This is a genomic window from Robertmurraya korlensis NBRC 107688 (assembly GCF_001591645.1).
Taxonomy (GTDB): Bacteria; Bacillota; Bacilli; order Bacillales; family Cytobacillaceae; genus Robertmurraya_A.
This window is the reverse complement of sequence record NZ_BCVH01000004.1, coordinates 173,015-229,673: the sequence shown is the minus strand read 5'-3', so window position 1 is coordinate 229,673 and position 56,659 is coordinate 173,015. Positions and strand designations below refer to the sequence as shown.

Annotated in this window: 65 protein-coding genes and 2 riboswitches (2 of these 67 cut by a window edge); of the genes, 24 read left to right on the top strand and 41 right to left on the bottom strand. The window is 38.1% G+C overall.

Translation table 11 applies throughout. The features are described from left to right. Together BKO01S_RS08880 and BKO01S_RS08875 are read left to right on the top strand one after the other, a co-directional pair. Positions 1–326, top strand: partial view of a hypothetical protein gene (locus BKO01S_RS08880; protein ID WP_066051943.1) — the 3' portion only. Its footprint begins 67 nt before the window's first position; 326 of the gene's 393 nt are visible here — the last part of the coding sequence; its start codon lies beyond the left edge, outside the window; the stop codon is at positions 324–326. A 75-nt stretch (positions 327–401) separates the two neighbouring features. Next, positions 402–596, top strand: a complete 195-nt coding sequence (locus BKO01S_RS08875; RefSeq protein ID WP_066051941.1) for a hypothetical protein — start codon at positions 402–404, stop codon at positions 594–596. 153 nt (positions 597–749) lie between these two features. Here the strand turns inward: BKO01S_RS08875 and BKO01S_RS08870 are convergent, their stop codons facing one another. Continuing rightward, a complete protein-coding gene (locus BKO01S_RS08870; protein WP_066051938.1) occupies positions 750–1,628 on the bottom strand; it encodes an alpha/beta fold hydrolase in 879 nt (292 codons plus the stop codon). 394 nt (positions 1,629–2,022) lie between these two features. Here BKO01S_RS08870 and BKO01S_RS24325 point away from each other — a divergent pair, with 394 nt between their 5' ends. Next, a complete protein-coding gene (locus tag BKO01S_RS24325) occupies positions 2,023–2,145 on the top strand; it encodes an FbpB family small basic protein (RefSeq protein WP_157077338.1) in 123 nt (40 codons plus the stop codon). Between the two features lie 99 nt (positions 2,146–2,244). Here the strand turns inward: BKO01S_RS24325 and BKO01S_RS08865 are convergent, their stop codons facing one another. After that, positions 2,245–2,898, bottom strand: a complete 654-nt coding sequence (locus BKO01S_RS08865; protein WP_269748511.1) for a DsbA family oxidoreductase — start codon at positions 2,896–2,898, stop codon at positions 2,245–2,247. 154 nt (positions 2,899–3,052) lie between these two features. Next, entirely contained in the window at positions 3,053–4,072 is a 1,020-nt protein-coding gene (locus BKO01S_RS08860) for an STAS domain-containing protein (RefSeq protein ID WP_066051937.1), read from the bottom strand. Positions 4,073–4,514: 442 nt separating this feature from the next. Between BKO01S_RS08860 and BKO01S_RS08855 the strand changes: the two genes are divergently transcribed. The 4 genes from BKO01S_RS08855 (at position 4,515) to BKO01S_RS24315 (ending at position 5,750) form a co-directional block, all read left to right on the top strand. After that, positions 4,515–5,036 (top strand): hypothetical protein, encoded by a 522-nt coding sequence (locus BKO01S_RS08855; RefSeq protein ID WP_066051934.1) that lies wholly within the window; start codon positions 4,515–4,517, stop codon positions 5,034–5,036. A 23-nt stretch (positions 5,037–5,059) separates the two neighbouring features. After that, positions 5,060–5,254 (top strand): hypothetical protein, encoded by a 195-nt coding sequence (locus BKO01S_RS08850; RefSeq protein ID WP_066051931.1) that lies wholly within the window; start codon positions 5,060–5,062, stop codon positions 5,252–5,254. A 110-nt stretch (positions 5,255–5,364) separates the two neighbouring features. Then, positions 5,365–5,511: a hypothetical protein gene (locus BKO01S_RS24320; RefSeq protein ID WP_157077337.1), complete on the top strand. Its 147-nt coding sequence runs from the start codon at positions 5,365–5,367 to the stop codon at positions 5,509–5,511. Between the two features lie 86 nt (positions 5,512–5,597). Then, entirely contained in the window at positions 5,598–5,750 is a 153-nt protein-coding gene (locus BKO01S_RS24315) for a hypothetical protein (RefSeq protein WP_157077336.1), read from the top strand. 158 nt (positions 5,751–5,908) lie between these two features. Here BKO01S_RS24315 and BKO01S_RS08845 read toward each other — a convergent pair whose 3' ends face one another. The 4 genes from BKO01S_RS08845 to BKO01S_RS08830 form a co-directional block, all read right to left on the bottom strand. Then, positions 5,909–6,409 (bottom strand): GNAT family N-acetyltransferase, encoded by a 501-nt coding sequence (locus tag BKO01S_RS08845; protein ID WP_066051928.1) that lies wholly within the window; start codon positions 6,407–6,409, stop codon positions 5,909–5,911. A 196-nt stretch (positions 6,410–6,605) separates the two neighbouring features. Continuing rightward, positions 6,606–7,064 carry an NUDIX hydrolase gene (locus tag BKO01S_RS08840; protein WP_066051926.1) on the bottom strand — a complete coding sequence of 153 codons (459 nt, stop codon included), beginning with the start codon at positions 7,062–7,064 and terminating at the stop codon, positions 6,606–6,608. Beyond that, positions 7,061–7,621: a nucleotidyltransferase family protein gene (locus BKO01S_RS08835; RefSeq protein WP_066051925.1), complete on the bottom strand. Its 561-nt coding sequence runs from the start codon at positions 7,619–7,621 to the stop codon at positions 7,061–7,063. Before BKO01S_RS08835 ends, BKO01S_RS08840 begins: the two co-directional genes overlap by 4 nt. A gap of 132 nt (positions 7,622–7,753) precedes the next feature. Continuing rightward, the gene (locus tag BKO01S_RS08830) at positions 7,754–8,071 is read right to left on the bottom strand and encodes a hypothetical protein (protein WP_066051920.1); all 318 of its coding nucleotides are present in this window, start codon (positions 8,069–8,071) and stop codon (positions 7,754–7,756) included. Positions 8,072–8,303: 232 nt separating this feature from the next. Between BKO01S_RS08830 and BKO01S_RS08825 the strand changes: the two genes are divergently transcribed. Beyond that, a complete protein-coding gene (locus BKO01S_RS08825; RefSeq protein WP_066051918.1) occupies positions 8,304–8,486 on the top strand; it encodes a hypothetical protein in 183 nt (60 codons plus the stop codon). 56 nt (positions 8,487–8,542) lie between these two features. On the opposite strand, the gene BKO01S_RS08820 is transcribed toward BKO01S_RS08825, so the two are convergent. Beyond that, positions 8,543–9,202: a DUF421 domain-containing protein gene (locus BKO01S_RS08820; protein WP_066052082.1), complete on the bottom strand. Its 660-nt coding sequence runs from the start codon at positions 9,200–9,202 to the stop codon at positions 8,543–8,545. Positions 9,203–9,281: 79 nt separating this feature from the next. Next, positions 9,282–9,425, bottom strand: a complete 144-nt coding sequence (locus BKO01S_RS24620) for a hypothetical protein (RefSeq protein WP_198158789.1) — start codon at positions 9,423–9,425, stop codon at positions 9,282–9,284. 220 nt (positions 9,426–9,645) lie between these two features. On the opposite strand from BKO01S_RS24620, the gene BKO01S_RS24310 reads away from it, so the two are divergent. After that, positions 9,646–9,807 carry a hypothetical protein gene (locus tag BKO01S_RS24310; RefSeq protein ID WP_157077335.1) on the top strand — a complete coding sequence of 54 codons (162 nt, stop codon included), beginning with the start codon at positions 9,646–9,648 and terminating at the stop codon, positions 9,805–9,807. A gap of 108 nt (positions 9,808–9,915) precedes the next feature. On the opposite strand, the gene BKO01S_RS08815 is transcribed toward BKO01S_RS24310, so the two are convergent. Beyond that, positions 9,916–11,394, bottom strand: a complete 1,479-nt coding sequence (locus BKO01S_RS08815; protein ID WP_066051915.1) for a SulP family inorganic anion transporter — start codon at positions 11,392–11,394, stop codon at positions 9,916–9,918. 305 nt (positions 11,395–11,699) lie between these two features. Here BKO01S_RS08815 and BKO01S_RS08810 point away from each other — a divergent pair, with 305 nt between their 5' ends. Beyond that, positions 11,700–12,917, top strand: a complete 1,218-nt coding sequence (locus BKO01S_RS08810; RefSeq protein ID WP_066051910.1) for an MFS transporter — start codon at positions 11,700–11,702, stop codon at positions 12,915–12,917. A 26-nt stretch (positions 12,918–12,943) separates the two neighbouring features. Here the strand turns inward: BKO01S_RS08810 and BKO01S_RS08805 are convergent, their stop codons facing one another. From BKO01S_RS08805 to BKO01S_RS08780, 6 genes are all read right to left on the bottom strand, one after another. Further along, on the bottom strand, positions 12,944–13,363 hold the full coding sequence (locus BKO01S_RS08805; RefSeq protein WP_066051905.1) for a universal stress protein: 420 nt from the start codon (positions 13,361–13,363) through the stop codon (positions 12,944–12,946). A 13-nt stretch (positions 13,364–13,376) separates the two neighbouring features. Further along, positions 13,377–14,825 carry a SulP family inorganic anion transporter gene (locus BKO01S_RS08800; protein WP_066051902.1) on the bottom strand — a complete coding sequence of 483 codons (1,449 nt, stop codon included), beginning with the start codon at positions 14,823–14,825 and terminating at the stop codon, positions 13,377–13,379. A 108-nt stretch (positions 14,826–14,933) separates the two neighbouring features. After that, positions 14,934–15,779, bottom strand: a complete 846-nt coding sequence (locus BKO01S_RS08795; protein WP_066051899.1) for an STAS domain-containing protein — start codon at positions 15,777–15,779, stop codon at positions 14,934–14,936. Positions 15,780–15,918: 139 nt separating this feature from the next. Continuing rightward, entirely contained in the window at positions 15,919–17,013 is a 1,095-nt protein-coding gene (locus BKO01S_RS08790) for a mechanosensitive ion channel family protein (RefSeq protein WP_066051896.1), read from the bottom strand. A gap of 433 nt (positions 17,014–17,446) precedes the next feature. Beyond that, the gene (locus BKO01S_RS08785; protein ID WP_066051895.1) at positions 17,447–18,406 is read right to left on the bottom strand and encodes an MBL fold metallo-hydrolase; all 960 of its coding nucleotides are present in this window, start codon (positions 18,404–18,406) and stop codon (positions 17,447–17,449) included. Between the two features lie 126 nt (positions 18,407–18,532). After that, positions 18,533–19,099 (bottom strand): nitroreductase family protein, encoded by a 567-nt coding sequence (locus tag BKO01S_RS08780; protein ID WP_066051893.1) that lies wholly within the window; start codon positions 19,097–19,099, stop codon positions 18,533–18,535. A gap of 252 nt (positions 19,100–19,351) precedes the next feature. Between BKO01S_RS08780 and sda the strand changes: the two genes are divergently transcribed. Further along, positions 19,352–19,660: a sporulation histidine kinase inhibitor Sda gene (gene sda, locus BKO01S_RS08775; protein ID WP_066051890.1), complete on the top strand. Its 309-nt coding sequence runs from the start codon at positions 19,352–19,354 to the stop codon at positions 19,658–19,660. Between the two features lie 5 nt (positions 19,661–19,665). Next, positions 19,666–19,748: riboswitch (cyclic di-GMP riboswitch) on the top strand. A gap of 211 nt (positions 19,749–19,959) precedes the next feature. Here the strand turns inward: sda and BKO01S_RS08770 are convergent. The 5 genes from BKO01S_RS08770 to BKO01S_RS08750 all read right to left on the bottom strand — a co-directional run bounded on the left by BKO01S_RS08770 (position 19,960) and on the right by BKO01S_RS08750 (position 25,355). Next, a complete protein-coding gene (locus BKO01S_RS08770; protein ID WP_066051888.1) occupies positions 19,960–21,144 on the bottom strand; it encodes an LL-diaminopimelate aminotransferase in 1,185 nt (394 codons plus the stop codon). Between the two features lie 93 nt (positions 21,145–21,237). Continuing rightward, entirely contained in the window at positions 21,238–22,119 is an 882-nt protein-coding gene (locus BKO01S_RS08765) for a hypothetical protein (protein ID WP_066051885.1), read from the bottom strand. A gap of 158 nt (positions 22,120–22,277) precedes the next feature. Beyond that, a complete protein-coding gene (locus tag BKO01S_RS08760) occupies positions 22,278–23,489 on the bottom strand; it encodes an ABC transporter permease (RefSeq protein WP_066051882.1) in 1,212 nt (403 codons plus the stop codon). Further along, on the bottom strand, positions 23,486–24,166 hold the full coding sequence (locus tag BKO01S_RS08755; protein ID WP_157077342.1) for an ABC transporter ATP-binding protein: 681 nt from the start codon (positions 24,164–24,166) through the stop codon (positions 23,486–23,488). The genes BKO01S_RS08760 and BKO01S_RS08755 overlap by 4 nt, the downstream gene beginning before the upstream one ends. Continuing rightward, the gene (locus BKO01S_RS08750) at positions 24,150–25,355 is read right to left on the bottom strand and encodes an efflux RND transporter periplasmic adaptor subunit (protein ID WP_066051875.1); all 1,206 of its coding nucleotides are present in this window, start codon (positions 25,353–25,355) and stop codon (positions 24,150–24,152) included. Before BKO01S_RS08750 ends, BKO01S_RS08755 begins: the two co-directional genes overlap by 17 nt. A gap of 343 nt (positions 25,356–25,698) precedes the next feature. On the opposite strand from BKO01S_RS08750, the gene BKO01S_RS08745 reads away from it, so the two are divergent. Continuing rightward, positions 25,699–26,538 carry a fructoselysine 6-kinase gene (locus tag BKO01S_RS08745; RefSeq protein ID WP_066051872.1) on the top strand — a complete coding sequence of 280 codons (840 nt, stop codon included), beginning with the start codon at positions 25,699–25,701 and terminating at the stop codon, positions 26,536–26,538. 61 nt (positions 26,539–26,599) lie between these two features. Here the strand turns inward: BKO01S_RS08745 and gdhA are convergent, their stop codons facing one another. Next, entirely contained in the window at positions 26,600–27,982 is a 1,383-nt protein-coding gene (gene gdhA, locus BKO01S_RS08740; protein WP_066051869.1) for an NADP-specific glutamate dehydrogenase, read from the bottom strand. 147 nt (positions 27,983–28,129) lie between these two features. On the opposite strand from gdhA, the gene gltC reads away from it, so the two are divergent. Then, positions 28,130–29,041, top strand: coding sequence for a glutamate biosynthesis transcriptional regulator GltC (gene gltC / locus BKO01S_RS08735; RefSeq protein WP_066051866.1), 912 nt, complete (start codon positions 28,130–28,132; stop codon positions 29,039–29,041). 124 nt (positions 29,042–29,165) lie between these two features. Here gltC and BKO01S_RS08730 read toward each other — a convergent pair whose 3' ends face one another. The 4 genes from BKO01S_RS08730 to BKO01S_RS08715 form a co-directional block, all read right to left on the bottom strand. Further along, positions 29,166–29,957 (bottom strand): basic amino acid ABC transporter substrate-binding protein, encoded by a 792-nt coding sequence (locus BKO01S_RS08730; RefSeq protein WP_066051864.1) that lies wholly within the window; start codon positions 29,955–29,957, stop codon positions 29,166–29,168. 26 nt (positions 29,958–29,983) lie between these two features. Next, positions 29,984–30,952: an SIS domain-containing protein gene (locus BKO01S_RS08725; protein WP_066051861.1), complete on the bottom strand. Its 969-nt coding sequence runs from the start codon at positions 30,950–30,952 to the stop codon at positions 29,984–29,986. Positions 30,953–31,047: 95 nt separating this feature from the next. Further along, positions 31,048–31,770, bottom strand: a complete 723-nt coding sequence (locus BKO01S_RS08720; RefSeq protein ID WP_066051858.1) for an amino acid ABC transporter ATP-binding protein — start codon at positions 31,768–31,770, stop codon at positions 31,048–31,050. Further along, entirely contained in the window at positions 31,763–32,422 is a 660-nt protein-coding gene (locus tag BKO01S_RS08715) for an amino acid ABC transporter permease (RefSeq protein ID WP_066051855.1), read from the bottom strand. The genes BKO01S_RS08720 and BKO01S_RS08715 overlap by 8 nt, the downstream gene beginning before the upstream one ends. 202 nt (positions 32,423–32,624) lie before the next feature. Between BKO01S_RS08715 and BKO01S_RS08710 the strand changes: the two genes are divergently transcribed. After that, positions 32,625–33,398 carry a GntR family transcriptional regulator gene (locus tag BKO01S_RS08710; protein WP_232311201.1) on the top strand — a complete coding sequence of 258 codons (774 nt, stop codon included), beginning with the start codon at positions 32,625–32,627 and terminating at the stop codon, positions 33,396–33,398. A gap of 195 nt (positions 33,399–33,593) precedes the next feature. Then, positions 33,594–34,106, top strand: a complete 513-nt coding sequence (locus BKO01S_RS08705; RefSeq protein WP_066051849.1) for a DUF3231 family protein — start codon at positions 33,594–33,596, stop codon at positions 34,104–34,106. Between the two features lie 58 nt (positions 34,107–34,164). Here BKO01S_RS08705 and BKO01S_RS08700 read toward each other — a convergent pair whose 3' ends face one another. After that, a complete protein-coding gene (locus BKO01S_RS08700; RefSeq protein WP_066051847.1) occupies positions 34,165–35,409 on the bottom strand; it encodes an ATP-binding protein in 1,245 nt (414 codons plus the stop codon). A 212-nt stretch (positions 35,410–35,621) separates the two neighbouring features. Continuing rightward, positions 35,622–37,694: a transglycosylase domain-containing protein gene (locus BKO01S_RS08695; protein WP_157077341.1), complete on the bottom strand. Its 2,073-nt coding sequence runs from the start codon at positions 37,692–37,694 to the stop codon at positions 35,622–35,624. A 204-nt stretch (positions 37,695–37,898) separates the two neighbouring features. After that, positions 37,899–37,984, top strand: a riboswitch (cyclic di-GMP riboswitch). Between the two features lie 106 nt (positions 37,985–38,090). Between BKO01S_RS08695 and BKO01S_RS08690 the strand changes: the two genes are divergently transcribed. Continuing rightward, positions 38,091–39,257 (top strand): DUF5667 domain-containing protein, encoded by a 1,167-nt coding sequence (locus BKO01S_RS08690; RefSeq protein ID WP_066051842.1) that lies wholly within the window; start codon positions 38,091–38,093, stop codon positions 39,255–39,257. An 82-nt stretch (positions 39,258–39,339) separates the two neighbouring features. Here the strand turns inward: BKO01S_RS08690 and BKO01S_RS08685 are convergent, their stop codons facing one another. The 3 genes from BKO01S_RS08685 to BKO01S_RS08680 all read right to left on the bottom strand — a co-directional run bounded on the left by BKO01S_RS08685 (position 39,340) and on the right by BKO01S_RS08680 (position 42,395). Beyond that, positions 39,340–40,674 carry a S8 family serine peptidase gene (locus tag BKO01S_RS08685; protein WP_066051839.1) on the bottom strand — a complete coding sequence of 445 codons (1,335 nt, stop codon included), beginning with the start codon at positions 40,672–40,674 and terminating at the stop codon, positions 39,340–39,342. 198 nt (positions 40,675–40,872) lie between these two features. Continuing rightward, positions 40,873–41,022 carry a hypothetical protein gene (locus BKO01S_RS24305; RefSeq protein ID WP_157077334.1) on the bottom strand — a complete coding sequence of 50 codons (150 nt, stop codon included), beginning with the start codon at positions 41,020–41,022 and terminating at the stop codon, positions 40,873–40,875. Positions 41,023–41,243: 221 nt separating this feature from the next. Then, a complete protein-coding gene (locus tag BKO01S_RS08680; RefSeq protein ID WP_066051836.1) occupies positions 41,244–42,395 on the bottom strand; it encodes a 3-phenylpropionate MFS transporter in 1,152 nt (383 codons plus the stop codon). Between the two features lie 83 nt (positions 42,396–42,478). Between BKO01S_RS08680 and yeiL the strand changes: the two genes are divergently transcribed. Together yeiL and BKO01S_RS08670 are read left to right on the top strand one after the other, a co-directional pair. Continuing rightward, entirely contained in the window at positions 42,479–43,135 is a 657-nt protein-coding gene (gene yeiL / locus BKO01S_RS08675; RefSeq protein ID WP_066051832.1) for a transcriptional regulator YeiL, read from the top strand. An 82-nt stretch (positions 43,136–43,217) separates the two neighbouring features. Further along, positions 43,218–43,793, top strand: coding sequence for a hypothetical protein (locus tag BKO01S_RS08670; RefSeq protein ID WP_066051829.1), 576 nt, complete (start codon positions 43,218–43,220; stop codon positions 43,791–43,793). Between the two features lie 22 nt (positions 43,794–43,815). Here the strand turns inward: BKO01S_RS08670 and BKO01S_RS08665 are convergent, their stop codons facing one another. The 3 genes from BKO01S_RS08665 to BKO01S_RS08655 form a co-directional block, all read right to left on the bottom strand. Further along, positions 43,816–44,202, bottom strand: coding sequence for a VOC family protein (locus BKO01S_RS08665; RefSeq protein WP_066051824.1), 387 nt, complete (start codon positions 44,200–44,202; stop codon positions 43,816–43,818). Between the two features lie 81 nt (positions 44,203–44,283). Further along, a complete protein-coding gene (locus tag BKO01S_RS08660; protein WP_066051821.1) occupies positions 44,284–45,048 on the bottom strand; it encodes a MerR family transcriptional regulator in 765 nt (254 codons plus the stop codon). A gap of 26 nt (positions 45,049–45,074) precedes the next feature. Continuing rightward, positions 45,075–45,893, bottom strand: a complete 819-nt coding sequence (locus tag BKO01S_RS08655; RefSeq protein ID WP_066051817.1) for a VOC family protein — start codon at positions 45,891–45,893, stop codon at positions 45,075–45,077. 224 nt (positions 45,894–46,117) lie between these two features. Here BKO01S_RS08655 and BKO01S_RS08650 point away from each other — a divergent pair, with 224 nt between their 5' ends. Beyond that, positions 46,118–46,318, top strand: a complete 201-nt coding sequence (locus tag BKO01S_RS08650; RefSeq protein ID WP_066051815.1) for an aspartyl-phosphate phosphatase Spo0E family protein — start codon at positions 46,118–46,120, stop codon at positions 46,316–46,318. Positions 46,319–46,403: 85 nt separating this feature from the next. Here the strand turns inward: BKO01S_RS08650 and BKO01S_RS08645 are convergent, their stop codons facing one another. The 4 genes from BKO01S_RS08645 to BKO01S_RS08635 all read right to left on the bottom strand — a co-directional run bounded on the left by BKO01S_RS08645 (position 46,404) and on the right by BKO01S_RS08635 (position 48,381). Beyond that, entirely contained in the window at positions 46,404–46,874 is a 471-nt protein-coding gene (locus tag BKO01S_RS08645) for a hypothetical protein (RefSeq protein ID WP_066051813.1), read from the bottom strand. A gap of 27 nt (positions 46,875–46,901) precedes the next feature. Continuing rightward, positions 46,902–47,069, bottom strand: coding sequence for a hypothetical protein (locus BKO01S_RS24615; RefSeq protein ID WP_198158788.1), 168 nt, complete (start codon positions 47,067–47,069; stop codon positions 46,902–46,904). Between the two features lie 53 nt (positions 47,070–47,122). Next, positions 47,123–47,584, bottom strand: coding sequence for a DUF2062 domain-containing protein (locus tag BKO01S_RS08640; RefSeq protein ID WP_066051811.1), 462 nt, complete (start codon positions 47,582–47,584; stop codon positions 47,123–47,125). 149 nt (positions 47,585–47,733) lie between these two features. Further along, positions 47,734–48,381 carry a pentapeptide repeat-containing protein gene (locus BKO01S_RS08635; RefSeq protein ID WP_066051809.1) on the bottom strand — a complete coding sequence of 216 codons (648 nt, stop codon included), beginning with the start codon at positions 48,379–48,381 and terminating at the stop codon, positions 47,734–47,736. Between the two features lie 221 nt (positions 48,382–48,602). Between BKO01S_RS08635 and BKO01S_RS23875 the strand changes: the two genes are divergently transcribed. Continuing rightward, entirely contained in the window at positions 48,603–48,983 is a 381-nt protein-coding gene (locus BKO01S_RS23875; protein ID WP_232311204.1) for a VOC family protein, read from the top strand. A 376-nt stretch (positions 48,984–49,359) separates the two neighbouring features. After that, positions 49,360–51,879 (top strand): rhamnogalacturonan lyase, encoded by a 2,520-nt coding sequence (locus BKO01S_RS08625; protein ID WP_066052072.1) that lies wholly within the window; start codon positions 49,360–49,362, stop codon positions 51,877–51,879. A 66-nt stretch (positions 51,880–51,945) separates the two neighbouring features. Here BKO01S_RS08625 and BKO01S_RS08620 read toward each other — a convergent pair whose 3' ends face one another. The 3 genes from BKO01S_RS08620 to BKO01S_RS08610 all read right to left on the bottom strand — a co-directional run bounded on the left by BKO01S_RS08620 (position 51,946) and on the right by BKO01S_RS08610 (position 53,635). Next, a complete protein-coding gene (locus BKO01S_RS08620) occupies positions 51,946–52,467 on the bottom strand; it encodes an acyl-CoA thioesterase (protein ID WP_066051806.1) in 522 nt (173 codons plus the stop codon). A gap of 227 nt (positions 52,468–52,694) precedes the next feature. Beyond that, the gene (locus BKO01S_RS08615) at positions 52,695–52,991 is read right to left on the bottom strand and encodes a DUF3817 domain-containing protein (protein ID WP_066051803.1); all 297 of its coding nucleotides are present in this window, start codon (positions 52,989–52,991) and stop codon (positions 52,695–52,697) included. A 203-nt stretch (positions 52,992–53,194) separates the two neighbouring features. Continuing rightward, entirely contained in the window at positions 53,195–53,635 is a 441-nt protein-coding gene (locus BKO01S_RS08610) for a GNAT family N-acetyltransferase (RefSeq protein ID WP_066051801.1), read from the bottom strand. A gap of 107 nt (positions 53,636–53,742) precedes the next feature. On the opposite strand from BKO01S_RS08610, the gene pdxR reads away from it, so the two are divergent. From pdxR to BKO01S_RS08595, 3 genes are all read left to right on the top strand, one after another. After that, the gene (gene pdxR / locus BKO01S_RS08605) at positions 53,743–55,122 is read left to right on the top strand and encodes a MocR-like pyridoxine biosynthesis transcription factor PdxR (RefSeq protein WP_066051798.1); all 1,380 of its coding nucleotides are present in this window, start codon (positions 53,743–53,745) and stop codon (positions 55,120–55,122) included. 64 nt (positions 55,123–55,186) lie between these two features. Then, positions 55,187–56,386: an iron-containing alcohol dehydrogenase gene (locus tag BKO01S_RS08600; protein ID WP_066051795.1), complete on the top strand. Its 1,200-nt coding sequence runs from the start codon at positions 55,187–55,189 to the stop codon at positions 56,384–56,386. Positions 56,387–56,401: 15 nt separating this feature from the next. After that, positions 56,402–56,659, top strand: the beginning of a protein-coding gene (locus BKO01S_RS08595; protein WP_066051792.1) for an aldehyde dehydrogenase. 1,113 nt of this gene lie beyond the right edge of the window; only the first 258 of its 1,371 coding nucleotides appear in the window; the start codon lies at positions 56,402–56,404; its stop codon lies off the right edge, out of view.

Below are 56,659 nucleotides of genomic sequence, written 5' to 3'. Positions count from 1 at the left end.
TTATGCATGTCCTGATCCTTTTCAAGATCATTCCGTATCATTTTGTTTGGGGCGGTCAAATAAACAACTCGACTGACTTGTTCATCTTTGAAAGTATATCCATCGTTGTGCAAATCCTATTTCTATTTATTATCGCTGTAAAAGCAGGATATCTGTTCAAGGGAAAATTCAATAGAATAGTAACTATTGGGATTTGGACCATGTTTGCAATCATGATCTTAAATACACTAGGAAATGTAGCGTCCAGTTCCTATTTAGAAACCATGGTTATGACCCCCATTACTGCTTTGCTTGCCATTTTGTTATTTCGAATTGGTATTGAATAAGGATTGTTTAGGTTCTTTATACAGGTCAACATCATTCCCTCCGAATGATTCGGAATCTACTTATGAGACTTTTCGATGAAGATTAATTCCTCTTCTGAACCATTCGGAAACGATCTTCATAACCCTGATGAACTTCATTTTCACCCTCCGAATGATTCGGAAACGATCTTCATCACACCGATGAACTTCATTTCTCCCTCCGAACGATTCGGAATTGATCTTCATAACCCTGATGAACTTCGTTTCATCCTGCGAACGATTCGGAATTGATCTTCATAACCCTGATGAACTTCATTTCTCCCTCCGAATGCTTCGGAAACGACCTTCGAACGACCGTGCAATCAGTATTTTTTGCATTTCTAGTCAGTCGTAATCGAAGCAGAAAAAAACGTTCGGAGCCCATGCTCTGAACGTTCGTTAACTTTATATGTAATACGTTTCTAAAAATTCCATTATATCCTTATTAATCACCTTTACATGTTCTTCAGAAGGAAAATGCCCCATATCATAAGATTTAAAATCCATAAAATTAGTAAAAATGCTTTTCGATAGAGGCTTTATGTTCTTTTCGGGAAAGAAAACATCTTTTTTACCTGCTATAACAAGAGTCGGTGCGTTATAATTTACTAACTCATAAGCCTCCGTTAATTTTGGCATATCTTGCTCGAGTCTGGTGTATCGAAATACATCACCTATAATCTGTTTATCTACTTCTTTCATATTATGATCAGACATGGTTGCTGCAATTTTGTTCAGATGTTTTTCTGAAGAGAAAGCTTGAAACCACAATAATGGAATTAATATTTCTTTAATCATCTTAATTTTCGAACCTAATGTGATTCCTGCCGGTGACACTAGCACAGAGCAGTCAATTTTATTCGGGAGATATGTAGCTAATCGTAAAATAATCCCCGCACCATAAGAGGGACCAATGAATGCACAACTGGGTAATTGAAACTCCTTTAATAACTCCTCAATCCATTTGGCAAAACTTTCGTCTTTGGCAGAAATTCTTGTTTCAGCACTATAGCCAGGATGTCCTATCGTGTCGGGTGCATAAATCCGATACTTTTCTAGTAGTGGAGTGAACCAGGAGAAAGTCATTGGATTGATACAATTGCCCCCCTGGAATAAAAATACAGGTTTCCCCTCTTGTGGACCTGCCACTAGAACATGAGTTACTCCAAAACTCGTATTCACGTACTTTCGCTCTATAGGAAAAGGAAATGATTTTACATACCGTTCATAATGCTCCTGTAGAACCTTTTTTCCATCCTCACTTTTATAAATACTCTTCCCCATAAAATTACCCCGTTCTAAAATTTTTAATCCCTAAAAAATACCTATATTCCCTACTTTTAACTTCCCTCCTTATTTTACTATTAACCCGTCACATGTTCATTTATTTTTTATCTGTTTATGGAGTATATAAATTGACTAATAATTCACAATCTTTTATTATTAATACATACAAAATAAATAGCTCCATAAAGGGGAGTAGCTTTTACAGCAAAGTCGTCATTACGAAGAGTTTTTCCCTTCCGGCTTTGTTGGCAACCAATTGTCGTTGTTAGCAAGACCTTTACCTGTTTGTAAAGGTTTATTTACATTTAACCTTTATCATGATGGTAGGGGTTTTTATTCGGTTATATTTTCAGAAAAGTCAAATTTCATATTTAGGAAGGGCGTTAAAAAAATGAAACAAGGGAAACCAACTTTAGAAGAACTGATGAAACGAAATAAAGAAGAATTACTACGAGATAAGGATCTAGTCGAGAGAATTGAAAAACGTGTGGAAGAAAAAATCAGCAAACAGTAATAGATATAAGGACCCCTCTGAACATGATTGGGGTCTTTCTAGGTGTGATTTCTAAAAAAAGAACTAGTCTCCGTCACCGAAAACTAGTTCTTTTTTTTATTATTTCTTAGGAATTTCACACCCATCGTCATCGCAGCTTATTCCGTCTTGATTGTTTAAAACAATGATGTTATCCTCTGCGATTACTTTTTCAAGCGCTTGAACAAATACCTCCGTTGGTTGTGCACCAGTCAGAGCATATTTATTATTAATAAGGAAAAACGGGACACCAGTAATCCGATATTGCTGTGCGGTTTGCTCATCAGCCCGAACGGCATCTGCCATTTCATCACTTGCGAGCATTTTTTCCACTGCTTCTCGGTTTAAGCCTACGTCCACTGCCAATTCCGTTAGTGTTTGGTGATCTCCGATATGTTTGGATTCCGTAAAATAAGCATACAGGATACGCTCGGTCATCTCTTTCATCAAGCCTTTTGTTTTGGCAAACATGGTCAAACGGTGCGCATCAAAGGTATTCGTTTGGATCAACGTATCCATTTGAAAATCCAGTCCTGCTTCTTTTGCCATTCGAACCATGTTTTGTGTATTAGCTTTTGCTTGCTCGATACTCATTCCATATTTCTTGGCGAGACCTTCATAAATATTTTCTTTAATATCTCGTTCTTTCGTAGGATCCAATTCGAAGCATCGGTAAATCACTTCCACTGGATGGTTAATCTTCTTAATAGCATCCTCCAGACGCCTTTTGCCAATATAGCAAAATGGTCAAGCGAAGTCAGTCCACATTTCAATTCTCATGTTCGTACCTCCTATACATTATTCTTCTATATTATATGGGACAATTGTTTATCTTACACGCAAAACGATTTGGACCACTTCCTGACACTCCGGCTTTTCCCCATGTTGCTTAATTTATCGTTTTCCCCATCTGTGCCAGTGCATATTGAATCCCGTGCTGCAGGGTTTGAAACACTTGATAACAACTAAGGGTGATATTGGATTGGACCATTTCAACCGCTAAATTAGGAGGAATACCAACCAGTATAGATTTTGTACCAATTAACGAAGCTGCTGAACCAATTTTTACAATCAGGTCAATTGTAAAATGATCCACTTCCTTATCAAGACCCGTTAAGTCAAGATTGAGATAATTGGCTTTATGCTTTGGTAAATTGCTTAAGGTGTTGTTAAATAAATCCTCTGATCGATCTTCTTCGTACTTGCCAATCAGTGGAACCACCACAATTCCATCAAAAACAGGGATGATGGGAGAGGAAAGTTTTTTTACTAAGTCTCGCAGTTCACCTGTTTTCTTTTCCACCATCTCTTCTAGACGTAAGATCTGTTCCGATTCTTTCTTACGAGCTAGCTGGTGAATATTTGAGGTGGCTGTTATATCGGAAGGAAAGTACTTAACAATGCTGTACTCATGGCCTTCAAGTTGATCTTGTTCATATTCGTACCAAACATTCACTCCTAATAGCCTGCTAAAGACACCTGCAAAATGGGCCGCTAAGAAAGCAGTTCCTTTATTCTTCCCTTGAGTCAAGTTTATCTTGTATTCCCAACTATCCCTGAGATGAGCAACCAGCGTTTTTGTGTCATAATCTAGGTTCTTGATTTCTGCTCTTCCCCAACCAGCTGAAGCATATGTATTCGTAATCATATTTGCTGCCTCTAACACATCAAAGTCCTTGATTTTCCGGAGATAATCTCCTACCACTACCCCTTGACGATACCCCGTCGTTTCGAAGACCAGATTGGATACTTCTTCCCCAGATACCTCCTCAATGGTGTCAAAAAAAGATTTCATGGCACTGTTTATCCAAAAAAGAACCGCATCCTGATCTTCATACTGAAACTTTCCTTGTTCAACATCCCAACTAAAACCAAGTCCTGCTATATTGATATTGGTATTCTTACTCATAACTGCAACTCCTCCTTCTTTATCGTCATCACAAATGCTTGAAAGGAATAGCAGGAGCCTTTCCATTGAGTGAATTCTCTCAATTGCAATTTCACAAAACAAAGATACAAAAATAGATAGCTAGACTAATCATCTATAAACAATAAGTACCCGTCACCGTAACAGATACTCCATAACCACCTTGTTTAAGGTATGTATCCAGTCACGCAGATTTGCATAAATCATAACAATATAACCTCGGGGACACACCTAATTTTACCATACACTGCATTTTTTTCCATTTAGAAGGTAAAAAGCGTAGAATTCTCTGGTTAATCACATAAAAATTTAATACAATCGTCAAATTCGTTACATTTAACATCTAAATTAAACAAAGCTGTAAATTTGTAATAGGGAATCTATGATACAGTAAATTTACTAGTAAGATTAAAGAGTTGATACTATGTTAAATGTGAAAGAAACTACTAATTTACTTAAGAGTGAAGGCATTACAGATAGTGAAGAAACGGTCATTCGTTGGATTCTAGAGGGGAAAATAAGAGCCAAAAGAACAAAAGATTTGAACATTAATTTTTCTATTGATCCTTTTGATCTAGCCACCTTTATTGTAGAAAAGAAAATTGAAAGAAAGAGTAAACAATTTGGGATTGATTATGAGCATTGGGAAAAAACGTTTCATGAGAATACAAGCCTAAAAGAAAAAATAGAAGAACTAGAAATCTCCTTACGAATTGAACGGGCCAAAGTTCGATCGTTGAAAAAAATGGTCAAAGCAGAGAGCTCATTATTCTCTCCGGCTCCCTATACGATTGGCTCTCTATTAGGTATAGAGGAGGATTCAGACAAAGACTTACTTCGAAAAGAGCTAAGAAAACTACTCGAGTTCCTCCACCCTGATCGTGGTGGAGACGAAAGACTATTTAAAGTATTTTATGAACACTACGATAAAATGAATCTCAAGTAATTTAAAGAAAGGTGGTCATTTTTATGGCAGACTTAAACTTACAACAACTTGTAGAGGCGATACCTAAATCTGTATTAAATGCCTCTGATCGTGATCTGGAAGGATTCCAGAAAATCCTCCAAGAAACAATTAAATTAAGAGAAGGACATATTAATTTACAAAAAATGATTAAAAGTTATTCGTTATCGAGTCCCACTCATACGAACCAACCCCGATAATAAATGAGAGGACACTCTTTATGAAGATGTCCTCTTTTTTTATCGTTGAATACAAGAGAACTCATTTAAACAGTTGATTTGGGAAAAGTAAGATGAGGAGGTGAGCCAGGATGAAAAAAGACAATCGACCGGTATCGTATCAGCAAACTCTCGGTACAAAAACAGAAATTATAAAAGAACGTACCGAGCAAAAGGATCAGGATCAATCAACGAATGCTAGCAGCTTGGAAAAAGCAAATGCTAATCTTCCTGAATAAGATTACACCTAAAAGCATCAGAGCGATCCTATCTTAAAGGTATAAGTCGTTTTTAAAAAGATTACTTCTCAATAAGGAGTTACAAAATGAACGAGAAAAACCATATTTCCGAAAAAACCAATAATAATAAAAAGAACAACAGTAATGGTTCAAAAAATAATCTTCAAACTAACAACCCGATTATTACTGGTGGAGGCGACCCAAACCTTTCACCTGATGCAGGTAAGCGTTTGATATAAATTAGGTTCAACAATTAAATTTATATTTTTGTTCACTTTAAAGATTAAATTTTTCAGGCTTAGGCAATAACTTAGATGAGAGCAAGAGATAACTCTTCCCCCAAGTTCTGTTTATTCTCTTGCTCTGATTTACTCTTAAGTGGTAGCCTTTCCCTTTTCTACTTGCCGGAACCTTCTATTAGTTTGACCATGTTATACCAGCGTACTCCTCCATGCTGTGAATCGGATACGCCATGGTTAACAAACCCTAATCTTTCATAAAAAGTAACTAATTCTTGCTTACAGGTTAGAGTAATCCCTTCCCTTTGATTTTCTACTACAAGCTCTTCCATTTTATCTATTAGAATTTTTGCGATACCTTGATTTCTAACATGTTTGGACACTGCTAATCCTAGTACACTCTGAAACCCTCCTGTTGCCGGGTTCTTTTTTATCCTCCCAAAAAGATCGTCCGTTATATAAGGTTGACTAATGATTGGTCCATTAATATAACCAATGAGCTCCCCTTCTCTTACTGCGACAATAAATGTATCAGGTATCAACTGAATCCTCTCTACAAATGCTTCTTTCGTGGCAGCTTCTTCTTTAGAAAACCCTTCATTCTCTATAAAAAGTAATGGTTCTAAATCAATAGATTGAACATTTCTTAACTGAATCACCTTACCTTTATTCCCCCTTTTTCTAAAGAACATTTACGTAAGGCTATTGAATGCCACCATTTCCCTGGATACATTACTTTTTGATTCCAATAAACTGCATCCAGTTAGTGATATGTATAGCAACACTAGAGGCGAAATACATAGCAACCTTTTCAAATATATCTCTCCTCTTATATAAAGATGCTTATTGTTGGAATTATTCATTTAACTTTTTCTTAAACAGTGCTGTCGGATAAAATTGACCATTCTGCAATGCAGAAACAATTTGTCTGATCACCATTGGATGGCGAATGTCTTCGTTTCTTAGATTCATAATGTCCTTCAAAGACATCCATTTACAATCTAGGATTTCTTCTTCAGGAAGCCTTACTTTTCCACCTTTTATTTCACCCATAAAATGAAACAAAATGACTTGATGATTGGTCTCACTTACAAAATTGTATACACCCGTTGTGCTTAACAGCTCCACTTCCAACCCTGTTTCCTCTTTCGCTTCTCTCTTAGCTGCTTCAAGAATGTCTTCATATTTCTCCATTCGTCCGGATGGAAAATTCCACTGATTATAGGCCGTTGATTTGTTTTCTTTGATTAATAATAACTTGTTATCTTTCATCACTGTCACACTCACGACCAAAACCATTTCATTGTGGTTCATTCCCTACTCCCCTCAGTAGCAAGGTGATACACCTTTACCTTATGCCAAATGGATTTCCAATTCTTCTTATGTATTCGTTCCTCATATATAGCAGCCCGATCCTTTGATTCCGTAAAGAATAACGTAGGCCTGACTTCTAGATTAATTACGTCTTTAATTCCACAAGGAGCGGTAAGAATGACCTTGTCATTCCCGTCCAATTTTACACCAAGTGCCGTAGCGGTTTCTGGAAATTTTGAGATAGCATCTACAGATGATGAGTAAGGTGGAAGATTGTTCTTGAGATGCATTCTTGCTTCATTTTTTACTGACCAAGGGATATTCGGAAAGATTCTCTTTAATTTATCTATATTCTCTTGGTCATAGTAAATCACATCAACATCGGGCGTGTCCGTTCTATCCTTGAAATGGTGCAATGTATCCCATATTTTCGAGCGTACAAATCCCGCACATATCCACCAGTCTGGTAATTCAAGTGATTTTGCAGCCCTTAACACATTCATCATTTTCTCATCTTCTTGAATAAGTTTACATATATCTTCTTCACTATTTAGCATGGCTTTCCCTTACTACGAACAGATATTCCTATTATATCATGGGAAAAATATGAAAATACATACTGACTTTTATAACCAAACAAAATAAGCATCCCTATGACGGAATGCAAAAGTTAGTTAATGATATCAATCCTACTTTTCTTTGATCTGTTCTCGGATTTTTTGTAACTCTTCAAAAGATAGTCCACTTAGTGAATCTCTTATTTCATCCTCAATTTTTTTCCTATTGGTTTCTTGATAGCGATCCCACCATTTTCTAAGACCTTCTGTATGATCCAATATGTACTCAAAATCTATTTCTTCTACCTCTTCATCCGATATATATTCCAAAACAGCAGCTAACATATGTGAAAGGCTTTCAACTTCATCTTTGTTTGGTTGATTATTCGGTAAATGGACAATCTTATCCTTATCTGTCTCTTCTTCGGTTTGCACTGGTTTTCTAGGCATCGTACCGCTCCTTTTTAAATCTTCATAGCTTGTAGTTAGTATGACCAAATATCTGTAATCAAATAATTAAGATTGTTTTGTTGATGGATTGAAAATTTTTGTATACCTTATGTGAAAAAGTTAAATATTGTTCCTTGATTGTGTAAATTATTGGTAACTCGGACATTTCTTTGCTTTTTATATTGTATGATAGCTTTGTAAGTTACTTAACGCTATTGAGGAGGCAATGAAAATGGAAAAATTAAAGAAACTCCAAAAAGGATTATTAGCTTTGTTGGCAACTTTTATGGTAATTGGATTTGCCACAGGTTGTAGTGAAGACACAACGGAAGAGACAGAAACAGAAGAAAATCAAACGGAAGAAGGTACTGAAGAAGGTACCGAAGAGAACACAGAAGAGGCTGAAACTGAATAATGCTACCCCTCTGTCATTTTGAATGACAGAGGGTTTTTCTTAAACATAGAAAATCTTTAATAAACCTGAAGGAACAGGTCTTTATCCGATTCCCATTCCGCGTATGCGACATCCTTGACTGAAGATATATTTCTTTCATTTAATAGTTTTACTAAAGCTTGATAATCCATACCCGACTCTTTCAAATGTTCCGTAATCACTTCTCCATCACTGATAATGGTCAGTGGGACCATTCGTTTAATCGTGTTTAATTTAAGATCTCTATATGTAGGTTTATCTGCTTCTTGTTTTCTTAAAATACTGATTGATCCATTCGGTTCTAATATGGCGTACTCAACATCTCGCAAAGAAAATACTTCCTTAGATCGAAGCAATTGCTGTAGTTGGTTAATATCAAGGTGATTCTTTTTAAGTTCCTTCCAGTCTAGTTGTCCTTCATGAATGATAAACGATGGTTTTCCTTCTAAAAAAAGCCGAAGCTTTAACGATTTCTGGGTTGTTAGTTCTGTCAAATAGATCAGAAGGCCCCACACTGTTACTCCAAATAGGATTTTAATGAGGTTTATTTCCGGATCAAATACAGCACTTCCCACAAATTCACCTAACACAAGAGCTGATATAAAGTCAAAAGGAGTAATCTGACTAATTTGGGTTTTCCCAAGGATTTTCACGATAATAAATAAAAAGAAATAACCACCAAGCAAATCGACAAGCATCTGTACATAATCCAACTTGATCACCTTCTAAGATCTTACATAAATTTCAAAGCTACCCTTACGATTGAATCTATTTGCATTAAAAGAAGGATTTAAAGACCTCTAACTCTTCTTCGCACTGTGTACACCGGTATATAATTTCCATTGCATCTTCATAGGTTTTATGAAGGGTGTCCTCTTTGCAGTTCTCACAATATTGAATCTGTTCCGCTTCAACGCCCAAGATGATTCCTCCGTTTTTTGAAGTGTTATGAATACAGTTAGATTCTCCAAAAGCAATAGGATTTATTATCATCCTTTAGCCTTTATAGATCAAAATGAATAAATCTCATTAAGATAAAATGGGTAACTGCTGGGGGTAAGAGAGTAACTAGTATTTTCTCCTGTGAATAGCCCAACTCAAATAGGTTAAAGTAACAGTAAAAGATGAAGAAGGAACACAAATGGAAAAGAATAAGCTACAAAGAGGATCGAACAAAGCAGATCATACGTTGGACCGAATTCCTACTTCGGACATGGTTAATAGTGATAATGCGTTTAGTGAGACTGGATTAGAAAATGCACAGCAATTAGAGAATTCAATTAATAATAAAAAAACAAAATAACAATAGGAGACAGAGGTCATTTCTAAGTCCTTTTATCTTCCTCTCAAATTTATTTCAACAGCTTCACCATAAAAAAACCACAAAGCACAATCGCTTTGTGGTCATATATTAATGTCCTACTACTTTCTCTAGGCCACCTGGTTTGTTATGAACGGCTAATTTATCTATTAATTTATTGCTTTCTTTATTCAATCCTACCAAATTAACTTTGACTCCATTTTGGTGGTATTTAATGACGATTTTATCAATCGCACCTACCGCTGAATCATCCCAAAGATGGGCCTCGGTTAAGTCAATACTTACCTCTTTCACATCTTCATTATAATTAAAACATTCTACAAAATCAGTTACGGAAGCAAAGAACAATTGTCCTGATACTCGGTAGTACTTTTTATGAGATTGTTCAGAAGCTAATGTCGTGACCTTCACCTTAGATATTTTAGAAGCGAAGAAGATCGCACTTAAGATAATACCTAGTAATACACCTATAGATAAGTCATGTGTCATCAGTACCGTAACAACAGTAGCAATCATTACAATTGTATCTGTAATCGGTGTTTTGTGAAGGGATTTAAGTGAACTCCAGTCAAATGTACCAATGGATACCATAATCATGACACCTACAAGGGCTGCCATCGGAATTTGAACAAGGAAATCATTTAATACTAAGATGAGAATCATTAAGAACACACCTGCCACAAAGGCTGAGAGTCGGCCGCGTCCACCAGATTTGACATTGATCACCGATTGACCAATCATGGCACAACCAGCCATTCCACCGAATAGTCCAGAAACGATATTAGCAATCCCTTGACCACGTGCCTCTTTGTTCTTATCACTTTTCGTATCAGTCATGTCATCAACAATCGTTGCTGTTAGCAAGGACTCTACTAATCCAACAATCGCAATCGAAAGTGAATACGGGAAAATGATTTGCAACGTCTCAAAAGTTAACGGAATATCAGGCAGTAAAAACATAGGCAGCGCTTGTGTTAATTCACCCATATCTCCAATGGTACGAACACCACTAGCTGTAAAAATAGCAATAGCAGTGATCACTCCGATAGCAACTAAAGGAGATGGAACAGCCTTAGTTAGACGAGGCAAGAGATAAATAATAGCCAATGCTCCCGCTACCATCGCATACATCGCCCATGATTCTCCAACAAAGTGAGTTAATTGGCTTGTGAAAATTAGGATTGCTAAGGCATTAACAAATCCCACCATAACTGACCGCGGAACAAATTTCATGAGTCTCCCTAATTTCAGCACACCCATGACAATTTGAATAATCCCAGTCAAAATGGTCGCAGCTAACAGGTACTGAAGTCCGTGTTCTGCAACTAATGTGGTCATCAATAAGGCTGTCGCACCTGTTGCAGCAGAAATCATCCCCGGTCTACCACCTACAAAGGCAATAACAACTGCAATACAGAAGGAAGCATACAGACCCACCATTGGATCTACTCCTGCAATAATCGAGAAGGCAATAGCCTCTGGGATCAAGGCCATTGCCACAACAAGACCTGCCAAAACATCTCCTTTGATGTTCCCAAACCATTCATATTTAATTGTGTTTAAATTCATGAAGCACCTCTTCTTTTCAATTATTTGTACTGACTTTCAACTCTCATGAAAGTCGGGGCCGTTTTTAACAAAATCAAGTATATAAGATTGTGAATAAATTGTGAAATTGAGTGAAAGCGCAAACATCTACCGTTTCCTCTTACATACTCAATTATATTTAGATAAACACTATAAACCTATATTTTTTCAAATAAAAAAGAGTAAGAGAAAAATAGGTAGAAATCGTATATAGTTTAATTAGGGTTTTTTAGTTCTGTTTACGAAGGAAGTGTTTATTTGAATAAAAGAATGCATCATGAAAAAACATCCATTTATTCGGATCAGGTCCAGGGCAAACCTATTCCAATTCCGTCTTCATTGATGAATACATAAAAAGCTTTGGTTGGTCACGAACCGAGATTTCTAGTTTGTATAGTGTGGCTACATTATGTGCTGGCTTATTGATGATGTTTATGGGAAGACTCGTCGATAAGCTAGGCCAACGAATGATGATGGTCATTGTCGGCAGCGTACTAGCTTTTGCCTGCTTCTTTAACAGCTTTGTGACAAACACATGGATGATGGGAATTGGCTTTTTCTTAATTCGACTATTTGGTCAAGGAAGTATGACGTTGGTCCCAAATACACTTGTCCCACAATGGTTTATAAAAAAACGAGGTCGTGCATTAAGCTTTATGGCCATCGGCGGAGTCGCAAGTGCTGCCTTTTTCCCCCTGGCAAATGCATGGATCATTAACACATGGAGCTGGCAGACTGCCTGGCAAGTATGGGGTGTCCTTCTTTTAGTTGTTTTTGTTCCTGTTGCGTTCTTTGGGGTGCGCAACCGTCCTGAGGATATTGGTCTAGTGCCAGATGGACTTACTGTTCCCGGTGGAAAGGCAAGCGATAAACAGGAAGCCTCTGTTCATGTAGAGGATGATTGGACTTTAAAAGAAGCCATGCGAACGAGAACCTTCTGGGCTGTGTTAATTTGTGTCGGAATCCCCGCTCTAGTTAATACAGCGATGACATTTCATCTGTTATCCATTTTTGGGCAAAGTCAGTTATCTCCGCAAATGGCGGCAACTGTACTTAGTTTAATGGCAATTGTTGGTTTTCCTATTTCCTTCATATCCGGTTTTATTGTGGAAAAAGTAAAAACCAGTGTGTTGCTGTTTACGGTGTTTGTCATGGAGATTGTGGTGTTATTTGTTCTAACACAGGCAAACAGTGCAGCAATCGGGGTTCTTTTTGGAGTCCTTTGGGGAATTGGCTCAGGAATTGAGCGTATTACGCTAAACATTGTATGGCCAAATTATTTTGGCAGAAAGTATTTAGGTAGCATTAGTGGAATCGCAGCCATGGTTATGGTCATTGGTTCTGCCTGCGGTCCACTACCATTAGGATTAGGATTTGACCTGTTCCAAAGCTATACGGAAAGTTTGTTTCTTCTCATGTTGTTTCCACTGATTGGTTTAAGTTGTGCATTATTAGCTAAGAAGCCGGAGAGACAATTATTAGTAGAAGCACGAAAATTAAGCTAAGAAAGACCACAGTATGTGGTCTTTCTTCATTTGACGATTAAAACCGGGCAGTTTGCGCGTTTCGCCACCTTGTGACTAACGCTTCCTAACACAAATTCCTGTAGTCCGTTTAATCCTCTGCTACCAATGATAACGATTTCAAATTTATTTTTATTTGTATAGTCTACAATGGCAGGACCAGGCTCGCCGTGAAGGATCGTTAATTTATAAGAAACTCCTGCTTCCTTCGCCATTTTTTCAATATCTTTCATTCGTTCCTTCCGTTTATCACCGATATCGGCCGTGTTCCAATTACTTAATACGTCTGATTTGGCTTTATCTGCATCTACTACATATACTACTTCCATTATTGAACCTTTGGAGCATTGGGCTATGTGAATGGCATTTGCTGCTGCTCGTTTGGAGTGTTCCGATCCATCTGATGCCAAAAGGATTTTTTTATACATCATTCTACCCCCATTAATGTGATCCAAGTTTATTAGCTAGTTTACTTACTAATTCGTTACTGTCTTCATTTAATCCTGTTACATTTACAACTATGTTATTTTCTTCGAATTTGTTCACAATTTTATCAACGGCAGCGACAGCGGAATCATCCCATATATGCGAGCAGCTTAAGTTAATCTCCACATTTTTGACGTTTTCCTTATAGTCAAACTGAGTCACTAATTCTGTCACAGACGCAAAGAATAATTCCCCTTTAACCGTATATGTTCTTCTATTACCCTCAAGTTTACTATCTACACTTACTTTTGAAATCTTCGAGACAAAGAAGATCGCACTTAGTAGAATTCCTGTAAAAACCCCAATCGCTAGGTTATGAGTGAAGACAACTGTTAACACGGTTACGACCATGACAACCGCATCACTTCGTGGTACCAAATGAAGGGTTCTAATTGAATTCCAATCAAACGTACTAATAGATACCATAATCATTACCCCTGCTAAAGCACCCATTGGAATACGAACCACAATATCCCCAAGTACAACAATTAGAAAAATTAGAAACACCCCTGCGACGAAAGCAGATAATCTTCCACGCCCACCTGACTTTACATTAATTACTGACTGACCGATCATCGCACAACCAGCCATCCCCCCGAAAAATCCAGTAATGATATTTGCGATGCCCTGTCCCCTGCTTTCCATGTTCTTATCGCTATCGGTATCAGTCATATCATCTACAATCGTGGCTGTTAATAATGACTCAAGAAGTCCGACAACAGCTAGCGCTAGCGAATAGGGAAAAATTATCATTAGTGTTTCGATAGTTAGTGGAACATCTGGCAGAAAAAAAGCTGGCAATGTTTTCGAAATCTCCCCCATATCTCCAACCGTACGTACTCCGTAGTTCATAAAAATCGACAGGGCTGTAATTGCAACAATAGCAACTAATGTAGAAGGTACAGCCTTTGTGAGATAAGGAAATAAATAGATGATGGCTAAAGTTAATCCAACTAATAGATAGATGATGACACTCTCATCTTCAAAATGCTGTAGCTGTGAAGTGAAAATGAGAATGGCCAACGCATTAACGAAACCAACCATAACAGACCGCGGAATAAATTTCATATACCGTGCTAACTTAAAAACACCAAACAAAATTTGAATAATTCCAGTTAACACCGTTGCAGCTAATAAGTAGTGAATGCCGTAGTTTGCTACCAAATCAATAAATAACAAGGCCATCGCACCTGTAGCAGCAGATATCATTCCCGGCCTTCCGCCAAGAAACGAGATCGTCACAGCGATGGTAAAAGAAGCGTATAACCCGACCATTGGGTCAACACCTGCAATAATGGAAAAAGCAATCGCCTCAGGTATCAGTGCTAAAGCCACGACGATACCTGATAAAATATCGCCTTTTACATTTCCGAACCACGACTGCTTGTATGTAAGCTGTCCCATCAAATTCCCTCCTTTTTCCTTAGTATGAACATAGGAAGAAAAGTAATGAATTAAAAATAGCCCTAACTGGTTATGAACCAATTAGGGCTATTACTGAGCTTACATGTTTTACCGGCTTTTTTGTACGGTAAATCCTAATTTTCCTAACGCATTCTCCAATGATGATTGGGTTGTTACTTCATTAAAATGTAATCCAATATTTACAATCGTTTGAGCCAATTCCGGACGAATTCCTGTAATCAAAGGTTCAATTCCGCTTAGTTTTAAAGCGGTTAAGATTTTATATAGCTGGTCAGCTACCATCGTATCAATGATGGGCACACCAGATACATCAAGAATCAGGGAATCTAACTGGAGTCGTGATCCTTCAGTAAGCGCTGTTTCCATAATCAATTGTGCCCGGTTGGTGTCAATTGATCCAATAAGTGGAATTACCGCAATCCCTTTTGTAATAACAACCACGGGAACGGATAGTTCTTCTACCGCGGAATAGGCAATATTCATTAATTCTGTGTTTCTTTTTTCATAAACTTCGCTCATTACTTGAAGTGCTCTATCGATTAAAGGGTCAATGATTTTAGATACATCAAGCATCGTAATGGCTGCAAATTGTTTTTCCTTTAGCTCGTCAGTAAATACATCCCATAGAATGCTACGATAGAAGGTTACTGCTCGTAAGGCATTGCTTAATGACACATGGTACTTCATGGCAAACGCAGCTGCCCTTTTCCCCCATCCAACCACTTGATCCTGAATTATCTCCCTGTCCTCGTATAGTGCCCTTCCGAAGTATCCTACTAGTTCCGCTCTGTAAGCATGGACCTCTAATTCAGGAGCCCCCGATTTACTTAAACTTGTAGAATAATCGGAATCAATTAACTCCGAAATTCGATTAGCCAATCTATCTTCATTTTTTACGATTTTTTCGCCAATATACTGCAATTCCTTTTTCACCGTCGTTATCCCCTTGTCTATATGCGAGTATCAAATAATTCAACAAAGTCCAGGTAGAATCCTTCTTTATTTATATGGTCTTACGAAATAAAAAAAGAACCTACCGTCAAATATACGGTAGACTCAAAGAAGATCATATTTATTCGTATGAACCCATTGTTTGAAGTAAGTCACTGGATTGCTGTGAGACATAAATCGTTCTGCTTGGAAAAGCCACTTCGACTCCCTCTTCTTCTAAAATCCCCATAATCGCTATATTGATTTCGTGTTTAACTTTCACATGTTCACCCCAAACGGTCGTGTTTGTGAAAAAGTATAATAGAATATCCAAGCTGCTATCATTATATTGATCAAACGCAACCATAATTGTATCGGGGTGAACGTCCTCATGATTCCGTAACATATGCTCCACCCGATGAACGACTCTTTGAATTTGATCTTTAGTGGAATTATAGTTTAGTCCCAAGTGGAAAGTAATTCGCCTTTTCCCCATGCGGCTCCAGTTGGTGATTGGTTCGTTTGCTAAGGTTGAATTCGGAACAGTTACTAAAGCCTGACTAAACGTTCGTACCTTCGTGCTTCTAAAATTGATATCTTCTACCGTTCCCTCTACACTTGGTGTGAGGATCCAATCTCCAATTGAAAAAGGTTTTTCCGTTACAATTACAATTCCACCAATCAAATTTCCTACCGCTTCCTTTGCAGCTAAAGCAAAAGCGAGACCACCTAATCCAAGACCTGCGACCAAGCCATTAACATCGTAATCAAATTCCTGACCAATAATACTGATGCTGATGGCAATGATAATTACACGAACGGTCCTGGAGATAAATGGAATCAAAATTAAATCTATCTTACTATTAATCTTTTGATTCACACTCATGATTATCCCTGTGGTAGGAGACGAAAGATTAAATAATCCCCACGTAATAGTCACAATCACCATCGAACGTAAAAATTTTAAAAATAGCGCATTATGTTGTTCGATAAAGGGAAAATACTCCATTGCCCAATACAAACCAATAATAATGAATAACCAGCCGATTGGGCGTTCAAAGCTTAAGCATATTTGGGTGAAAAAATCCGTTGGTGTTTTTCTAGATAATTTTAAAATCAACTGAAACACATACTTCGTAAATAGATTTCTAAATAGAATAAATAAAAGCAAGATTCCTATAGAAATCCCTAAATCTTTTAACATATCATAGTCGATATGGAACGATAAAAAATCCATCTTACATAACCTGCCCTCTTTTACAAATCACTAACATGCATCCTCATATCTTACCCTCATCTTGAAGTTATTTGAATGCAACAAAAGTATGGTTTAAAAAAGGGACAAAAGATGGTCGATTTCCCAGAATCGACAAGTAACTGAAGAATTTTGTTGTATATTGACTGAAAATGTTGGTAAAAAATGGTTTTATTTACAAACTGATGTTGTTACAATAGTTTTTGTGTTGAAAATTAACAATTGAAAGGTGTGTGGAAATTGAACTATGAAATAGTTCTATATAGAGGTCTAAAGTGTAATGTCGTGTTTGATTATGGAAATGGAAATCTTGAGATCTTATGCTTGGATGAAGTTCTCCTCGTTCATGAGGGTCAAATAGATCGGTTAAATTAGAGGAAAAAAGAAGCAAACTTACGTCTACTTCTTCCAACAGTTACCTCCACCAAGGAGTTCTTGGGCATTCACCACCCATCCCTATACAAACGGTTTCCCCAATTTTTGGCGTAGCAATGTTAACCTGATACTGGGATGCCGCTTTTGTTACCCGTTCTACTGGATCAATCCACGAATGAAAGGCAAGTGTAAAGGCTCCCCAATGAACTGGAATTAACACCTTACCACGAACATCGAGATGAGCTTGTACCGTTTCTTCTGGCAGCATATGAATATTGGACCAACGTTCGTCGTATTGACCGCATTCCATTAGTGTTACGTCAAAGGGTCCGTATTTTTCACCAATTTCCTTGAAGTGTGGACCGTAGCCGCTGTCTCCACTGTAGAAAACCTTTGTATCACGTCCTACGATTACCCATGAACACCATAAAGTGGAATTCCGATTCAATAAACCTCTTCCAGAGAAATGCCTCGCTGGCATGCAAGCAAGTTGCAGGTTATCAAACTGAATTTCGTCGCCCCAAGCATGCTCAGTGATTTTTTCGGAGGGTACGCCCCATTTAAGTAAACACTGTCTTACTCCTAAAGGTACAATAAACCTTTGTGCCTTATCCATTAGCTTACGTATAGATGAATAATCCAAATGATCATAATGATCATGAGAGATGACTATCGCATCAATTGCTGAAAAATTCTCTAAATCTATAGGTAAGGTGGAACTGAATCGTTTCGTTCCAGCCCATGAAACCGGTGACGGACGATTACCTAGCATCGGGTCAAAGAAAAGTCGTTTCCCTTCTATTTCTAGCAAGAAGGCCGAGTGTCCGAACCAGGTAACCCTAGAATCAGGAGTATTTTTCTCAACAAAATTTTCTACTTGGATTGGACCACTTGGTCTACGGAAGGTTCTACTTGTTACGGAATCTTTCAACATACTAATCATCGACTTGATTCCCATATTCATGGAGGTTGGAATTTGATTTTCATATCTTTTCATAATAGAATCTTCCTTTTACATTTCATAGTTTCATTCTTAGTATAGATTAATTTAGAACACTAATCCAAGCCACATCATGAACCAATACCAGCAAAAAAAGCAAACCACCTAGTGATTTGCTCTACTACTCTACTTATATTCACCTTCAAAGATTGACTCCTTGAGAGGACGTCTGTTTGATGGCTGTTCTCGGTCCTGTAATTCTGCTGGTAGTGCTTCTTTCTCTCCCTGATATCCAATGGCAACAACCAGTTGAATGTCAAAGTCATCAGGAATATTCAATGCTTCGCGTGCTTGGTCTTGGTAAAAACCAGCCATCGGGTGAGTAATTAATCCTTTTTGCGTTGCCTGAAGTGATAGATATCCCCAAGATGAACCGGTATCAAATGCATGGTAGCCCACCTTATTATCAGATAGAATTGCCACTAGAACAGGAGCCTTTTCACACCATATACGATTTCCTTCCTTAATAAAGGAATGGAATTTTTCACGATCCTCTTGTGTACGTGCGATAATAAATCTCCATGGTTGGGCGTTCATGGCAGATGGAGCCCAGCGTGCAGCTTCTAGGACACTCATCAGATCCTCTTCCGGTACTTCCTTTTCTAAAAATGACCGTGGCGACCAGCGATTTAAATAGTTCTCATCAATGTCATACTCTGCTTGTCTTCCCTGATTGACTTGTAAATCAGCCATACATTCATTACCTCCTTGTGAAAATATCCCATTTACAACACTCATTTTACTCCAACCATAATTTACCTACAAACTTTATGCTTGTTAATGACTACAAATCTTCATTTTGGGGTAAGGATATACGGGGATTACTTTTCATCACCTCTTGCGGATTTTGTCGAAAAATATATTTTCATGCTTGCAATTACATTTGGACTATTAAACTCATCATATATATACTAATTTTATAGGAATGTAAGAAAGGATTACCGTATGAACTCGCTACAAAAATTTGACGATGAACAATTGTCAGACGTCATTATTAGAGCCATTAAATTTAACCTAGAAAACGACTTTATCAAATTATTGAAAAATGAGGCGATACGAAGGTTGACACATTCACAGCATGATCACTTATCAAGTCTTCAAGAAGCCCTTGATATAATTTATTTTAAAAGAGAATTGGAGCTTTTACTTTATGAACAATCGAAATGTCCGGACGAAGCCATTAGAGACCAAATATGTAACGACATTTCCCTTCTCCAATCCGTTATTGATTTAGCCACCCAACATATTAAATAAACATAATCCTGCAAAGGCAAATCTTATGAAAATAAGAGACGCAAAGCTACGGGCCTAAAGCAATTGCTATGGTAGCCGAGCCGCCAGGATAATTCCTCTTTTTATTTCTACATCTACTCTTACAATTACCACTGTTCTATTTAAACCACACAACTATACTATTCAACTTCCATATAATCTACTATTACTCAATTACCTTCTATTCATGACCGTTACTATCTTGTACCCTAATTCATAAAAAAACCCCTATCAAGGTATTAAAGCATGCAATGCCTGCCACCTCGATAGGGATCCCACTATTAGTTTGTCGCAGCTTGAGAGGTTTCTAAAAACGTTTGAATTCGCTCCGCTGCTTCTGCTAACCGATTAGATGGTTGTACCAGTGCGATTCTTACATACCCTTCCCCTTGTGCTCCGAATGCGTCCCCTGGTACAACCGCTACACCTGCATGGTCAAGCAATTCAAAGGCAAACTGACTTGATGTCCAGCCTTGAGGAACTTTCGTCCAAATAAACATGGTTGCCGGGGTAGTTTTTACCTTCCATCCACCCTTATTAAGCCCCCCAATCAATGTATCTCTTCGTTCTTCATATACCTTTTTCTGTTCACTAAGCATTTTATAATCCGAAGTTAATACGGCTATAGCAGCTTTTTGGATTGGTAAAAATACTCCGTAATCCATATGTGACTTGAGTGAGGCTAGGATTTGTAATGCTTGGGGATTTCCAACCACATAACCAATTCGGCAACCTGCCATATTAAAGGTTTTTGATAGAGAGTTGAATTCAATTCCCACTTCCTTTGCACCTTCAATAGACATAAAGCTCAATTGGGGATGTTCATCAAATATGAGTTCAGAATAAGCAAAATCGTGTACGACAAGTATTTGATGCTTCTTAGCAAAGGTCACAACCTGTTCAAAGAAACTTTTATCTGCAATCGCTGTTACCGGATTTCCTGGATAACTGAAAATCATCATTTTCGTTTTTTCTAATACTTCAACTGGGATATCCTCCAGGTTAGGAAGAAAGTTATTTTCTTCCGTTAAAGGCATTGGATACACTCTTCCACCAGCAATCGTCACGCTCGCTTCATATATTGGATAGCCTGGATCAGGCACAAGCACATATTCCCCTGGATTCACCATGGCTGTTGCCAAATGCGAAAGCCCGTCCTGTGAACCCATAAGCTGAAGTACTTCATTATTCGGGTTAAGTTCCACATGATAACGGTTTTTATAAAAGTAGCTAACCGCTTCACTAAATTCAGCAGTTCCTGTTAGCGTATATCCATAATTAGCGGGATCTTTACTGTATGTAGCAATTGTATCCATTACCAAAGACGATGGAGGCAAATCTGGACTACCGACACTTAAATCAATAACATCTTTCCCTTTTTTTATAAGTTCATTTTTCCGATTTGCTAAATCTATAAAAATGGATGTCGTTAGTTTGTCCATCTTAGAAGAAGGCTGTAAATTCATATGTATGTCTCCTTATTGTTCAAAAACTATACTACTATTTTAATTGGTTGTTTTTTAGTATAGCATAAATGACAATATTCAAAAAAAGAAAACCTACTCATTTAGGTTTTCATAAGTTCCTTCTATTTGATTACTAAAGTGTTCTGTGTCAAGCTTCCACCGATCCAGGGGACCCATTTTCCGTAAAATAAAGGTTATGTTTCTAGTCACTTTCCCATCCTTATCGGTACGAAATTTGACCTCAACCGGTACTTCTACTATAAGCTGCCCAGCCAGATCTTCAGAAGGGAGGTAAGATATTCGATTGATTCGAAAATACGAAAATTGCCTTATTATCTTATTCAATTGGCTTTGTTTTTTCGTTGGTGCAATAACGAGCTTTAATAAATGTTCATCCTGATAATTAATCGCCGTAGCAAAAAATTCAATAAGCTCATAAGGGGTTACTGTATGTAAGTACTCTTCTTCCTTACCACCCGCTTTTAATATCATTAGTTTGTGTACTTTATCCATCTTACCTGAGCGGTGAGTAGTGCTTCCTAAAAAGTGAATGCAAAAATGGCCAGGAAATCCATTTTGGAGGGCACCTCCTCCGTGGGGCATTCCATGCATAGAAGCCGCAATGAATTGATCACCCACTTTCACTAGAATCGCTCTTCTTTTCCAGCTCCACTTCCCATCGTATATTTCCTTCATGATCTTTGTGTCTTTTGTGGTAAGAGGCTGAACATCCGCATGCCTGCTTCCCGCACGTCGTTGGACGTTGAATTGTTGTCCTGTTTCAACATCTATTACAGTAAATTTCTTTCCTTTAGGAAGGATATCTTTTGCGGTTTCCCAGGGCAGAATCTCTATTTCGAAAGAGATTGGCTGATTTTCATCCTTATACTTGAGTTCATTTGCTTTAAATTCATCTGGAAATTTGAAAAAACAAAATAGAAATACAAATATGATGCATAAAGGAACTTTTTTCATATCACACCTCACTTCTTATATTCTTTTCCATTAAAAAAGAAAATATGATGCTTGATGGGGTTAATTTCTATTTGGCACATAAAACTGTCTACTATTTGAATTTTATTTTAAAAAAAAGACGCAAAAGAACATTCTTTTGCATCTGCTTTAAAAACATATTATTCGTATCTTAAGGCATCGATTGGACTCAACTTCGAGGCTTTGTTCGCAGGTAATATTCCAAATATAACACCTATAAACGCGGAGAAACACACACCAACTAGCGCAACTACAGGACTCACTGATGCACTAATAGGAGCAAAATTAGTGACAATAATCGTTCCTACGGCAGCAAGACCAATTCCTAGCAGCCCACCTAAAGAAGTAAGTGTGGCTGACTCAATTAAGAACTGCAAAAGGATTTTCCCTCTTGTGGCTCCTAATGCTTTTCGAAGGCCAATTTCCCTCGTTCGTTCTGTTACCGAAACGAGCATAATATTCATTACTCCAATTCCACCAACTAAGAGTGAAATACCCGCAATACTTCCAATAACTAGTGTCATAATCGTGATTACCGTGTTTACTTCTTGTTCGTATTGGGATTGATCATAAATATTGTACATTCCATTTTCAAGCTTCTTTTTTTCAGTAAGAGTATCAGCAGCTAAACGCCCTGTTTCAGAGATTTTTTCAGGGTCACTTGCTATTACGGATAAGTTTTCAATCTCCATGTTCCCAAACATCATTGAAATAACGGTTCGTGGCATGAGCATTTCTCCCATCCCCTCCTGACGATATTGTTCAGGAATGGTTGATTCATACACCCCAACGACCTTGTATGGGTTCCCGTTTAAATCAACAATTTCTCCAACTACCTCTTCAGACGGCTGAAAGTATTTCTCTCTTGCAACTGTATCAATCATAACGACGCGATTTAACCCGTCAACATCTCTTGCAAAAAAACTACGTCCTTCTACAATCTGAACATTTTTCGCAGTAAAATAATCCGCTCCCACTCCAGTGATCTGCATTTCTCCTTGTTGATCACCATGGATCATTGTACCCCAACCTTGATTGGTCCCTAATACTGCTTTTACACCTGGAACCTCTGCAAGTATCTCCAAATCCTCCGAGTTTAGTTGAGGTGGCATCCAATACATTTCCGCTTCTGTCTCTCCTTCAACAGGAATCGGTTCATAAAATAACTCAATAGCATTTTTATCAGTACTAAAGAGTTCTTCCGTCATTTGCTTTCGAGCACCTTGTCCAATCGCTACGATTATTATCACGGCTGCTACACCTATGATAATTCCAAGCATGGTTAAAATAGACCTGATTTTATGGTTCCAAATGGAGGATAGAGCAATCTTGAAGCTTTCCCAAATACTCATGACATTCTCCTCCGGTCGTCTGTAATTCTACCATCCTTCAACGTAATGACCCTATTCGTATAGGCTGCAACTTCTTCTTCATGAGTAACAATAATGACCGTTCTGCCTTCTTTGTTTAATTGGACAAGGAGTTCCATTATTTGTTTACTCGTTACCGAATCAAGTGCACCAGTTGGTTCATCTGCTAAAATAATTGAGGGATGATTCACAAGTGCGCGTGCAATAGCTACCCTTTGCTTTTGACCTCCTGATAATTGACTTGGTAAATGGTTCATTCGGTCCCCTAATCCGACCTTTTCAAGCATTTCTCTTGCTCTCTCATTTCTTTCACGCATCGATACTCCTGCGTAAATTAACGGAGATTCGACATTTTTCAAGGCATTCACTCTAGGAAGCAAGAAAAATTGTTGAAAAACAAATCCAATGTGCTCGTTTCTCAATTTTGCTAATTTCTTCTCCTTTACTAGTCCTACCTCTTCCCCATTCAGTTCGAACGTACCAGAGGTTGGCCTGTCCAAGAATCCAATGATATTCATCAAAGTTGATTTTCCTGAGCCTGAGGGCCCCATAATTGCCACAAATTCCCCATCCTCAATAGTTAAATCAATACTGTGTAAAACGGGTACTTCAAGAGCGCCGGTCCCGTATACTTTTGTAATCTCACTCAACTTCATCATATGAGACCACTTCCATTCCATCATGCATCCCCTCGTAAGGTGTGATTACGACTTGTTCACCTAGCTTCACTCCTTCTATAACTTCCATCCATTCATCACTCATTCCTCCCGTTTGAACCTCACGTCTAGATAGCTTTCCATCCACTAACACATAGGCAACGTCGACTCCACCTTCATTCATCAATGCTGAATGAGGAATAACGAGGGTTTGCGCTGATTCATTTAATTTTACTTGTATCTCTAACGACACATGGAACCCTTGACGTAGCTCAGATGTATCATCTGTGATTGCCACCTTGAAAGGATACATCGTCACATTGCCACCTTGCGCTCCGCCACTAGCAAACTCCTCTCCACTGGCTCCGTCTTCATTCGGAAATTGAGAGACAGTCTCCACTGAACCGTTCCATACGCGATCCTTATATACCTTTGGACGAATAATGACTGGTTGCCCTTGTTTTATTTTCACTGCATCAAACTCACTCATCGTACCGATTACTTTATATGGCTGGCTTGAAATCACGTGAATGACTGGTTCAGGCGTTCCGGTTTCGGTTTGAGCTACATTTTGATTTACTTTTACTACAATTCCATCTATTTTACTTACAACGGTCATTTCTTTCTTACGAGCCGCGATCTCATTGATTTCATCTTGTGCGGAGGCAATCTCAGCTTTGGTTGCCTCATACTGAATCTCAAGTTGTACCTTCTCGTTACTTAGCTGATTTACCTCTTCTTGGGTACCTTCCCCACTTTCAACTTTCTTTTTGGCTTCAGCTACACGCTTGTTGATTTCTGCTATTTGATTTTGTTCCGTTTTCCCTCTACTTTTTGTTAAGTCTCTTTGCCGGACTGCTCTATTATATTCGGTATCTATTTTCGAAGAATCATAAAGAAACAGTGCTTCTCCAGCCTTTACTGCCTGATTCTCTGCTACTTTATACTCACTAATCGATCCTTTATCTGCTTCTAAAAATACCTTTTGTTCACTTTCCGGAACAATTTTACCTGTTACAAGGATGGTTTCAATTAATTCCCTCTCCGATGCTTTTTGAACAGTTACGGGCATTTGTTCCATTCCATTACTAACCATTTTTGGACTTTTCCCTATAAAATAATACGTAATTCCTCCTGCAATTAAGAGTAGACCCACGATAGACGCGACCCAAATCCATAATTTCTTTTTCACTTAATGTCCCCCTAATATTCTACTTGTCGTATGTACTCCGATTTTAATAAAGAACAAAATCTACTGTCCTAATTCTATTAAATACTAAAAATGGTAAATAATTCAACAAAATTCAACAAAAAACATATCTCTTATAACGAAAAAGACATGTTTCATAGATTTGCAAAACAGGTACACGTTTTCTTTATAACGGAGACATTTCCATATTTTAGGTTTCACATCATAACTTTTCTGTCACTTTAAGAAATTTCTAACTTAAATTTACTGAAATTTCTGTTCAAATGTATTATAATACGTTTTATAACGTTTCTATAAACTGTCTAAGTCACAGGGGGTTACTACAATGAAAGTAATTGGTTTTGGAGATAATGTTGTAGATAAGTATGTTGATATACAAACGATGTATCCGGGTGGCAACACTTTAAATTTTACGGTATATGCGAAGCAACTTGGGTGTGACTCTGCTTTTATGGGCATATTCGGGACAGACTTGGCTGCTGCACATAATCAAGATACGTTGAAAAAAATGGGTGTAGACACTTCTCATTGCAAGGTGGTCGAGGGAGAAAATGGCTATGCAACGGTTGACCTGGTGGATGGAGACCGTGTGTTTTTACGAAGCAATAATGGTGGAATCAGCAATACAAGCAAATTTAAGTTGACGCCAGAAGATCTCGAGTATATAAAAACCTTTCAACTCCTCCACTCTAGTAAGTATAGTTATATAGAAAATGAGCTAACTAACATTCAATCGACTGGGGTTCCGATCTCTTTTGACTTTTCCGATGATTTTACAGAGGAATACATAGAGCAAGTTGCCCCATTAGTGGATTATAGCTTTCTATCATGTAGCCATCTAGACGAAACCGAAGTGAGGGAGCTGCTAAAAAAAGTCCACTCACTTGGAAGTCAAATTATCGTTGGAACCCTTGGCTCAAAAGGAGCACTTTTATATAACGGGACAAGTTTTTACTCTCAAGTTCCAAAGCTTGTTGAAGCAGTTGACACTCTTGGTGCAGGTGATTCGTTTATTACGGCATTTTTGTTAAACTATGTTAGTCGTTCGGCGAGTTCAGAAGAAGAAGATCGTATCCAAGAGTCTTTGCGTAAGGCAGCAGAGTTTGCCGCAAAAACGTGCATGGTGGAAGGTGCTTTTGGTTACGGATTAAAATATGAGGAATAGAAAGAAGAAAACTCGCGCATAGTGGCGAGTTTTCTTCTTTCTACTATCCTCTTAAATAAAATTATATGACTCCCTGTGCGATCATCGCATCAGCTACTTTTACAAACCCAGCGATATTCGCACCGACTACCAAATTCCCTGGTGCGTCATACTCTTCTGCTGCGTTCTGACTCTTCCTATATATATCTTTCATGATCTGTTGTAACTTGAGATCTACTTCTTCTTGTGTCCAAGCTAACCTTGCACTATTTTGCGCCATTTCTAATGCGGAGACGGCAACTCCGCCTGCATTGGCTGCTTTGGCAGGAGCAAATAATACCTGATTCTCGATAAAAATTTCAACGGCTTCTAATGTGGAAGGCATGTTTGCTCCCTCACCTACCGCTTTTACTCCATTCGAAACTAGCAATTCTGCTGCTTCTTTATTTATTTCATTTTGCGTCGCACATGGCAATGCAATATCGCAAGGAATTGTCCAAATACCTGAACAACCTTCTTGATAGATAGCACCAGTATGTTCCTTCACATATTCGGAAATTCTTTTATTTTCTACTTCTTTTAAACGTTTCACGGTATCTAAATCAATTCCATTCGGATCATAAACATAGCCTGATGAATCACTGCACGCTACCACTTTTGCACCGAATTGAATCGCTTTTTCCATCGCATAAATGGAAACATTACCAGATCCAGATACCACTACCGTACTACCATCAAAGCTGAAGCCCTTGCTTTTAAGCATTTCATCTACAAAGTAAACCGTACCATAACCAGTTGCTTCTTTTCGACCTAAGCTTCCTCCATACCCAATTCCTTTTCCCGTTAATACGCCGGCCTCATAAGCGCCTTTTAGTTTCTTATATTGTCCGAACATATATCCGATCTCTCTCGCTCCCACCCCGATATCTCCAGCGGGAACATCTATGTCTGGTCCGATATGTTTGCTTAGCTCTGTCATAAAGCTTTGACAAAATCGCATAATTTCAAAATCTGATTTTCCTTTTGGATCAAAATCGGAACCACCTTTTCCACCGCCGATCGGCTGCCCCGTTAAGGAGTTCTTAAAGATTTGCTCAAAGCCAAGGAATTTAATAATGCTTGCGTTCACAGAAGGGTGAAATCTTAGTCCCCCCTTATACGGTCCAATGGCACTATTAAACTGAACCCGATACCCGCGATTGACTTTTACATTTCCATTGTCATCTACCCATGGAACTCGGAAGGAAATCAAGCGCTCTGGTTCAATCATTCTTTCTAAAACCGCTTGTTTAATATAAACCGGATTTTTCACAAGAACAGGTACTAAGGATTCCAGTACTTCTTTTACTGCCTGCTGGAACTCTCCTTCATTTGGATTGCTCTCTTGAACCTTTGTAAATAAACGGTTTACATACTCTTTTACCATTTGCATTTGGCTCTCTTCTACTTTTTCTAACACTTTCATAAAAATTTCGCCCCTAATCTATTATAAAGTTAAGAATATTATCTTTTCTAAAATGTATTTTCATTTTATAATTTTGTAAATGATAGTTCCAATATCAAAATTCGATGAAATCCATGCATAAAACGCATGAATTAGGAGCGGGTAAAAATGGAAACAAGGCAAATTCAATATTTTCTAGAAGTGGCAAAAAGAGAGCATGTGACAGATGCAGCAGATGCTTTGCATGTTGCTCAATCTTCCGTTAGCAGACAAATATTCAATTTAGAAGACGAATTAGGGGTCGAACTATTTATTCGTGAAGGTAGAAATGTTAGGTTAACCCCTCTAGGTAGAATCTTTTACGATCGGATGAAACAAGTGTGGAACATGATGGAGGATGCAAAGAGAGAAGTAGAAGAATATCTCAACCCGGAAAAAGGAACCGTTAGAATTGCGTTTCCCATTAGCATGGCCGCTCATACCTTGCCTTCTATTATCTATGCGTTCCGCAACAGATACCCTGAAGCTAAGTTTCATATGAGCAATGCCCTTTATTCTGACTTAATCGATGGTGTCGTAAATGGGGAATACAACTTAGCCATGATTGCTCCCATGCCCAATCAGGAGAAGGAGAACAAAATCAAAGGAGACATTCTGTTCACAGAGAATATTGTTGCCCTTATTCCCCTTCACCACCCATTAGCAGACCGGGAATCCATTCGGCTACGTGACCTACTAGATGATTCGTTCTGTGTCCTGCCTGAAGGCTTTATCTTTCGCAAACAAGTCATTCAAGCCTGTCACAATGCTGGTTTTCTGCCAAAAATTGCGTTTGAAGGAAAGGATATTGATGCATTAAAAGGATTGGTTTCGGCTGGGTTAGGTGTCGCATTAATGCCAGAAATGACATTGGTGGACAACACACCACGATCCACTGTTATGGTCCCCTTATCAGATGCAAGTCTCACTCGAACGGTTGGTGTAATCTATCCAACCCAGAGGAAACTGCTCCCTACCGAAGCTTTGTTCTATGATTTCCTTCTTGAAACGTTTGAAAGATTGAATGAATTTAAAAAGTAGGATGTACTAAAACAGAGGGTAATGAATCTAAAAAACAATCCCTCTGTTAGTTGTTAATTATTAAAAAAAGACTGACCTCAAAAGTGGTACTTTCCCACTTTTAAAGCCAGTCTATTTTTACACGTTATTCAACAAACCACTTCACAACTAGTTCATCGATTTCTCCGCTCTCCATCATTTCATTTAATGCTTTGTTAAATTCTTCTGTTAGCTCACTGCCCTTTGGAAAAGCAATCGCTGTACCAGGTGTTTCTCCGTTTGGAACGGAAATGGTTTTTAGATTTTTATTTGTACTCATGTATCCTACTGCTACCGCTTCTTCCATAATAACGGCGTCAAAACGCTTCGACTTAAGCTCTTGAATAAGATCCGGTGTGCGGTCACGTGTTTCAAGGGTAAAATCAACTGTGCCATTTAGCTCTTTTGCTACCTCCTCTTGGAAAGAGTTTACTTGAGCTCCGAGCACCTTACCACTTAAGTCGTCTGCACTTGTAATCTTATTATCTTCTTCAAATAATAAAACCAAGTCTGACCGGTAGTAGCTGTCTGTAAAGTCAACATTTTGCTTTCGCTCTTCCGTTGGAGCCATTCCTGACATAACAAAATCTACTTTTCCAGCTTGCAAGGCAGCGATTAAGCCGCTAAAATCCATATCCTTAATTTCGACTTCATACCCAAGTTTTTCAGCTAGGGAATGAATAATATCCACATCAAAGCCAATGATTTCATCGCTTTTTGCTGTATCAATATATTCAAATGGTGGGAAATCAGCCGAAGTACCCATGACTAACACTTTCTTCTCCTCTGTTTCCGTCTGCTCATCGCTCCCAGTAGTAGAGCTATTGGAGGTTCCACAAGCAGATAACACACCTATCACTAACCCGACCAAAATAAATAATGTGAAGAACTTCTTCATTGATAGACCCCTCTTTTCTTTTTATATTAATAAGCGACTTTCCCCATGTATCGTCTTGTTTCTAATGGATGCTGTCGTATTTTCGATAACTCTGTACGATACACATCTAAAATACTGTAGAAAAGAATCGGGTTGAAGTACTCAACCACATGATCATCGATCGTACTGATTCCTAGTTCCTTGCTATCAATCACTTCTACCTTTTCCGCATAAGTTTGTAAGAATTTCAGCGCTCTTTCATCTAGAGCTCTCGTTCTTCCCTCATTGACTAAAAGGATATAGGGTGTTGCTTTATCGGTTACCTCAAACGGCCCGTGGAAATATTCCCCTGAATGAATTGCGGAAGCATTCACCCACTGCATTTCCATTAAGGAGCAAATCGAAAATCCATATGCATGACCATAGGATGCCCCACTGCTCATGACATAAAATAAGTCCTCATGCTCGTATCTCGAAGCAAATGCTTTTGCTCTATCAGCAACTAGTACTTTAGCTTTTTCAATAATCCCATTGATTCGTTCTAAGCCTTCAAGCACTTTTTCGTAGTGATCATATCCTTCGGTAGCATGCAAAATTTCAAACGTGATTTGTAAGATGATTGCCATTGGGTTATTTTTCACATTCGATTCTGCTCCCCACATGTATAATATATTGTGGTCAGCATGCTGAATGAGGTTCGCCTGTTCATTATGTGTTAATGTGATCGTTGTTGAACCGAGCTCTCTTGCAAGTCTTGCTGCTTCAACGGATTCAGGTGTATTTCCTCCGTGAGAACAAACAATGGTTACAGAGCTTTCCCCTAATGCCTTGGGTGTCGCATGAACAAACTCATTACTTGTATAAAAACCAACCCGTAATTGTCTTGCTTCACTTTCGAGTAAGTATTTAGAGGCATACATATCCACTAGTGAGCCACCACATGCAACTAAGTAGACTTCCTTAATGCCCTCATTTTTTTCCGACTGAATTTTGCTAATGATTTCTTGAATATTCACTATGTCATCTCCTTTTATTCTATTAAATACGTATTAAAACGTATTTTATATAGGTAACATTCATCCTCAACTAAAGAAGGAACGGACGAATGACTTTATAACATTTTTTCTAAAAATTCCTTCGCTCGAATGCTCTTTGGCGAGGAGAAAAACTCTGCAGGCGGTGAATCTTCTACTAATCTTCCATCATCTAAAAATAACACCCGATCCGCTACCTCTCTGGCAAATCCCATTTCGTGGGTTACAATCGCCATCGTCATTCCTGACTGGACGAGGGATTTCATGACATCAAGAACCTCCTTCACCATCTCTGGATCGAGTGCGGATGTCGGTTCATCAAAAAGCATGACTTCTGGTGACATTGCTAATGCTCTTGCAATAGCTACACGCTGTTTTTGACCACCCGATAATCGAGTAGGATATTCAGCTGCTTTTTCAGCTAGTCCTACCTTACGAAGAAGATGTTCCGCAATTTTATCAGCCTCTTCCTTAGAGATCCCTTTTACAGTAATGGGCGCATAGGTGAGATTTTCCAAAACCGTTTTATGCGGAAATAAGTGAAAATGCTGAAATACCATGCCAATACTTTGTCTGACATTCATCATATCTACTTTGGGATCGGTCACTTCAGTTTGTCGGTACCAAATCTCACCCTTAGTGGGTATTTCTAATACATTCATACATCTAAGAAACGTTGACTTCCCTGATCCAGAGGGTCCAACGATCGCCACCACCTCGCCCTCTTTAATTTCTGTGGAGATGCCCTTGAGTACGAGATTGCTTCCAAACGATTTCTCGAGATTCGTTATCTTAATCACTTTTCCTCATTCTCCTCTCGATTGCTTTTCCAAGAATCGTAAGAACCATGACCAAAATGTAATAAATGATGCCTGCAATAAGAAGTGGTTCAAAATAACGATACGTTTGACCACCGACGATATAGGCTCGTCTCATAACATCCATCGCGCCAATCACTGTTACCACTGCAGATTCCTTCGTAAGAGTAATAAACTCATTCATTAGTGCTGGCAGGATATTTTTCATTGCTTGCGGGAGGATGATATCTTTCATCATAGGGCGGTAAGGGATACCAAGTGCAAGGGACGCCTCACTTTGTCCTTTATCAACGGCCAGAATTCCCGCACGAATAATTTCAGAAATATATGCCGCTGAGTTCATTCCAAATGCGATAACCGCTGCAGGAAACGCTGTGATTTCGAATCCAATAATCTGTGGCAATCCATAATAAATAATAAGTAATTGTAATACCATCGGTGTTCCTCTAAAAACAGAGGTATACGCATCGGCAAACCAGCGTAACAGGCGAAACTTCCCTATTTTCCATAAGGTTAGGATAATCCCTAGGGTAAAACCAAGGATCGCTGCTGCTAGTACAATCTGTAAGGTGATACCCAACCCTTTTAAGATATATGGAATCGATGGTGCTATTTGTGTAAAATCCAAATCCATAATCCGTTCACTCCTCCCTTTTATAGTAACTACAAAACAATTAAGCTATTAAATGGTCTTATGTACAATAAAACGTATTAAAACGTTTTATCAAAATATACTATACAAAAAGAACAACCGTCAATACTTTTTAGTATTTTCTGAATACTTTCCTATTAATCTTTTTAGGTGAAGAAAAATGAGTGGCACTTCAGGAGGTAAGATGATACAATACGTTTTACAATATAGCGCATACATTTTTTCTAAAGAAGGTGATGAATTGCTGAGCCAAGAAAATAAGATCCCTTTATACCTACAATTAAAAGAATCCATTCGTAGTGAAATTGTAAATAAAAAGCTAAAGTCCGGAGAAAAAATCCCAACCGAAGTGGAACTGAGCGAAAAATATGATATTAGTAGGGTCACTGTCAGAAAAGCGATTACCGAATTGGTTGACGAAGGGTACCTGATTAAAAAACAAGGGAAAGGAACCTTTGTTAGTAAACCAAAAATTGAAAGGAAAATTGTCCATTTGATCAGTTTTTCTGCAGCATGTGAAGCAAATGGATTAAAAGCGAGCAGCAAGGTCATTAAACGAGAAATCCTCCAACCTGAACCAGATATGATTGACATGCTTCAATTGGAACCTGATGACCTTGTTATCTATATTCAGCGGATAAGATTTGCTGGTGAGAATCCATTAATGCTAGAAAATAACTATTTTCCTTATAATAAATTTAAATTCTTATTAAATGAGAACTTAGATGGTTCTCTTTATCAAACACTTAAGGAAAAACACAATATTCACCCTACTAATCCTGGTGAAACGACGTTAGAAATCGTCCGAGCACTAGAAGAAGAAGCTCAGTTGTTAGAAGTTCCCTCTGGTGAGCCTATGTTTCTAATGAAAACAGTGATCTTTGATCAGGATCACATTCCAGTTCATATTGGAAAACAACTCATCATTGGTGAAGGCTATAAATTTACTTTTAGTTAAAAAAAGAAACCCGAATCGTCCGCTTAAGACAAAGTGGATACGATTCGGGTTTTATTTTTGCCAATTTTCCCATTCAAAAATCTGTTTCCTAAAGTATAGGTATACCATTTTAACAAATACTACTAACGCTAACTCCGGAGAAAGTGAAAGGACTACGTAATGAATGAATTCAAAACTACTATAAGGGGTGTTATGATGGGTATATTAAGCGGAAATCCAAAACATGAACCAATGCATTATGGAGAGGTTTATTCTCTTTGGTCATTTCTTATGGTATCCAAAAGTGCTGTTGCTGGGTACCAAACACATTTAAATCATGCAGGAGATGAAGATCTACATAAGCTCCTTGAGGAAGCCATGACTCTATGCCAACAAGAGATGGAGCAAGTGGAAGAATTATTGAAGGAACATGGTGTTGGCTTACCACCGACTCCACCTGAACGTCCAAAAGCTTGTTTAGAGGATATACCTGTAGGTGCTAGATTTATGGATCCGGAAATCGCCGCAGCATTATCAATGGACGTATCTGCAGGATTGGTAGCTTGCAGTACAATTATGGGACAAGCGATTCGAGAAGACATTGCCGCGATGTTTGGACAATTTCATATCCAAAAAGCCACACTTGGGCTGAAAGTTTTACGTTTGAATAAAGAAAAAGGTTGGTTAATCGTTCCTCCCCTTCATCATCATAAAGCAGAAGATTGTTAACTGATGATCCCTCAGCTTGTAATTTCTATACAAGCTGAGATTCTTTTTTGTGCTGTTCTCACTGTACAAATGGAAAGCGAATCGTAAACCTTGTCCCTTTTCCTTGTTGGCTTCGTACCTTTATCGTTCCCTTCATGGAATGAACAATCTTATAGCACAAAGACAGCCCTACTCCCGTCCCTTTATCTTTGGTGGAATAAAAAGGCGTACCTAAATATTTTAGTTGAGTTTCTGACATGCCTTCTCCATTATCTTCAATCTCTACAAAAACGTGCGGTCCATTTTGATAGGCACTTACTATGATTTCCCCTTTATCTCCAATTGCTTCTATGCTGTTTTTCAGTAAATTCACAAAGACCTGTCTTATTTCTGAACTGTCCCCTTTTATTAGAAGTCTCTCCTCGAGAGAAGATACAATTGAGATGGTTTGTAGATTTGTAAATGACCTCATCAGTTCGATAATTTTCTCTAAGTCAGACTTTAAGTTAATGACTTTCAAATCGGTAGTTGCCGGTTTTGCTAAAGAAAGATATTCAGTTAGAATGACCTGAGAATGATCTAGTTCCTGCAAAGATATATCTAAATATTTCCGGTGAGATTCTTTTAGATCCTCATCATCCTTCATAAGCTGTAGAAACCCCCGAACAGCCGTCATCGGGTTTCTTACCTCATGCGCAACAGACGCAGCAAGTTGACCTACCACATCGAATTTTTCTGCACGTTGAACCTTATACTCTAATTCGATCTGTTTGTTTATGTTTTCAAATATAAACATAGCAGACAATAACGTTAGCCAGGTAATTAGAGAATAGATCAATATAAATCCGATATCCTGAATGAGATTTGTATGCACAAATAGAATCCCTCTAGAGATCGATATCATTGCAAACAATAAACTAATATATATAACCTTTTTAGATTTGTTATAATTTCGAAATTTCTTTGCTAATAAAGCGAGAACTACACTTACTATCATAAAATTAATGATAATGATAAAGGGGATGTCATCCTGAAATATGACTCTATATATAATAGTGATTCCAATAATTATTATGCCAGTTAGATTGTTTCCATACAAAAAGGCGATAATGATTGGAACCATTTTTAAATCAAAATGAAAGTTATTATCAGATTTTATAGAAAATGTAAGGGTCAGCACGAGTGAAATGGTTAGAACCAATAAAAGCATTGGTTTAAACTCCCGTCTATTCGCCCCTTTTCCTTGCGATAACAAATGGTACGTCCAAATTGGAAAAAGCACCATTAATACTTGGCTTAAAATTAGTTCTATACTTTGCAGCATGGAGACGTCCCCCTAAAAATTCAGCACACCATCAATTTTTCCTCTATCATACATTCGATAAATGGTTCCTGATTCCTTTATTCGACAAAAAATCGACCTCTTTTATTTTATGGTTACACAACAAAAAGAGCAACCACAATGGTGATTACTCTTTCCACGGCTTCACTTATTTTGTTGCTTTGATTCAGATTCCAAAAGCAGCCTAGCTTTGCTTAATCATCATTCTTCTTTTCTTTTTTCTCTTTCTCTTTCTCTTCTTTCTCTCTTTCCTTTTCTTCTTTTTCTTTCTCCTTTTCTTCTTTTTTGTTTTCTTTCTCATCCTCTTCGTCTTCTTTGTCTTTCTCTTTTTTCTCTTCTTCTTCTTTTCTCGCGTCACGATACGTTTTTTCTAAGGAAGATAAATCAAACTCTTTTTCAGTAAACACAGAAGTAGACCGGCTAAATATTTCGCTAAAAATCTTTGTTACCGTTGAGCTGCTGGATTCCGTTAGAAAATGATTCTCATCGGTTTGGTCGTAACCCATCCATACCGCCCCAACCATTTCAGGGGAATATCCAACAAACCAATGATCCTTTGTTCCAGCCTCATTGGCAAAAGGAAGTTCAGTGGTTCCTGTTTTTCCAGCAATATCCCACCCCGTTACCTTTGCATTTTTTCCAGTCCCTTCGTCAACGACCCCTTTTAACATATAAGTCATTTTCTTAGCAACCTCTTGATCTGTTACCTTGATTGCGTGATTTTTCCATTGTGCAATCACGTTTCCTTCTGCATCTTCAATTCGGGTAATCGAATGGGCTGTAATTCTGGCCCCTTTGTTGGCGAAAGTAGAATAGGCCTGTGCCATCGTTAAAGGTGATACTCCTTTGTGTAAGCCGCCAAGAGTCATACCAGCCGTTTGGTCTTCCTCCTCCAATGGTATTCCAAAGCGTTCCACTGCATTTACTCCATATTTAACTCCCATTTTCTGCAATAACCATACAGGTGGTACATTATAGGAGTTAACCAAAGCTTCATACATGGTCACCTCTCCACGAAACCGTTTATCGTAATTCAATGGTTGATATCCATTAATGTCAATGGGACGATCCTGCAATGTATCGAATATGTCATATCCTTGTTCAAGGGCAGGTGTATACGCAGCTAATGGTTTCATCGTAGATCCTGGCTGACGCTCCAATTGAGTCGCACGGTTAAAGCCTCTAAATACATGTTCTCCTCTGCCTCCCACAAGAGCAGTAATTCCTCCTGTGGCTGGATCGATAAAGGCTGCCCCGCTTTGAAGCAACTGATCAGACGTACTTTCAGGAAATAAGCTACTGTCGTTATAAACCTCTTCAGCGGCATTTTGAATAACCGGATTTAGTTCCGTGTAAATTCTCAACCCTCCTGAAAGAATCTCATTTTCGGTCAGGTCATATTGTTCGATCGCTTCTTCAATGATATGGTCGACATAATAAGGGTACTTCCCTTTGTAACCATCAATCTTTTTCCCTTCTAGAACGATTGGCTGTTCTTTTGCTTGCTCAAGTTCGGTTTCACTAATGTATCCCTCTTTTTCCATTAAAGATAATACGAGGTCTCTTCGTTCAACCGATCGATCCATGTCTTTAAAAGGAGACAAGATAGACGGTGCTTTTATTAACCCGGCAATCATCGCCGATTCCCCAAGAGTTAATTCACTAACATCCTTTCCAAAATACGTCTGGGCAGCACGTTGGATTCCCCATGCCCCTTCACCAAAATAGATTTGGTTTAAATATCCTTCCATGATTTCATCTTTCGAATATTTTTGTTCAATTCTTTTTGTAATAATAAGTTCCTTAAGCTTTCTAGAATACGTACGTTCGTGCGTTAAAAAAGCATTTTTAGCCAACTGTTGTGTTAATGTACTTCCACCCGCTACGATTTCACCGCTCAGGGTATTCTTGATCAATGCCTTCACAATCGCAAAATAGTTGATTCCGTCATGCTTATAAAACCTCTGGTCTTCCGTTGCAATCACCGCATGAACAACATTTTCCGGGATTTTCTCTATACTGACACCTTCAATATTAGAAGATGCTATTTTACTAGCGACCTGTCCACCTTGATCGATGATGATGGTTGGTTGTGGGGCAGGTTCTTCTAACTTACTTACGTCTGTTGTCCAGATTAATACATTAAAAATAATAAAAAATACGAGTGCCAAACCAATAACTGCCGCTAGAATCTTCCTTGTTGCACCCTTTGAAGAGAAGGCGCTCCAAGAAAACTTTGATGACCTTCTTTGCTGTCGTCTTTCCATTCTTCCCACGAATATTTCCCCCACCTTTTGCTTTTAAAAAAAGTTATCTTTTGTGTAATACCCGATTTATCGAAATAAAATGCCTGAAACATTTTATATAAAACAGCTTGAAGGTTTATACTACTCCATTTCTGGATAATCCTCACAGTGAATTTTTACCTGTATATTAAACCCTCTCGATATAGTAAGATAGAAACAGGAAATATCCGATAAAGGCAAACTTATAGAAATATAAGGACGCAAAACTACAGGGGCTAAGGTCAAATAGACTATGCCTGCCAGTTACCGAAGAAAACTTAGGACTAAGGGACTATTCTTCGGGAGTAGTCCTTTTTGTTTCGGTAAAAACGTCTGTTGGATAAAGATTACTAGATTTATTCCAGGGGGAAAAAATTGATGAAAAGAAAATGGGCAGCTCCACTCGTCATCTCAAGTATGTTTTTGTTTGGTAACTCTGTACTTGCCGAGGAAACCGTGGATAGTTATGATCCAGGAACAACGCCTGACCAGTTTATCTACACTATTGACCAATTAATGGAAGACATTCAACTGTTTTTTGCATCTAACGGTTCAGAAGAAACAGATTTACTCCTTCAATTTGCAGAAGAACGTATAGCTGAGGCAAAGCTCATGTCCGAAGAAGAAAAACAAGAATTTGTTCAAGAAGCTATTGAGGATTATCTAAAAATTCTTACAGATGCTGAAGAGAAAATTGCTGAAATGATTGTAAATAAAGAGATAAATGAGGAAGACGTTCTAAATTTAGATGAAAAGCTTGAAGATTCAATTGAATTAGGTGACGAAGTTGGAGAACTTCTAGATGAAAGTTTACTAGATGACGTGGAAGAGAAACAAGATGTTTTAGCAGAGCTCCCTTCCATTGTAGCTGGACTTGATGAAGCGAAAGTAAAGGAGTTACGTGACTCCGGACTGGGATACGGTCAAATTGTACAAGTATTTATCCTAGCTAATGCTACAGGGAAAACCGTTGAGGAAGTTGGCGCTCTTTTTAATGGGGAAGACAAGGGATTTGGAGATGTAGCAAAGGAATTAGGTATTCATCCGTCTGAACTATCAAATGGAAAAAAGAAGGCTTCGAAACAAGCCGAGTCCAATACAGAGCAAGGAGAACAACTAAATCCAGGTGAAGAAGGCTCTGCCGAAGAAAAGACGGAAACCGATAAAGTAGAGTCAGAAGCAGATTCGGATAGCAATGAGGATGTTCAGGTGGCATCTGTTATAAAGAAGGAAGAATCTGTTCAGCAACCATCTGAAGAAAAACAAAACGAAGAGGCAAAACGCTTAGCAGAAGAACAACGTAAAGCCGCGGAAAAACAAAAAGAAGAAGCAAAACGCTTAGCAGAAGAACAGCGTAAAGCTACCGAAAAGCAACAAGAAGAAGCGAAACGTCAAGCAGAAGAACAGCGTAAAGCTGCCGAAAAACAAAAAGAGGAAGCGAAACGTCTAGCAGAAGAACAGCGTAAAGCTGTCGAAAAGCAACAAGAAGAAGCGAAACGTCAGGCCGAACAGCAAAGCAAAGGTAACGAAAAGAACGAAGATTAATCTGTCAGCCACTGAGCATTCAGTGGCTATTTTATTTTTTACAAAAAAACTGAAGCAACTTTGCCTCAGTTTTTCTATCAATCTATTTTAATGCTTGGTACACGTTCACTAACCCATGACCGAAATATTCATCATGGCCCGGTTTACCTAAATCCTCTGCTGTTTGTTGTAAATGAGTGGCTATTTGTTGTGCAGTTAATGTTGGATACTGTGCTTTAACAAGAGCTGCTGCTGCTGCCACTTTTGGAGCTGCCATACTGGTTCCCATCTTCCATCCGTAAGAACCTAGTGAAACAGGAATCGTGGAAAGAGTTCGTTCCTCCAAATTACGTTGACTTGTATCCCCCTGCTCATTTGGCCAGTTTGGACCATAGTCGCCACCTGGTGAAGAAAGATTTACGTTATTTGATCCATAGTTTGAATAATATGCTAGCGTATCACGGTTTGTTGTAGAAGAAACTCCAATCACTCCAGGAATGCTAGTGAACGTATCAAATAATGGACCGTATACTTTTCCCGTCCCCTTTTCTGTAGCCACTCGTTTCCCTAAATCCATCCCGTCATTTCCATTCGCCCCAACAATCAACATGCCTTGCTTTAGCGCATATTGAACCGCTCTTTGTGAAGATAAATGAAGGGCGCGATCTTGTTTATCGTTCATAATGCTGTAAGTTCCTAGACTTAAGTTTGCCGAAACGGCACCGTCATCAGCAGCTGTCGTGATGGCGGATAAGATTCCCGTCCAGTTCATTCTACCTTGATTGTTTGATACACGATAAGAAGCTATAGCTAGTTCCGGCCCTACTCCCATCACTCTACCATTTGCTGCAATCGTTCCCGCCACATGTGTTCCATGTGATCCGGCATCTTTATAGGCATCCTCCTGTTGAGCCCCTGGGAAAAATGCCTTCCCGAATACTAGGTTTTCTTGTAAATCTGGATGGGAAAAATCAACACCCGTATCAATAACAGCAACGAGTGTTTCTTTGTTTCCTGGATTCAGCTCCCAAGACTCCCCTTCCTTCGTTACTCGCTTAATATCCCATTGGTATCGCTCGTACAAATCGGCTTCCGCACCTGTATGTAAGGTATTAGAATCAAAATTATGCGTAGCCACTTCCTCATCGGCTGTACGAATGTCCACATCTTCAGCAATTGCTAAAATATTGGCGTTTCCTTCCATTGTTTCAAGAAACTCAGGATTATTTGTTCGAACATTCACCACACCAATTTGTGGGGCCTCCATTACGATTTCTGCCCCATGATTCATCAGCATTTGAATCGATGCAGGGTCTGTTTGTTGTGATTTTAAAACAACAATATAATCCTTCGTTACTGTTTCCTGTGCAGCTGCTTGGAAATGCCCTGTACCTAATGAAAGAACCACAATCGATAAAACTGCTAATAATTTTTTCATCGAATCCCCCTTTAGAAATTATTTCACTTTTCGAAATATTACATCCCTATTATAGGGATATAAGTAAAATAGTGGAATTGGCCAAAAGGAGTATTTTACTTTGAGGAGTATGACCTAGAAGAAAGTTTATTTCACTAAAGTGTTTAACATTTTGTCAAAATAAAGAGCAGTGAAAACCCACTGCTCGTTGTAACCTAATCAATTGTGATTTTGGTCGTTCTGATGATTTTTTTCTGGTTCATCGGTAGTACTTACAAGCCCATAACCTGTTGAACTTAATTCTAATTTTTGCTCGTTCTCTTCTCTAATAGATAAAAGGCTTTTGTACTCATTGTTTTCTTTCGTCATATCGTACCTCCAAATCTTAATATGTTTATATAGTGCGTCATAAGGAATTGGTTTATGACGTGAGAGAACGAAAAAGAAGAAGTCCAAACGTCATAAAAACTGGTTTATGACGTGAAAGATGAAAAATCAGAAGCCTTCGCGTCATAAGCTATGCAAAAGGTCTACCATCAATGCAAAAAGAGCATGAACTTTAATAGTTCCATGCTCCCTACAAACTTTTGTTAAAAATTAAACCGCCTTCTTGTAGCCACAATAACGAAAATCGCCGGAATGGTGCAAACAATCATACCTAAAAAGGCTAGATTCGGTGAAATCTCATATAAGAAACCCCCTAACAGTGTTAACACAGCCGTACTTAAGCTTAAAGCAATCGCGGAATAAATACCTTGAGCGTTTGGTATCTGCTGTTTTGGTAGGTTCTTAGTAATATAGGTGATAAACGCGTAATGGGCGACTCCAAAAGAAAGCGCATGTAAGCTTTGAGAAAATACAAACACCCAAATATTGGGGAACAAAAAGAGAAGAATCCACCTTAAAGTCGAACCTACTGCCGCTAGCAATAATAAGGAGGAAGTATTCCATTTTTTAAATAAGGTATCTGCCTTCATAAAATAAAAGATTTCAAATATAACCGCTATGTTAATAATCAAACCGATATAATACTGATTCACCTGTAAGTCTTGTAAATAAATATATCCATAGTTGTAATACGAAGCATGAGCCCCTTGAAGTAATACAACGATTAATAATACAATCGGAAAACTTTTTACTTCTAGTAATTTCGAGACAGATAAAGCTCCTTTTTGATTTTGTTTCGTCGGTGCCTCTAATAAAATCGGTGGGGTTGGTAAAAAACACATGATCAGCATGAAACATAATCCCACAAACATACTCCATAATATGGCTTGCTCTCCCCATTGTCCTGTTAGCATGCTAATAATAAATACGGAAACAACAAAACCAATGGAGCCATATTTACGACTTTTCCCATAATGTACACCATGCTGATGAACTAATACTGCCGCTGCACTTTCAACCGCTGGAAGAAGTGTTGGATAAACGGCGCTAAATAGGATCGTAACAACAAATAATGTGGTAAATGAAGAAGAAGGAAGATAGAGTATGGTGGCAAAAAGCGAAATAACCGTCAAACTTAAAATCACCTTATGAGCACTTAAAAATCTTGATGCAAACGGAAAAGCGAAAAGCGTTGAAAGTCCTCTTGCCACTAACCCAACTCCCATAATCAGACTAGCTTCCGAGACGCTTAATCCCTTATCTTGTACAAGCCATCCAGTCCAATATGGTAAAAATACACCCCATGTAATAAAAAATACAAAGAAATTACGAGAAAGCCAATGTTGAATATTCATTTTTATACCTCCGTGATTCTTGCATCATAACACGATGATCCTTACAATAATATGAGATATCTCATATTTTCCGGAGGAAACTCATGCAGTTTTTAGTTGAACCTTTACGTAATTACTATCTGAATAAATACCCTATTGAATCACTTTTCTCCTTTCCTATCACACCGTTTATTCAGGTGTGCCAGTTTGAACGTGGTGAATTCATTTTTAAAGAAGGATCCTATCCTGAGTATTTATATTATCTTGTCGAGGGAAAAGCAAAACTCTATGTAACCCATGAAAATGGGAAGATTTCACTCATCAATTTTTTACAAGCCCCCACTTTTATGGGAGAAATTGAACTTTTAAATGAAGAACGTATTTCCAAAGCAATACAAACCGTCACGAAAGTTACTTGTCTAGCAATACCTATTCATGCTTGTAAAGACAAGCTTCTTACAGACGCTACATTTTTAAAGCATTTATGTATTTTTCTTAGTCAAAAAGCAACAACCATTTCCGCTAAATACACCGAAAATCAAGTATATCCTTTAGTAAACCGTTTAGCTGCATTTATACTTGTGTCAGCAGATCATGATTTTTACAAAGAAAAACACACCGAGGTATGTGAATACTTAGGGGTGTCTTATCGTCATTTATTACATGTTTTTGCTAAGCTAAGTGAGGAAGGGGTTATAAAAAAGCATTCTCGAGGATATCTCATTCAGGATAGAATTCGTCTACAACAATTAGCCAAATAGGCCACCCATAATTATTAATAAATACGGAAACTTTTGGGATACTAGTAATTAACGGATATTGGAAGTTTTGGGGTGTTTATAAATGACTAAGGATCAACAAAAACGTCTTGATGACATACTCTTTCAACAAGATCACGTAGTGAGGTTGTGGATGGAGTATTGGAAAGACTTCTCAACTTGGGAAACCTGGCAATTTTGGGCCATTGTAATGATGCTGGTTATCCCTCTTATCGTTGTGTATTTTGCCATTGATAAAAACAAAGTGTTCCAAATAGGATTTTATGGTTTTAATATACATACGTGGTTCACATACTCAGATGCGATAGCTATGAGAACTTCACATGTCACATACCCTTTCCAAGCGATACCCGTATTGCCTGTAAACTTTGCTCTTGATGCCTCCCTTGTCCCAGTTTCCTTTATGTTGTTATATCAATGGTGTATCAGTCACAATAAAAATGTATTCTTATATGGTGTAATTTTATCGGCCTTTTTCTCTTTTATATTTAAACCTTTATTAGTGTTAGTGAATTTAATGCAGATAAACAAAGGGATGAACTACTTCTATCTTTTCCTGAATTATTTACTTATCTTACTTCTTGCTATTGTGATGACTAAAATATTCACTTATATCAAAAGAAAGAGAGATCATAAATAAAATGACCTCTCTTTCTACTAGCTTATTTCTTGCCCTCTTTTTCCATAACGGCAAAATAATTTCCTTCATCGTCTGCAAAATTAAATACTCTTCCGAAGGGCATTTCTACCAATTCTCCGACTGTTACTTTTTTATTTACTAAATCGTTATATAAGTTATCAAGGGTTTCGGTGAAAAACATTAAAGAGGGTGTACCTAGGTTTAACTCAGGTGACATTTTCGCAATAAATTCCTTGTTATGCAGAATAATACTTGTCTCAGCATCCTTTGGGGCAACCTCAATCCATCTAAACCCCTGACCGTTATCCTCTTCGGAAATGACATCAAACCCTACTTTTTCCGTCCAAAAACTGACTGCCTCATCTTGGTTATTAACATACAGCATGATTTGACCAACTTTATTAATCATCACTATCTACCCCTTTACTTTGTCATGTTTCTATTTATTAAAATGGTTCTCCTAATAAATTCGTGACAATTATTAAATTTCCTACTTCACTAATGGTAATAAATAATCAAATCTATCAGCGTAAATGTTAGAATATCTCTCTAACTTGTTTCCGACTGGTTGAAAACCGTAACGGATCACCATTTGAATATAGGAAAAACAGAGGTATTCGTCATCCGCGCGGCAATCTCGCAACACCGCAAATAAGGTTGGTGAAATCCGTTCAAATCGTATATTCGTGTTCTCCACTATATGAATACTCGGATCGATCTCAAACCCTATCTCACCAATGATTTTATTATTGGTGATTTTTTCCGTTTTCACATACACCTGTTCGGAACAATAAATCCCTTGGCTTTCTAATCTTTCTACTGCTTGCTGAAAAAATTTTTGAAATGGATGCGGTCTTTTCTCCGCTTCAAATCTTTGCCAAACGAAATATTTTTCCTTTTCCCACTTTGAGAGGAGGAGAGAATGAGAGCTTTCCACCTGGATGCCACCCACATATTTTTTGGCAGCGAGCAAAACTTCCATTTTTTTGTCTAGTTCCTTTTTCCAACTGACCAAAATCTCCACTTTCTCCTGTTCGTTTCCTTCTATATATCGTTTGATTTCTTCAATGGCTATATCAGCTTGTCTTAAAGAATCAATCATTTTGGCAAGATGGATCTGATCTACTGTATAAACACGATACCCATTATTCAAACGTGTGGATGGTTGAAGCAGTTCTTTTTTATCATAAAATCTTAGTTTACTAGGAGGCAATCCCGTACTTTTTGAAAAATCCTTTATGGTGAAATACTTCATATGTACCTCCAGTCAGCTTCTTTCCCTTATTTATAGGACCACACATTAATACGATTATTATCCGGATCATAAAAATGAAATCCACCCCAGCCATTAATTGGGTCTCCCGCTATTTCAGAAGGCTGCAATCCATTTTTAATTAGTTTCTTATATTCGTCGAAGACCAACTCAGGTCGTATATCAAAATAGGTTCTAGCTCTATTGTCATTTGGCCTCAGAACAGTGTCCTTGCTCTTCAAAAGCCAAATATGATCCCAAAAGCATTCGTTTAGTACATTTCTGTCATAGGCATCCTCGGTCTTAAGGTGAGCAAATCCTTTATCCTCATCTACTTCCTCTATCTCAAATCCAAGATGCTCTTTATACCAAAAAGCTGAAGACTTAGGGTCCTTTACATGAATAATGGAATTAACCGTTCCAAAACCAAGGACTCCTGATGGAGGATACTCCCTGTCGTCTTCTCCTTTGGATTCCTCAACAATTGTTAACCTTGTATGTTCAAATGCATAGATATCACAATATCTTTGTCCGTTCGGAAGCACCAGTATTTCAGTTGCTTCTATCTTTCTATCTCGTAGATAGGAAACTGTTTGATCGAGATCATACGTGGCAAATCCAAACCTAACCTTTCCTTCTGTTTCTAGAGATTGTAAGTGATCATGATCCCCTTCAAACGATTTGATCGTCACTATTCCTGCTCTAGGTAGCTTCATAAATCCTTTTCTTCCAACCCAACTAGTGATTTGGTCGATACACTCCCAGCCTAATACCTCCTGATACCATTGAATAGCATCCTCAAATTGATTGGGCTGTACCATAATAAATCCTCCATCCCATCGATACATATAACCACTCCCTTTGTTTTTTACATATTTAGGATAAAGGTTCAACCTAGTTGAATGTCAATCATTCTTTTAAATTTTTCTGGAAATTAGGATACTTAAGACATTTTTTACAAAAAATCAACAATTTTTAAAAAATACTATCAAATATTCCCTTTTCTTTTAAAAATATGTAATAATAGCTAAATACGAACCAGAGAAATTATATAGCAATAGGAGTCATTCATATGCCGCCAATTATTTTTGAAAACGATGAAGTGTACTTATATATTAAAATTGAACTTATCCGCGGTGAATTAATTAACACCGGAATGCAAGAAGGGTTTGGTAGCCAAAATACTATTCGAATCAGTCAACGATTAGATAGTTACCTTACTATTTATCAACGTTTATTTTCGAAAAATCGACGTACCTTTTTGTATAAATGACTGAATAATTCAAACATTAAACCCTATCCTATAACATAAAAAGCGTATATTGAATAAAATATTCAATATACGCTTTTTATATCGACTAATCTGTTTTACTCGAATAGGTTGATTTTGTCTTAGCGATTGTTTTTATGAATGTTACCCCAGCTACCACTATACCCAGGGTATAAATATTAATAAAAATAGTGTTTGTATACTGATTAAGCCAAGAGTAACGATAGATCCTTGAGGATTCATTTCCTGGAAACCCACCTAAATCTCTAATAAGATTCATAGTAAAATAGTATTCTAGCAAACCAAATACTACTAAAAGAGCAAGTCCCCCTAACCGTATCTTTATCCACGTAGTTGATTTTAATTCAAGCCTACCTAAGGCTTTCCACAAACCTTTTGCAAATAGGAAAAAAGCAACCACGGCTGGAAATACAAATAAAAGTCCTAAGTTTCCGTTCCCTGATATGACAGTAGGATTAAATGTAAATAGGTCTACTAAGTAGATAAAAATGCTACATACGACTAACCATACTAAAGTACCCGTTACTCTATTTTTCATGGGTCCCCCTAACAATACGCCATTTTTTCACCGTTTCTTTTCCTCTTTTATAACGGATAAGATCTGTGCCTCCGCTCCGTATTCTAATCGAATTGCTTTTCTAGCTTCCACAGGAGATCTTGCGGTAACTGGCATGATTTGCTTTTCTCCATTCATTTCTATTGTGACTAGATAGCATTTCGATCCACATCTCATATAACCCTCTCCTAGCTTTATTATGCTTCACTAATTCGTTTTCTCTACTCTAATCAAATCTTTTGTAAGATTGTCCCGCGGTACCTTTTAAAAAGAATATATACGATTACATACATCGCAAGAGAGGCAATAATCATATTGATACATGCCCCAGTTAGAAATAAGAATCCACCTGATTGAATGCTACCTAATGTATCATTTACAACATATTGATAGGAAACATCATCTATTTCATCCACTTTGTTTTGTCTTTCAAAAACAAGGCTACCCATTTTATAGTTACAGAAAAAGAGTATAGGCCAAATTGGAGTTCCAATAACTCCTCCAATCAAAGCAGCTATTACATTCACCCGAAAAACCTTGGCCATTCCAATTGATAATAGAGGGCCTAAACCAAACGTGGGGAACCAACTAGGGATAAAACCTAGTACCAGTCCACAGGCCACTTGTCGAGGGCTTGCCTTAATACGAAACAAGCGGAGTAGGTAGTATTTTCTTTGACGCCTTAGGTTCATCTAGTCACCTCACCTCGTTCTTTCATGGTTGATTCTTCAAGTATAATAACATAACTGGCAATCTTCTATCCAAATTACTTTAACAGTAGAAAAAACCTGTATCAAGCATTGCTTCATACAGGCCCATTTGTAACGTTGGTACTCTCAACTTATTCTTTAATTTTCAATCCTAATAACCTCGAAAATCCTATTGCTTGTTCTGAAGAAACCTCGCACCCAAACAAACTTTCGGTCGACACATTTATTTGTTCAAACGTACAGGTGCTAATATCAACCCCTTTTAGTAGAGTATTTGTAAAATCAACATCATTCAGATCGCACCAGTTGAGACCTACTTTCGTAAATTTCGAGTTAAAAAAATTAGCACTCTTCAAAGATGACTTCTCATAGATTACCTGCTTTAACCGGGTATCTGCAAAGTTACTAAAGTTCAAATCACAATTTTCAAAAAGAACATTCCCTAGAATTGCATCAGACAAATCTAGTCCTAAAAGTTTACAATCTTTAAACTCCACTCTATGTAGATTACCACCACATAAACGTACATTTGATAAATTACAATTCTCAAAAATCACATCCGTTACATCTATATTAGTAAAGGTACTGCTTAAAAACGTAACGTTCTTAAAAATAACTTTTGATAAAATTAGTCTTTCTATTTCCTCATTCTCCACTTGAGAATTCAAAACCGAACAGTTTACTAGCTCCGTCTCTTCTTCATAAAAGACGTCTTGAAAATTTGCATTAGGTAACTCTGTTGAGACCTTTGGGCGGTCTATTTTTATTATTTTTGTCATACTACACCTCTATACTTTCTATTACCTGTACTCATTAACATTACAAGAAAATCAAATCGTATATAAGTCTTTATTTTTAATAGGATTTGTGACAATTTGTTTTTCAGAATAACTGAAACTACATTTTTTTACCAATATATAAAATATGTACCCTACTGAGGCAGGAAACTTTTATTCATATGTGGAATGAAATGGTATATATTTTGGAGGTGACTGAGTTGGTGAAACCAATAGAAAATAGAATTGATACGATTTTTGTTCATGTTAGTGATCTAGAACGTTCCGTACAATGGTATAGTCGATTACTAGGGTTGGATATCAGAGAAGGCAGTTTTACGGGGCCTGTTTATACCTTGAATATGGGAGAGGGCAAACCAGGGATTACACTCGATAACCATTGTTTTGATGAAAACTATGAATTTGTTCCTTCCAATCAGCCATTGTTTAACCTTAGTTCATCAAACATTAACGACGCTTTTAGTCATGTTACAGCAATGGGGGTTGAACTTGTAACCGAGATTATCACTCATTCAGATATGGCCGAGTTTTCCTTTAAGGATCCTGATGGTAATATCATTATGATTTGTACTTGTTTTAGTTGAGATTTGAACCAAAGAAACACGGCGGTAATGATGTGGCAAGGGAACACGCCTTCCCTTCCCTCTTTCCGAACCCATCGCACATTCGGACTGTACTCCATTCGTTTTCCTCTTCCTGCCCGATTCTGGCACTCCTTCTCCACTCGTCCCAAACTGCAAATAACACTGTTTTTTATATAAAAACATCTGAAAATTGCATTTTTTATTCAGAATATTTCAAATATAATTAGGTTCGTGTTTCTACTAACTAATGAAACGGAGGTGTTTGCATTATTTTGTAAGCGTATTCAATTAGAGTGCAACTACTAAAAAATCTAGGAGGTTATTCATTTTGAAAAAAACATCCCTACGTAGAAGAGTACTAACCAGTGCACTAGCCATGCCACTTCTCTTATCAGGTGTTTCAGCTGTAGCTGCGGAAGATACTCAGCAAAACAAAATTCCCTATAATGTTCAAGGTGTGCAGTTAGAATATCTTGACCGGGGTCTAGTAGCAGCCACTACTTCAGAAGGAAATTTTCTAAGCTGGAGATTGTTGGGCAATGAAGTAACAGGCTATTCGGAAACTGGGCTAACGGGTGTCAACTTTCATGTGTATCGCGATGGTAAATTCATAGCCAGCGTGGAAGATAGCACAAACTTTTTAGATCCTGATGGGAGCAGTTCTTCTAAGTATTACGTTCGTTCGGTTTTGAATGGAAAAGAGCTAGACCAAAGTTCTTCCGTTTCACCCTGGAAGCAATCCTACGTCGATTTGAAGCTGAATAAACCTGCTGACGGTGTTACACCTGTTGGCGAAAGCTATACATATTCGGCCAATGATATGAGTGTCGGCGATGTGGATGGTGACGGTCAATACGAATTTTTCGTAAAATGGGATCCTTCCAATTCTAAGGATGTTTCACAGGTTGGATATACTGGAAATACGTATATTGATAGCTATCGAATGGATGGAACCCTCCTCTATCGAATCGATTTAGGTGTCAATATCCGTTCTGGTGCACACTACACTCAATTTTTAGTGTATGACTTTGATGGAGATGGCAAATCAGAGATGATGTTCAAAACAGCTCCTGGTACAAAAATCATTAAATATGATGAAAATGGTCAGGTTGCTTCAGAGAAATATATCACAATGCCTCAAAAAGACATCGATGCTGGATACAGCAACCAAGATGACTATCGAATGAGCAGAGATGACTATTATAATCATGTGGTAAACATGTTTATGAATTGGCATGAGCATGAAGAAGTCGTAAAGGGCAACTGGCCAAGTACGCTTGAGGAAGCGTTTGGAGTGGAAAAACAATATACCTATCCACTATCTAAGGAAGATGCACAAAGTTTAACTGATTATTTTATGGATGTATACGCTCCAAGCAGAAGCACAAGGAATAATTTAAGAGCCTTTGAAGGCTTTATTGTTAAAGGTCCAGAGTATTTAACCGTGTTTAATGGAGAAACAGGCGAGGAAATGGATACGGTTGATTACAAGCCAGAACGACACGATGATGGTCTCATGTGGGGAGATTATGCGATGGCTAGGATTGAACCAGGCAATCGTGTGGATCGATTCCTTTCCGGTGTCGCTTATCTAGATGGAGAAAAACCTTCTGCCGTGTTTGCTCGTGGATATTATACCAGATCCAATCTAGTTACATATAGCTGGGATGGAAAGAATTTAAAAGAAAACTGGGCCGTGGATAGTGGCTGGACACCTATGTCGAACCCATTTAACGACAGCCCTCACGGAGTCGATGGTACGGACCCAGAATTTGGTACACTCACTACACAAGGAGCCCACTCCCTTAGTGCAGCTGATGTGGATGGTGACGGCAAGCAAGAAATTGTCTATGGAAGTGCTACGATTGATGATGATGGATCATTATTATATAGCTCCATGGATGTGATGCCTTCAGAAAGTGCTGCTCCTGGCCAGATGGCTAGACTTGGACACGGAGATGCGATGCATGTGACGGATATTGATCCGAACCGTCCCGGAGTGGAGATTTATACGGTCCACGAAGGTGGAAGATGGGCACCTTACGGCTACACCTTACGTGATGCCAAAACGGGTGAATTAATATATGGTGGTTATACCGGTCGAGATACAGGTCGTGGAATGGTTGGTGATATTGACCCTGCTCAGCCTGGTTTAGAGACTTGGGCCAATACAGGTGTTGGTTTATGGACAGCAGCCGGTGAAAAGCTAGGTTCTAGTGCCCCTGGTACAAATATGAACATTAAGTGGGCTGCCGATATGACGACACAGATTGTGGATGGTGCTGGTAATGCTACCCCTACTATTCAAGATTGGAAAAAAGGCACCGTTCTTACAGCAGAAGGAACTCGAACCAATAACGGGACAAAAGGAAATCCAAGCTTAGTAGCTGATATTTTTGGTGACTGGAGAGAGGAATTGCTCGTACGGACTGCTGATAGCTCTTCCATCCGTATGTATTTAAGTACAGAGGTTACCAACCACAAATTGTATACACTTATGCATGATACTCAATATCGGGCAGAAGTGGCTAGACAAAGCACTACTTATAATCAGCCTTCCTATACAAGCTTCTACCTTGGAAGTGATATTGATTGGGCCAAAGTTCCAGTCACAGAATTCATCATGCCTGGAGTACTTTCTGCGTTAGAAAAAGAATTGGCGGAGCTTCAAAAGAAAAAGGAATTAACTGCTCCTCTAAGCAATCAACTAGAAAACTCTCTTAAACAAGTAAACCATCATCTAGAAAAAGGATCTGAGAAACAAGCAATTGAATTTATGGAAAAATTCGTGAAAGAAATTCACAAAAAGAACAATGAAGCCTATCTTTCTTCTGAAGGAAAACTCAACCTAACCAATAAAGCTCAAATTGTCATCAACATGTTAGAAAACAATTAATAATCTAAAGAAGACTCTTAAGCTTTAATGGTTAGGAGTCTTCTTTAGTTACCTCTACAATAAAATTCAACCCCAAGGAACGTTCACATTGATTTTTTCAGCTAATGTTTTGCTATGTTCTTTTCTTTTCTTACGATTTTCTGCCCTCATCGGTCCACTCTCATTCATCATGATTTCCTCTTCACTTTCAGGTTTTATATTAGGAACAGTCAATGCTTTTCCTTCTTTTGAAAGGGCCACGAACGTAAGGAATGAGGTAGCAGCCAATTGTCTTTCTCCTGTCATCAGATTCTCTGATATTACTTTGACGAACACCTCCATGGAGGATTTACCGACCCATGTGACATAAGATTCCAAACAGACAGAATCATCCTTTTGGATGGGGAATAGGAAATCGACAGAATCGGTTGAAGCTGTTACAATCTCACATCTTGCATGTCTTGAGGCAGAAATGGATGCCACATCATCGATCATACTCATTAATTTCCCGCCAAATAATGTACCATGGTTATTTGTATCAAGAGGAAATACCCTGCTTGTCTTAATCACTCTCGTCTGGGAGCATGTTTTAGTTATTCTTTCTGTCATCGCTCTTCCTCGCTTCTTCTTTTTGATTATTATACTCTAATTTTCGGCATGAACTATGGCCCAGTTTCATTAAAAAACAATTTTATGATATTTACACTACGTTAAAACTACCTTTATGTTTCTCTTTTAAAATTTTCTCCTTTAACAAATCAATCCAATAAAAAAAGCTACCCTGTTTGGTAGCCACTTTTGAAGAAAGATCCTTTATATGTAAAGAGCCATAAACATTACTTGTAACGTGATTTACGAAGTTTCGCATCAAGGACCAGATTCCCGAAAGGAATAAACGCAACAGCAAATGCTGATGTGATCCAAACAAATGACCATCTAATTTTGAACGTGACATATGCGATCGTAAGCAAATACATGACAAATAGCATGCCGTGGATCGAACCAACAAACGTTACTACTTCTGGAAAACCTGCCAAGTATTTAAGAGGCATAGCAATAAATAACAAGACGAGTAAAGATAAACCTTCTAAGAGACCCATAAACCTGAATTTTGCAATTGGTGAATTAAACATCATTTCTCCCCCTAGTTGATATATTCATGATCTATTCCATACTCCTAACTTATACTCAGTTATTCCCCTCCTCAAATACCTATTATAACCATTTTTACCATTGGTAGATATATAATAATACTTTTGAAATATTATCACTGTTAAAATGGATAATCAAAATAACCAAAGTCCCGTTATGATCAGGGCTTTGGTTTACTTTTTCATTAGAATATTTTCACATAACAGTCATATTCATTTGATAACTTCATTCCCAAATTTTCATATAAGGCCTTTGCCTGTACATTGTCTGGAGCTGTCTCTAATTGCACAAACCTTGTATTCCTATCCTTACAAAACTGAAAAACTTCCTCTATTAACGCTCTTCCAATGCCTTTCTTTCTATAAGTAGCATCAACATACAAATCATTTAGGATATACCCTCTTTTCATACCAACAGACGAAAAGGTTGGATAAAGTTGGGTGAATCCAACTGCCGTTTCTCCTTCTCTCGCAAGAAAAATAACAGACTCCTGATTTTCTAGCCGCTCGTGAATAAATAGTCTAGCCCCTTCAAGATCGCTAGTTTGCTCGTAAAACACTCGATAGGCATTGAATAGTGGGATTATTTGCTCAAGTGAAGCCAAATCTGCCTGAATAATGTTCATCTTCCTCTTCCCTTCTTTTCACTCAATCTATTTATATCTTACTAACAATCTGACATAATAAAAGGAACAGATTGAATCAATTTTATATGTCAGTTAGGAGTCCTCAGATGAAGGAGTTACTCATTCAATTAAACGATCAAAGCCCTAAATATAAACAAATTTATGAGAGGGTTCGCTCCCTTATTGAAGAAAGTGTATTACCCAAAAATACGAAGCTTCCATCTATTCGTCAGCTTGCTGCTATATTGCATGTCAGCCGAAACACGACACTTATAGCCTACGCACAGTTACTAGCTGAGGGGTATATTAGAAGTGAAGAAAAAAGAGGCTACTTTGTCGAAGCTTTTGAACCCATTCATCTTCACCAAACACTACCAACAAAAAGCATTATGCAAAAGAAAGAAAAACCCATTATCGTAGATTTTCGTGCTGGAACTGTAGATCAACAAGCTTTTCCATTAAAAGCTTGGCGGAGATGTAGTAACGAAGTGTTAAAAGAAGATATGGTCTATACATATGGAGAACACCAAGGTGATCACTTGCTTAGGAGTCAACTCTCTCGCTATTTACTTCAATCAAGAGGGATCCAAACGACCTCGGAGCATATCATCATTGGTAGCAGTACCCAGCAGCTATTAATGCACTTGTCACTTTTCCTAAAGAATCGCTTCTCTTCCGTAGCAGTAGAAAACCCTGGCTATGATGGAGCTCGCTTGGTCTTTCAACTCCATGGCTTTCACCTGCATCCCGTTAAGATAGGCATAAAAGGACTATCGTTAGAACATCTAGGAAAGACTCCATCAAAGCTTGTCTATCTCACCCCATCCCATCAATTTCCTACTGGTGTCACGATGCCAGTTCCCGAACGGCATCAATTACTGAAATGGGCAGAAACTCATAATGGGTTTATTATTGAAGATGATTATGATAGTGAATTTCGGTACAAGCAGCACCCGATTCCAGCATTATTATCCCTTCAGCATGGTGCACGTGTAATTTACTTGGGTACTTTTTCAAAAGCATTTATTCCTTCCATTCGCTTAAGCTATATGGTGTTGCCACAAATTTTAATCAAACCTTATCTAGAGCGGTTTACTGGTATCGAACAATGTACTTCTAGCATTCATCAGCGAACAATGGGCCGATTCATGGAGCAAGGGCATTGGGATTCACATATACGAAAAATGCGAACCACATACAAGCAAAAGATGCATACACTTGTCACTTGTTTACAGAATACATTTGGGGAGACCATCGAAATTATCGGTCCCCAATCCGGATTATATGTACTAGTAAAAATCCAAGGCTCAACAAAGGAAGACGAACTCATTCAACTAGCACTCTCACTTGGAGTAAAAGTGTATCCTACATCCCATTACTTTTTGAAACAGGAGGAAGGAACGTTTATTAAACTTGGTTTTAGCAATCTTTCAATAGAACAAATACAATTAGGCGTCCAACTGCTAAAGCAAGCATGGAGGTTTTAGGCATTTATCCAAATATTTCCTCATTTAATAATAGTAGACCTTTTATAGAAATGAGGAAATTGCGATGTATAACCTCTATTGTCGAATGTACCAGTTGGCCTATAAAACAGCAGCTCCTTTTTTTAATTGGAAAAAACCTGAGCTTTTAGAAGGAGAAAACAGTCTGATAAAGCTTCCACCACTTCTTAAACTAAAAGGAATTGGGAGCGTTTTAATTGTGACAGATAAAGGGATTGTATCAGTGGGATTACTTGAGCGTTTACTTGATGGGTTAGAAGGAAAAGGAATTGACTACGTTGTTTATGACGAAACAGTTCAAAATCCAACGATAGATAATATTGAAGAAGCTTTCCTATTATACAAAGAAACCCAATGCCATGGCATTATCGGGTTTGGTGGCGGCTCTCCCATTGATTGTGCGAAAGGCGTAGCTGCTCGTGTAGCACGACCAGGTAAAACTATTCCTAAGATGAAAGGACAACTTAAGGTAAGAAAGCCGACTCCACCACTTATAGCTATACCGACCACTTCTGGTACAGGGAGTGAAGCAACCGTGGCCGCAGTGATTTCAAACAGTGAAACGCATGAAAAGTATGCCATTAATGACCATGTCCTGATCCCGGATTTGGCCGTTCTTGACCCCTTGCTTACGATGAAGCTTCCAGCACATATTACTTCAACGACAGGAATGGATGCACTTACTCATGCAATCGAAGCGTACATTGGACGAAGCAATACAGAGGAAACCAGTCAATGCAGCAAAGAAGCGGTTCAACTCATCTTTCATAATTTATACGAGGCGTATTCGAATGGATCAAATATTGAGGCTCGAAAAAATATGCAAAAAGCGTCGTATTTGGCTGGCGTAGCGTTCACGCGTGCGTACGTTGGTTATGTTCACGCCATTGCCCATACATTAGGTGGATTTTACTCGGTTCCCCATGGTCTAGCGAATGCGATAATACTCCCTTATGTGCTAGAGTATTATGGAGAGAGTGTTCATCAACCATTAGCAGAATTAGCTGATATCGTTGGGATTACTACAGTAGATGACGCCACCTCTCTTAAAGCGAAAAAGTTTATAGAAGCCATAAAAAAACTAAACCGTGACATGAATATACCAAATACATTTGATTGTTTAATGGAGCAAGACCTTCCGATTATGGTGGATCGTGCCTTTCGAGAGGCAAACCCCCTTTATCCAGTTCCAAAAATATTAGACAAACACGATTTATTCAACTTATATAAAATGATAAAGGCATAAATAGGAGTTGCACATATGGAGAACTATCACTCACTCGTTTTAAAACAAAAAGCGTATTTTCGTACAGGAGCTACCAAAGAATTAGCCTTTCGGATCCATGCATTAGAAAAGCTTAGGGAGGCCATTCGAGCAAATGAACAGTCCCTTTTTCACACGCTAAAAGAGGATCTAAACAAATCAGAATTCGAAGCGTATGCAACTGAAATCGGTGTTCTTCTAGAGGAAATCCGTTTTACCCTTAAACACCTAAGCGACTGGGTCAAGCCGGAAAAG

Coding starts and splice junctions, on each gene's coding strand:
- BKO01S_RS08875 (WP_066051941.1), top strand. CDS start 402: ATGAAGATTAATTCCTCTTCTGAACCATTCGGAAACGATCTTCATAAC.
- BKO01S_RS08870 (WP_066051938.1), bottom strand. CDS start 1,628: ATGGGGAAGAGTATTTATAAAAGTGAGGATGGAAAAAAGGTTCTACAG.
- BKO01S_RS24325 (WP_157077338.1), top strand. CDS start 2,023: ATGAAACAAGGGAAACCAACTTTAGAAGAACTGATGAAACGAAATAAA.
- BKO01S_RS08860 (WP_066051937.1), bottom strand. CDS start 4,072: ATGAGTAAGAATACCAATATCAATATAGCAGGACTTGGTTTTAGTTGG.
- BKO01S_RS08855 (WP_066051934.1), top strand. CDS start 4,515: ATGTTAAATGTGAAAGAAACTACTAATTTACTTAAGAGTGAAGGCATT.
- BKO01S_RS08850 (WP_066051931.1), top strand. CDS start 5,060: ATGGCAGACTTAAACTTACAACAACTTGTAGAGGCGATACCTAAATCT.
- BKO01S_RS24320 (WP_157077337.1), top strand. CDS start 5,365: ATGAAAAAAGACAATCGACCGGTATCGTATCAGCAAACTCTCGGTACA.
- BKO01S_RS24315 (WP_157077336.1), top strand. CDS start 5,598: ATGAACGAGAAAAACCATATTTCCGAAAAAACCAATAATAATAAAAAG.
- BKO01S_RS08840 (WP_066051926.1), bottom strand. CDS start 7,064: ATGAACCACAATGAAATGGTTTTGGTCGTGAGTGTGACAGTGATGAAA.
- BKO01S_RS08835 (WP_066051925.1), bottom strand. CDS start 7,621: ATGCTAAATAGTGAAGAAGATATATGTAAACTTATTCAAGAAGATGAG.
- BKO01S_RS08830 (WP_066051920.1), bottom strand. CDS start 8,071: ATGCCTAGAAAACCAGTGCAAACCGAAGAAGAGACAGATAAGGATAAG.
- BKO01S_RS08825 (WP_066051918.1), top strand. CDS start 8,304: ATGGAAAAATTAAAGAAACTCCAAAAAGGATTATTAGCTTTGTTGGCA.
- BKO01S_RS08820 (WP_066052082.1), bottom strand. CDS start 9,202: ATGCTTGTCGATTTGCTTGGTGGTTATTTCTTTTTATTTATTATCGTG.
- BKO01S_RS24310 (WP_157077335.1), top strand. CDS start 9,646: ATGGAAAAGAATAAGCTACAAAGAGGATCGAACAAAGCAGATCATACG.
- BKO01S_RS08815 (WP_066051915.1), bottom strand. CDS start 11,394: ATGAATTTAAACACAATTAAATATGAATGGTTTGGGAACATCAAAGGA.
- BKO01S_RS08805 (WP_066051905.1), bottom strand. CDS start 13,363: ATGTATAAAAAAATCCTTTTGGCATCAGATGGATCGGAACACTCCAAA.
- BKO01S_RS08800 (WP_066051902.1), bottom strand. CDS start 14,825: ATGGGACAGCTTACATACAAGCAGTCGTGGTTCGGAAATGTAAAAGGC.
- BKO01S_RS08790 (WP_066051896.1), bottom strand. CDS start 17,013: ATGGATTTTTTATCGTTCCATATCGACTATGATATGTTAAAAGATTTA.
- BKO01S_RS08780 (WP_066051893.1), bottom strand. CDS start 19,099: ATGGCTGATTTACAAGTCAATCAGGGAAGACAAGCAGAGTATGACATT.
- sda (WP_066051890.1), top strand. CDS start 19,352: ATGAACTCGCTACAAAAATTTGACGATGAACAATTGTCAGACGTCATT.
- BKO01S_RS08770 (WP_066051888.1), bottom strand. CDS start 21,144: ATGAATTTACAGCCTTCTTCTAAGATGGACAAACTAACGACATCCATT.
- BKO01S_RS08765 (WP_066051885.1), bottom strand. CDS start 22,119: ATGAAAAAAGTTCCTTTATGCATCATATTTGTATTTCTATTTTGTTTT.
- BKO01S_RS08760 (WP_066051882.1), bottom strand. CDS start 23,489: ATGAGTATTTGGGAAAGCTTCAAGATTGCTCTATCCTCCATTTGGAAC.
- BKO01S_RS08755 (WP_157077342.1), bottom strand. CDS start 24,166: ATGATGAAGTTGAGTGAGATTACAAAAGTATACGGGACCGGCGCTCTT.
- BKO01S_RS08745 (WP_066051872.1), top strand. CDS start 25,699: ATGAAAGTAATTGGTTTTGGAGATAATGTTGTAGATAAGTATGTTGAT.
- gdhA (WP_066051869.1), bottom strand. CDS start 27,982: ATGAAAGTGTTAGAAAAAGTAGAAGAGAGCCAAATGCAAATGGTAAAA.
- gltC (WP_066051866.1), top strand. CDS start 28,130: ATGGAAACAAGGCAAATTCAATATTTTCTAGAAGTGGCAAAAAGAGAG.
- BKO01S_RS08730 (WP_066051864.1), bottom strand. CDS start 29,957: ATGAAGAAGTTCTTCACATTATTTATTTTGGTCGGGTTAGTGATAGGT.
- BKO01S_RS08715 (WP_066051855.1), bottom strand. CDS start 32,422: ATGGATTTGGATTTTACACAAATAGCACCATCGATTCCATATATCTTA.
- BKO01S_RS08710 (WP_232311201.1), top strand. CDS start 32,625: ATGATACAATACGTTTTACAATATAGCGCATACATTTTTTCTAAAGAA.
- BKO01S_RS08705 (WP_066051849.1), top strand. CDS start 33,594: ATGGGTATATTAAGCGGAAATCCAAAACATGAACCAATGCATTATGGA.
- BKO01S_RS08700 (WP_066051847.1), bottom strand. CDS start 35,409: ATGCTGCAAAGTATAGAACTAATTTTAAGCCAAGTATTAATGGTGCTT.
- BKO01S_RS08695 (WP_157077341.1), bottom strand. CDS start 37,694: ATGGAAAGACGACAGCAAAGAAGGTCATCAAAGTTTTCTTGGAGCGCC.
- BKO01S_RS08690 (WP_066051842.1), top strand. CDS start 38,091: ATGAAAAGAAAATGGGCAGCTCCACTCGTCATCTCAAGTATGTTTTTG.
- BKO01S_RS08685 (WP_066051839.1), bottom strand. CDS start 40,674: ATGAAAAAATTATTAGCAGTTTTATCGATTGTGGTTCTTTCATTAGGT.
- BKO01S_RS24305 (WP_157077334.1), bottom strand. CDS start 41,022: ATGACGAAAGAAAACAATGAGTACAAAAGCCTTTTATCTATTAGAGAA.
- BKO01S_RS08680 (WP_066051836.1), bottom strand. CDS start 42,395: ATGAATATTCAACATTGGCTTTCTCGTAATTTCTTTGTATTTTTTATT.
- yeiL (WP_066051832.1), top strand. CDS start 42,479: ATGCAGTTTTTAGTTGAACCTTTACGTAATTACTATCTGAATAAATAC.
- BKO01S_RS08670 (WP_066051829.1), top strand. CDS start 43,218: ATGACTAAGGATCAACAAAAACGTCTTGATGACATACTCTTTCAACAA.
- BKO01S_RS08665 (WP_066051824.1), bottom strand. CDS start 44,202: ATGATTAATAAAGTTGGTCAAATCATGCTGTATGTTAATAACCAAGAT.
- BKO01S_RS08660 (WP_066051821.1), bottom strand. CDS start 45,048: ATGAAGTATTTCACCATAAAGGATTTTTCAAAAAGTACGGGATTGCCT.
- BKO01S_RS08655 (WP_066051817.1), bottom strand. CDS start 45,893: ATGTATCGATGGGATGGAGGATTTATTATGGTACAGCCCAATCAATTT.
- BKO01S_RS08650 (WP_066051815.1), top strand. CDS start 46,118: ATGCCGCCAATTATTTTTGAAAACGATGAAGTGTACTTATATATTAAA.
- BKO01S_RS08645 (WP_066051813.1), bottom strand. CDS start 46,874: ATGAAAAATAGAGTAACGGGTACTTTAGTATGGTTAGTCGTATGTAGC.
- BKO01S_RS24615 (WP_198158788.1), bottom strand. CDS start 47,069: ATGAGATGTGGATCGAAATGCTATCTAGTCACAATAGAAATGAATGGA.
- BKO01S_RS08640 (WP_066051811.1), bottom strand. CDS start 47,584: ATGAACCTAAGGCGTCAAAGAAAATACTACCTACTCCGCTTGTTTCGT.
- BKO01S_RS08635 (WP_066051809.1), bottom strand. CDS start 48,381: ATGACAAAAATAATAAAAATAGACCGCCCAAAGGTCTCAACAGAGTTA.
- BKO01S_RS08625 (WP_066052072.1), top strand. CDS start 49,360: ATGCCACTTCTCTTATCAGGTGTTTCAGCTGTAGCTGCGGAAGATACT.
- BKO01S_RS08620 (WP_066051806.1), bottom strand. CDS start 52,467: ATGACAGAAAGAATAACTAAAACATGCTCCCAGACGAGAGTGATTAAG.
- BKO01S_RS08615 (WP_066051803.1), bottom strand. CDS start 52,991: ATGTTTAATTCACCAATTGCAAAATTCAGGTTTATGGGTCTCTTAGAA.
- BKO01S_RS08610 (WP_066051801.1), bottom strand. CDS start 53,635: ATGAACATTATTCAGGCAGATTTGGCTTCACTTGAGCAAATAATCCCA.
- pdxR (WP_066051798.1), top strand. CDS start 53,743: ATGAAGGAGTTACTCATTCAATTAAACGATCAAAGCCCTAAATATAAA.
- BKO01S_RS08600 (WP_066051795.1), top strand. CDS start 55,187: ATGTATAACCTCTATTGTCGAATGTACCAGTTGGCCTATAAAACAGCA.